The organism is Paucilactobacillus kaifaensis (genome assembly GCF_005405145.1).
GTDB lineage: Bacteria > Bacillota > Bacilli > Lactobacillales > Lactobacillaceae > Paucilactobacillus > Paucilactobacillus kaifaensis.
In genome coordinates this window covers 1-57671 of the sequence record NZ_BJDM01000004.1, presented here as the reverse complement: position 1 = coordinate 57671, position 57671 = coordinate 1, and the positions used below count along the sequence as shown (strand labels likewise).

Genomic DNA, 57671 nt, shown 5'->3' with positions numbered 1-57671 from the left:
TTGCATGTCGAATTTTTTATCATCTAACAAAACTTCTTCATCCATTCCCGACATGACAACGTGCTTTACAGGTAGATTCTGGTCAACCTCAGGGTCGGGAATATCAACTAAGTGATCTGGCAGTGAGGTGTCATCAGAAGCAAATTGATGAATGCGAAAATGAACAATCGGAGTTTCGTCGGAATACAAGATAACTTCATCACCAGGTTTGTAATCGGCAAAATCAACGATGACTTCATGGCGTTCTGCACAAGTAGTCATCAAGTGGGTGAATTTAACCGGTTCAGGTAAGATGCCATTGTCAGATGCAATTTGAGTGAACTCTAGGTTATCACTGAAGTGCAAGCGCCATTCACGACGATTGGACCCATCTAGAATCCTTAACCGTAATCGTTGGGTGGTAACATCAAAATACGGATTGATGGTTCCATTTATCATTGGCGTTGGGCCTTGAACACCATCGGGATCATAATCAGCACGATAGTCCCATTGATTATTATCATGAAATCGGCGATCTTGCAGGATTAACGGGATATCGTCAACCCCATAATTTCGTGGAAATGGTAGCTGTTCTTCAACATCGTCTTTAATAACAACAGCAGTTGCTAGGCCATGCCAGACTTGAGAAGCCGTTGATGGACACGGATGTGCATGTAACCAGCAGGTAGCCGCCGGTTGGTTAATTTTAAAGGAAACATCTCGACTGCTATCTGGATAAACAGGTGCATGACAACCGCCATCTTCAATTGGACCAGGAATATCTAATCCATGCCAATGAAAAGTGGTTAACTCAGGTAGCTTGTTTTCTAAATGGAGATGAATTGTTTTACCATTTTTAAAAATAATTGTTTGACCTAATAAACTGGCATTGTAGCCCCAGGTTTTAGTTTTAGCTCCTGGAAGTAATTGTGTTTCACCAGATTGTGCAGTGACAGTGTAGTACATGTCGGTTGCAGTTTCTTGATCTGGCTGTAATATACTAGGAATATTAAGTGGCATTGGCGGTGTTGTTGGTTCTTCTAAGGGAATGTAACCACCATCATGAGTATTAAATGCAGGTTCGTCGAAAAAATAATTGTTATAGACTTTTTCTGTCATACTAAAACCCTCCCAAATCCTTAATTACTATTAGCATACTATTTCTAATGAAGTAATTAAATACCTATTCCAATCTTATTCATTCGTTTTAAGTGACAGACTATGTTTAGGTCGGTACAATTGAGTTGTAATGAATATCACTGAAGGGAATGATCTGATTGGCAATAGAAATTAAACCACAACAATTTAACAAAATTTTGGTTGGTGTTGATGATGCAGCAGATGCGCGCGCTGCTTTTAGTTATGCAGTTGATAAAGCTAAGCGTGACGGATCGCAATTGGGCATCGTTTCGGTGCTGGAAACAGCCGATATTAATATCTATCAAGCTTTATCAAAGGATTTTATTCATGGCACTCGTGATCAATTGGAACGTCGGCTAGGAGAATATGTTCAGGCAGCAATTGATTATGGTGTTGCAAAAGATAAAATTACAGCAATTGTGGATGAAGGTCAAAAGCCAGCTGAACGAATTGTAAATCATGTGTTGCCTGAGTTTCATGCAGATCTGTTAGTGGTAGGGTCAATTGGTAAAGTTGATAGTAAAAAGCTTTTCGGATCTCAAGCTGCATACATGGCTAAAAATGCAGGAATCTCAGTTACTATCATTCGTAGTTAAATTGCTAAATGTGCATATAAAAAGAAGCTTAGATAGCTTCTTTTTATATGCACATTTAGTTTTTATCTGCGGGTGTATTAAATAATTCTTCATCAATGCCACGCTCAACTTCAGCTTGGATCGTGACGTGACCAATATTATACTTTTGATGTAACAAATTTTCTATTTCTAGATATATTGGTTCAACTTCACTTAATTTAATGTCATGCAAGTTTATGTGGGCAGAAAAAATAATTCGCTGTTCATCAATCATCCAGGCATGCACATGGTGTACTGAGACGACACCATCAATATTTAAAATATCATGTTTAATTGCAGGATAATCTAAATCTGGGGATGACTGCATCAGAATGCTAAGGGTTTTGTGAACAATGGGCCATGTCTTGACGCAAATATAAATTGCTACAACTACAGTAATTAATGGATCGATCCATGTAATTTTAGTTAACGTAATAACAATTCCACCAATAATCACACCGATTGAGGACAGTGCATCACTTAAGATATGAAGATAAGTAGCCTTAATATTGAGACTGCTATTGCTACCACGATGTAATAAGCCAGCGGAAACTAAGTTTGCCAGTAATCCTACGATAGCAACACTCAACATTATTGGACCATCAATTGGCTGTGGTTCATTGAAACGCTGAGCCGCCTCTATAATTAGGAAGACAGATATAATAATGAGAAATAATGCATTTAATAGAGCTGCTAGGATCTCGGCTCTACGGTAGCCAAACGTTCGTTTCGCATTTTCGGGTCGAGATCCGATTAATTGAGCACAAAAACCCAATAAAATTGAAAATGAGTCGCTTAAATTGTGGATTGCGTCTGATAGTAGTGCTAGACTGCCGGACAGGATGCCCCCGACAATTTCTACCACAGTAATCAAAATGTTTAGTAATGTGACTAAGAAAAAACGTCGACTATTAATTATTTGTGAATGCATATAAACACCTTACTTTTTTGTTGGAGAACGTAAATTTTTCCATCAATTATTTCGATTGTTCTAGCGATTTATTCAAACCTGATAAGTAAGGGTAGTTAGTCTTGACCCTGGTTACAATCATATAGTAATGCTAGGTCGGGTTCAACCTATCTAGATAAACAAAATAGTATTAGATGACAATGGACAATTTTAAGTAAAAACATTTTTACTGATTTCATCAATAACCGCTTATAATTACTATCTTTTTTAAAATCTATATGGTATACTCAGTTCTGTAGTTTAGGTAAGGTAATTTTGGTTCGATCGTTTCATTGTTTGGAATATCCCCATTTGCACCGGAACATGAATTACAAAAATATAGTACGTGCAAATTGCACAGGAGGATTTTCAACATGGAACAAGGTACAGTTAAATGGTTTAACGCAGACAAAGGTTTTGGTTTTATTACACGTGAAGATGGCAACGATGTATTCGTACATTTCTCAGCTATCCAAGGCGACGGCTTCAAGACTCTTGAAGAAGGCCAATCAGTTTCTTTCGACGTTGAAGAAAGCGACCGTGGACCACAAGCCGTTAACGTTAACAAGCAATAAAAAACTTAATTAACGAATAACGTTTAAGCCCTTAAAACTAGGTTACTAGTTTTAAGGGCTTTTTTTGTATTTTAAAAGAGGTTGCCTTATGATGCATTCATAGTGCATAATTAGGCAGATTTAGTATTTTAGGCTGAGGTGATTTTAATGGTGACAAGTTCCAAGGCACAGGTCAATGTGATCAATGCATGTTTGTTGGCTGGGCGAATTTTGATTGAGAATGGATCAGAAATGACCCGGGTGGTGGATACGATGCAGCGAATTGCACATAATGCAGGGGTGGATTCAGCCCAAATGTTTGTAACGGTCACCGGCATTGTTATTTCAATTGATGATACCCCGAACGGACAGGTTGCCAGCATTGAGCGACGGACTATTGATTTGGGGAAAGTTGCACGAGTCAATGAACTTTCGCGTGAATTTGCAGAACAAAAATTAACACTCGGTATGCTGATCCAGCGCCTGAAAAGAATTGACAATGATACACCGACGTTTTCTTTTTGGACTAGATTGATAGCGGCGGCGCTTTTAAGTGCCGTATTATTAATTGTTTTTACTGGTGAATATATTGATGCACCAGCAGGGTTTGTGATTGGTGGGTTAGGCTATTGTGTGTTTTACTTTTTCAATCGCCAATTTAAAGTTCAGTTTTTAAGTGAGTTTGTTGCTTCACTCGTGATTGGATTATTAGCAGTTATTGCAGTTAAATTAGGGCTAGGTCGCTACTTAGATAATATTATTATTGGCAGTGTGATGCCATTAGTTCCAGGTGTTCCAATCACGAATGCTGTCCGCGATTTAGTGGGTGGTAATTTAATTAGTGGGCCCGCTCGAGCTTTTGAAGCACTCTTGTCGTCCATCGCAATTGGAAGCGGTATTGTTTGTGTGCTGCATTTCTTATAGGAGGTAACGTTAATGGCAATGTTTTTGTTTGAATTAGTGATGGCATATGTGGCTACCATTTGTTTTGGCATTATTTTAAATATTCCTACGAAAGCCTTTAATGTTGCCGGCTTGATTGGTGCTTTTTCATGGGGCTTTTATTGGGTAATTTCACAACTAGGAGTCGGCATTGCATTTGGCAATCTAGCAGCCGCTTTTGTAATTAGTGTATTGAGTATGTATGCAGCGCAGTATAAAAAGATGCCTATGGTCATTTTTAATATTCCAAGTTTGGTGTCGTTTGTACCTGGGGGACAAGCGTATCAGATGATTCGTAATTTTGCAATTGGTCAGTCACAAACAGCTTGGAGTTTCTTTGTTCAAGTGGTTGTGATTGCAGGTTCGATTGCGATGGGATTCATTTTAGGCGAATTGTATCATCAAATTTGGCGCTATGGGTTAACAAAGATTGTTACACGGCATTAGATTAAGAAAGTTATTGCAGCAATTATTATAATCACTAACATATGGTATACTTTGACTGATAAATAATTTGGGGGAACTCATAATGTATATGGAACAAGATTCAAGTCGACTAAGACGCTTTTTAATTAGTGGCATCATTTTTTTATTAATTGCAGGAATGATCATGGCCAACTCAGTGGCATTTCAGTTGCTAGATTCAATGTTACAAGGCTTTTTCGCTACTGATTCGCAAACGGCTTTTAGAACTTTGATGATGACTGTTATCTCAGCACTCGGTAGCCCTAAAATGGCGATCGTATATGTGGTGATTATTGCTTTTCTATTGTGGGGATTCAAATACAAAATTCCGGCGATTTGGGCCATTGCCACTCTCGGTAGTGGTGACATCGTTGCCTTTTTGGTTAAAAACATTGTTAAACGAGCACGGCCGGCCCAACATCTGGCTGGCGACGATGGTTTCAGTTTCCCTAGTGGGCATGTGTTTGGAATGTTCATAATTGCTGCAATCATATTTTTAGTTGTATTACCGAATGTTAAAAGTAGTTTATGGCGGTTAATTTGCCAGATTCTATTGGTTATATTTTTAATTTTACTAGCAATTTCACGCGTTTATTTATTTGCGCATTATCCTAGTGATGTTATTGGTGCAATGTTATTGGCATATGCTTGGGTCCAAGTTGCTGAATGGCTGTACGTTTGGTTTACGCCAATTTTGAAACGGTGGAAGTTTGTCGCTAATTCTGAAATTTAGCAAAGTAGTTGGTGATTACGGCAAATTGTGATAGATTTTAGGTAGTAAAACGAGTAAATGATATTTCTCATGGAGGTGCGCGATGAAATTACAACGATCTAGTGAAAAAGTTTTTGCAGGTGTCTTGGGTGGATTTGCTGAGTATCTGGGCTGGGATAAAACCTTAGTTAGGGTTGGATATGCTGCTGTAACACTATTCACAGCATTTATCCCTGGTATATTGTTATATATCGTAGCTGCAGTTGTAATGCCTGATGGTGACAATTTATAAAAAAACAATCTAAATAAACACCCAACCATAATGTTAATATATGGTTGGGTGTTTATTTGGCTAAAATTACTATTCGGGTTTTACTGGATTCGCAGAAATATCTTGAAGCCATTCAATGGCAAGTTGGAACCAGTGGGCCACATGGGGCTGATTGGCGTCTTGTTTCCAGGCCGTGCGTTGATCTGCCAATGCAAGTCCGTGGGGGCCATGATGAAAAATATGGAGCTCTTGTGGAATTTGATGTTGTGCAAGTGCATTACAGTACGCCAGTGAATTTGCAACGGGAACCAGTGTATCATCATTTGTGACCCAGCAAAACGTAGGGGCATTAAGTTGATTAACATGTTTTTGAGCAGCGTATTTATCTGGTTCGAGAGTCCACTGTTCAAGATTAGTGTTTGCGGGCGGGAAACCTAAATTAAAATCAATAACCGGATATCCTAAAATAATGGCATTTGGTTTCAACAAATCAGCTTGCGCATGAACTGCGTTTACGAGCCAATCTGTGTGCCAATAGTCATTATATAGACTGACAATGTGGCCACCAACCGAAAAGCCCATCACATTTATACTTTCAGGCCTGATGTTCCAATCATTAGCATTGGCTCGAATTAATTTAATACTGAGGCCAAGCTCAATGATTGGAGCTGGTAATAGTGGCTTTTTTTCACCGGTAAAACTATAGCGCAGAACAAAGCATTGAAATCCTTGTGCAGCAAAGGCAAGTGCAATAGATTCAGCTTGTTGGGTTGGAATGTGCGTATATGAGCCACCAGGGACAAAAACCAGTGCTGGTAGAGCTGTTTGATTAGCATGTTCATCTGGGGCCTTCAAATAGCATGTAAGAGTTGCTTGTGTGTCATAGTTGCTAGTTGATAATGATTTTTGAATAATTTGCACGGTTGCACCTCACGAATTTAATATAGAGTATGGAGCTATTATAATGCAAAAAAAGTATAAAACGAACCGTTTGGATTTGTCACAACTGACAGATCAAGATTTACCTGAGTTAAATCAGCTACTAAACGATGATCAATTAATGCAAGCAAGTGGATTGCAGTTGCCTAATGATAAGGAGCAGCGGTTATTGGCTTTATCGCTATTAGTTGGAGATCAATTTATTTATTTAATTCGGTTAATTCAGACTAACGAATTGATTGGTGTGATTGGGTTTTATCAATGTTATCGACTAGATTTTTCAGTGTCAACTAAGTATCGCGAACTTGGTTATTTATTATCAAAAGATTATTGGAGTAATGGCTATATGCCTGAAGCTGGAAATAGGTTGATAAATGAAATTATTGATTCAACTAATTATGAGTATATTTGTGCAGGTGTAATGCCTGATAATTTACGATCTGCGCGGGTATTGATTAAATTGGGATTACAACAAACAATCCGCCCACTTGATCTAGCAGCAGAACAGTTTGAAGATGGAGAACTGTATTTTCAGTTACCTACTGAATAATGTAACCGTACATTCATTAATTAACGGTACCAATGAATGGCTAGCGTTGCTTTATTGATAGTTACAGCCAACTGAAATTTTTTTAATTTAATTCTCATATTACAATATAATATCGGATATTTACTATTGATTAATCGATTGATATGTTAAGATTAACGTATCAAATGATATTTGCGAGGTGACAAACATGCAATTGACAAAAGCAATGGAACAAGCAGCTTGCATTTTAACGTTATTAGCAACTCAAGAACACGATATTCCTCTGTCGTCTGAGTTAATTCATGAACGACTGGGTGGATCGCAAAGTTATCTACAAAAGATTATGCGTAAACTGGTTGTTGCTGATCTAATTAAGTCTGTAAGTGGCAACAATGGTGGATTTACTTTAGCGAAACCAGCGGCCAAAATTACTGTCTATTCCATTGTGGAAGCAGTGGAGGGCGAAGTTCATTCATATCCTAATTTTGGGTTTATTGATCGTGTCTTTTCCGAGGCACAACCATTTGCTAGCATTGCTTCAAAAACCGTCAATAATATTTTTGATAAGGCGGATCAAGCCTGGATTGACGTGTTAAAACAGCATAATTTATTAGAAATTTTACTTAACCTGTTACAAGTAACTAAAATTCCAATGCTTAACTGGAACGATAGTTTGATGGCACCTAAAAATTTTGTTTCACAAATTAGAGCTAATTTATCTGAGATCAGCTAACAATGTCCTTGTGGTTTTACAGCTGTGGTGTATAATGGTTTGCATATCGGAAGAAGAGGTTGCACGACTCATCAGTAATTACTGTTAGATGATTAAGCATCGTAGCAGTAATGAAAGGGTGGCGTGCCGAAATGGATAATTGCTTATTTCAATTATCTGTTGGGATCTGGTTGAATAAATCAGGAACTGTCGCAATTAAAATTGCGGGGCGCTGTCGACGATCTGACCAGATGAATGAGTGGGTCTTTTTGTTTAGTGTTCCTAAACAAAGGGGCCCTTTTAATTTTGGCATTTCTGACTCTTTGGAAGAAACAATTATGTGTTGCTTGGACAACACAAAGAGGAGAGATTGGAATGGAAGAACAAGGTACGACGAACGAAAATCGCCAAGTAAAGCGATCATTGAAGACGCGTCATTTATCAATGATTGCTTTAGGTGGCTCAATTGGAACGGGGTTATTTGTTGCTAGTGGTTCAGCAATTTCAACTGCCGGACCAGGGGGTGCACTGGTGGCTTATGTGGCCATTGGAATTATGGTGTATTTTTTGATGACCAGTTTGGGTGAAATGGCGACTTATATGCCATTAACTGGATCATTTGCTGCTTATTCGACTAAGTTTGTTGATCCAGCTTTAGGATTTGCAATGGGGTGGAATTACTGGTTTAACTGGGCAATTACAATTGCGGTTGATGTGACAACTGCTGGAATTGTTATGAATTTCTGGTTGCCGAATGTGCCCGGTTGGATTTTTAGTGCTGTAGCGATGATTTTAGTGTTTTCAATTAATGCATTATCGGTTAGCTCATTTGGTGAAGCTGAATACTGGATGGCGATTATCAAAGTGGTTACAGTAGTGATCTTCTTAGCAGTGGGAATATTGACCATTGTTGGAATTTTAGGCGGTTCTGCGATCGGATTTCATAATTTGACGACCAAGGCTGCACCATTTGTTGGTGGCATTCCGCCCATTTTAAGTGTTTTCGTTGTTGCAGGGTTCTCGTTTCAGGGGACTGAACTAATTGGAATTACAGCTGGTGAATCTGAAACACCAGAAAAGAGTATTCCTAAGGCGATCCACTCAACATTTTGGCGAATCTTATTATTTTATATTTTAGCTATTTTTGTAATTGCCTGTGTCTTGCCATATACCAGCAAGGATTTATTGGGATCATCCGCTAGCGACATTGCGATCAGTCCGTTTACATTGGTATTTCGCCGTGCTGGGTTAGCAGCTGCCGCTAGCGTGATGAACGCGGTTATTTTGACATCAGTCATCTCAGCTGCCAACTCAGGAATGTATGCTTCAACTAGAATGTTATATTCGCTTTCTCGTGAGGGGTATGCGCCTAAATTGTTTGGTTTGGTGAATATGCGGGGCATTCCGATGTATGCTTTAATCGGAACAACGATTGTGGGAGCATTTACCTTTTTGACTGGTATTTTCGGTCCTCAAATTTATCAGTTTTTGATTGCTGCCAGTGGATTGACTGGATTTATTGCTTGGTTGGGAATTGCAATTTCACATTATCGGTTTAGAAGAGCTTTTGTCAGACAGGGACACGCGGTTTCTGAGCTTAAGTACCATGCAGCATTGTTCCCGTTTGGACCAATTTTTGCACTAATTTTATGTATCGTTGTTATTGTGGGACAAGACTTGGGTGCTTTTGCCAAGATGGATTGGCAAGCAATTGGAATTACCTATATGAGTATTCCACTGTTTGTTGTTTTATACTTGTATTATAAGATTAGACACAAAACCCATATGATTCCACTGGATAAAGTTGATTTAACACCAAAAACCAAAGGTGAATCTTGGGAAAAATAAATAGTAATAGCTAGGTTCGAATTAATTTCGAACCTTTTTTGTTGCTAATTAAGGCTTTGACTTTACTCACATCAAATTGTAATCAAGAAGTAATTTTAGATTTTAAGTGAAGATGATACAATGAAATGCGTACTGAATATTGTCAGAAATTACTGGAGGAGAATTTTTATGATTGTTTTATCAGGAACCATTGGTGCAGGCAAAACTAGTTTAACTCAAATGTTGGCGGATCACCTTGGTAGCAAGCCTTTTTACGAGTCCGTCGATGACAATGAAATTTTGCCGTTATTTTACAAGGATCCTAAAAAATATGCTTTTCTACTCCAGATTTACTTTTTAAATAAACGTCTTGATGAAATTAAGAGTGCTTTTGCCAATGATACTGATGTGTTGGATCGATCAATTTTTGAAGATTCGCTATTGTTTCATTTAAATGCTGATTTAGGTCGTGCTACAGATACAGAAGTGACAATTTATGATTCTTTGTTAAATAATATGATGGAAGAATTGCCAGACGAGCCACACAAGAAGGCACCAGATCTATTGATTCATATTCAGGTGTCCTTTGAAACCATGCTCGAAAGAATTAAAAAACGCGGTCGTTCGTTTGAACAAATTGAAAATGATCCTAGTTTATTTGACTATTATAAGACGCTCAACGAACGTTATATTAGTTGGTTTGAAGCGTATGATCAAAGTCCTAAGATTTCAATTAATGGGGATGAATATAATTTTGTTGAGGATCCTAAAGCGGCTGATGAAGTGATGCGTATTGTAGATCATGAATTAATGGCTTTATCATTAAAGTAAATATCAAGACAGAGTAGGTTTAATCTTAAAAAAATAATATTGACTTTTAAAAACCGTGATGATAAAGTTAAATAGTTGTTTTACAGCGATTTAATTAGTACCACGACGGTTTTGGAGGATTAGCTCAGTTGGGAGAGCGTCTGCCTTACAAGCAGAGGGTCACAGGTTCGAGCCCTGTATCCTCCATTTCACTAATAAGTGAATAGATTTATTTTTAATTTGCGGATGTGGCGGAACTGGCAGACGCGCTAGATTTAGGTTCTAGTGTCTTATGACGTGGGGGTTCGAGTCCCTTCATCCGCATATTACGCCGACTTAGCTCAGTTGGCAGAGCATCTGTCTTGTAAACAGGGGGTCGAAGGTTCGAATCCTTTAGTCGGCATTAGCAAAGGCTAAGTATAATGTTAGAATTATTTTCTGACATTGTGCTTGGCTTTTTTTGTTGTAACTACAATCTGAATATCCTAGATAAAAAGTATTTATGCATTAAAAGCGCTAAAAATGTAATTCTAAGAATTATTATACATAAAAATTCATAAATTCGCTTGACTTTATTCAAGTATTCTTCTATGATTCTTTCAACACAAAAGAAATATTATACATTTTGCTAAATTTTATTTTGCTTGTATTTACTGATATTATGACGTCTGATTGAATGATCGAGATTTTATAATAGAATAAATATTCATAAATATAAAGTTTTCAGTGAAAAATATTGGAGGATGATTGTATGAAGAAGTGGATGAAGAAAAGTTGGTTGGTATCATTAGGATTGGTACTGGTTTTGTCAGTTGGTCTTGCGGGCTGTGGCAGTTCTAACTCTGATAACAGTGTTAAAAAAATCAAGGATAAGAAAACTCTAGTGGTTGGTACTAGTGCGGACTATGCACCGTTTGAATTTCCAATTGTCAAAAATGGCAAAAAACAGATTACTGGTTATGATATTTTGATTGCAAAACAGATTGCTGATGACATGGGAGTTAAGCTTAAAATTGAGAATACTGAGTTTTCGTCATTAATTTCTGATTTAAAAGGTGACAAAGTTGATTTGATTTTATCTGGAATGACGTCAACACCGGCACGAAAAAAACAAGTTACCTTTTCTAAGAGTTATTACACAGTGAATAATTATTTACTAGTTAAGAAAGCTGATGCAAATAAGTACAATACCGTTGCGGATACTAAGAATGCTCAAATTGGTGCCCAACAGGCATCAACCCAGGAACAAATTGCTAAGAAACAAACCAAAGGTAACGTTGTTACTGAAGGAATGGTAACGAGTCTTGTAACTGAATTACAACAAGGCAAGCTAGACGGGGTAGTTGTTGAAAGTGAAATTGCTGATAACTATTTGAAGACAAATCCAGATAAATATGTGAAAGCTAAGCTCAAGCTCAACACACCATCAACACAGAGTCATATTAATGTGGCTGGCCGTAAGAATGATAAAAAATTGATGAAGCAAGTTAATAAGACGGTTACTAAGTTACAAAAGAATGGCGATATGGATAAATTACTGCAAAAAGCTGAAAATATTCAAGCTAAGTATGGTACTGCTAAATAAAAGAGGTATTAAAATGTTTGATTTTCTAGGTAAATACTATCCGCTTTTTCTTGATGGAACAGCTTTAACGATTATTATTTCAATCATTGGAGTTGGGTTAGGGATCCTAGTGGGCTTGCTAATCGTATTGATGCGGTTGTCGCACTTAAAAGTATTACGTTGGATCGCACAGCTTTATATTGGAATTGTGCGAGGGACACCCTCGATGATTCAAGTTATGCTGATTTACTATACGTTATCTAAGGTTTTACCGATTCCACAAGTTCAGATGATGGGATCTGGGTTGGATCGAATTATTCCGGGGGCACTTGCTTTAGGAATTAATTCGGGTGCTTATACGGCCGAGATATTTCGATCGGGGATTATTTCAATATCAGCAGGTCAAAATGAGGCTGGACTTTCGCTTGGACTTAGCCGACAACAAACAATGTTTTCAATTGTGCTACCCCAAGCAGTGCGCAATATTTTACCAGCTTTGGGCAATGAGTTTATTACTCTTATTAAAGAATCTTCAGTTTTGTTTTATATCGGTGTCCAAGAAGTTACTGCTCAAGCGTTGGGAGTTGGAGGGACGCTGTACGACTTTGTACCACCGTTGTTAGTAGCTGGTGCAATCTATCTGGTATTAACACAAGTCTTATCGCAAATAATGCAACTGATGGAAAAACATATGAGTCGCAAATATGCACGATAATAGTTACTATTGAGAAACAACCTAAGAGCACTGACCAATTTTAAATTTTGGTCAGTGCCTTTTTTTATCAACGGTTTAAGGTAAAAGTGGTTTAATTTTTTTGTTGACAGTTACTTTGCAATACATTATCATTATTAGGTCGGATATGTTCCGGCAGAAGTTACCTGAATAGTAAAATGCGGAAGTAGTTCAGTGGTAGAACATCACCTTGCCATGGTGGGGGTCGCGGGTTCGAATCCCGTCTTCCGCTTTTTCTTTTGTTTATTTTGCACCCATAGCGCAACTGGATAGAGTGTCTGACTACGAATCAGAAGGTTGTAGGTTCGACTCCTACTGGGTGCATCATTCGGGAATTAGCTCAGCTTGGTAGAGCGCAGCGTTCGGGACGCTGAGGTCGCACGTTCGAATCGTGTATTCCCGATAAATAGTAATCATGAGCCGTCATTGAGGTTGAAAAACCGATATGACGACTTTTTATATTTTGGGGATTGTCATAAATACTAGTGACGAGTTAGAGCTAGACAGGTTTAATTAGGTAAGGTAAACTTCTAAGAAAGCAATGGAGGAATTGAAATGAGCAAATTAGATCGTAATCATGTTTATTCACAGCATGCAGATAAATTAACTTTGTTTTTATTTTATTTCACGAGTTTTCTAATTATTGTAGTTTTAGTTTTAGCAATTATTTTGCAGAACTGGTGGTGGCTTGTAGTAATTCCTCTAATCGTGATTTTTTGGGGCTTTTACAGTTTTATTCGACCAACCGTACCAGTCTATGATGTGACTGAACAAAAACTGCTGAGCGTGCGTAATAAAGAATGGTCTCAGTTTAAAAAAGAATGTCCCAACCAAGTTGCTAAAAAAGGAAAAACATAATTTAAATTATGTTTTTCAATTTGTGGACCCAAACACATTAGTGTAGAATGTGAATGCTTATATTGGGAGCTTAATTGGATTAAATGTTAGTTATTATTTCAATGGAGTAATTTATATTTTAGGAGTAATGGGTGCATGAAGGATCTAATATCAGATCGTAAATTAATGAATACAACCATGTGGATTTTATTAATTGGGGTAGCTTTTTTTGGCAATGTCCCAATTTTTGTGGTAATTTATCTGACTTTCGCTCTTTTTATGATTTTGCGGACGACCCAAAGTCAGTTTCCCAAAAAAACTAAGGTTACTATGATTGTGGCATACGTATTTTTGGCTGTGCTACAAGACGTTTTTGTAGCTAATGTAGTTGATGTTAGTCATATTAATATGGTTACTGGTTTTTTAAGCCGTGTATTTGCTTCAGCAATTATTTTGCTACCGCTTGCGGTTGAGCGTAGCGTGGTTGTTAACAAAAAAACAGATTTTTATCTACCTTCGATTAAAGAGGTTGCCACAATTAGTTTTGAACAATTGAATACTAATCGAGAGGCTATTACTCAGTCGCTACAGGGGATTGGTAAAATCAAACACACACTGTCTTCTGAAAACTTAAAGGAAACTTTTGAGGATTTACACCGGCATAGTTCAACTAGGTATATTAATAATGGATCGTTAACTAAGGATTATTTTGATTTGGCGCAGCAATCATTAACTGATCCGTATATTTATATTGTTATTTCCAACACAGGGAGTAGTGCCAGTGAAATTATTTCATTGTTTACACAAAAACAATATAACCATGCATCGTTAAGCTTTGATGAGGATTTAAAAACGATTATTAGTTACAATGGTGGTGAAAAAGTTTATCCACCAGGCTTAAATTCTGAAATGGTTGAGGCATTTCACAAAAAAGACGATGCGTCGGTGCTTGTGTATAAACTTCCTGCTACAAAAGAGCAAAAACAACTGATTCTTGATAAAGTGCAACAAATCAATGAAACTGGGAGCGCTTATAATTTGTTAGGGCTCGTGATGAAACACTCATATCGACCTAATATCATGTTTTGTTCCCAGTTTGTTTATAAGATGTTAAAACAAGCTAATCTGGAGTTCTTTGACAAACCAGCTGGAGACGTACGGCCGACAGATTTCATTGAACTTGATTATTATAAAAAACTGAAATTTTGCTATGAAATTAAATTTTAAAAAAAGCTATAACAGCGGTCAACGCTTTATAGCTTTTTGTTATTTCTTAGTTTTTAAATGAATGTACTGGTGCAGGGATACGCACACCACGAGCTATAAAGTCAGTTGGCTGACTTGGATTAACTTGCATAATAGGAGCATGGCCAAATAATCCACCAAAATTAATATCCTCCCCAACGGATTAGCCGGTTGCTGGAATGACCCGAATTGCAGTTGTTTTGTTATTGATCATACCGATAGCAGCTTCATCAGCTAATAGCCCGCTAATAGTGGCCGCAGTGGTATCACCAGGAACAGCCACCATATCTAAACCAACTGAGCAGACAGCAGTCATTGCTTCGAGTTTCTCTAAACTTAAATTACCTGCCTGGACCGCTTTAATCATCCCTTGGTCTTCAGATACTGGAATGAAGGCGCCTGACAAACCTCCAACGTGTTCACAGGCCATGATGCCACCTTTTTTAACCGCATCATTAAGTAAGGCAAGCGCAGCTGTTGTTCCAGGAGCACCAACGCTTTCTAATCCAATTTCTTCTAGTATCTCAGCAACCGAATCACCTGCTGCAGGAGTAGGTGCAAGGGATAGATCAACGATCCCAAAGGGAATATTTAGCCGCTTAGCGGCAATATTGCCAACGAATTGGCCGACTCGCGTAACTTTAAAAGCAGTCTTCTTGATAGTTTCAGAAACAATATCAAACGGTTGCCCTTTTACTTGTTCCAGAGCTCGTTTAACGACACCAGGGCCGCTAATTCCCATGTTGATGACGCAATCAGCCTCACCAATGCCATGAAAGGCACCAGCCATAAAAGGATTATCTTCAACGGCATTAGCAAAAATAACTAAATTCATACACTTTAGTGGGTCAATAGCAGCGATATCTTTAACGATTGTTCCCATTTGAGCGACTGCATTCATGTTGATACCTGCACGAGTAGATCCAATATTGACTGAACTACAAACTTTGTTCGTCTCACTAAGTGCCTCTGGGATCGAAGCAATTAACTTTCGATCGCCACTTTGATAACCTTTTTGGACTAAAGCAGAAAAGCCACCGATGATATCGATACCCAAATCGGTCGCTGCTTTATCGAGCACCTTGGCATATGCGACATAGTTATCAGTAGCCACAGCGGCTGCAATCATCGCGATCGGAGTTACGGAAATTCGTTTGTTGACAATTGGCACACCGTATTCCATCTGAATGTCTTCCGCTACTTTGACCAAGTCATGTGCCTTAGTGGTTATTTTTTGATAGATTCGCTGGCAAGCTTTTTCGACATTGCTGTCAATACAATCAAATAATGAAATTCCCATTGTAATTGTACGAATATCAAGATGTTCCTCATCAATCATTTGGAGTGTTTCTCGAATTTGTTTAGTTTCCATAACGGTTTCCTTTACAGTTTTTGAATGGCATCAAAGAGCTCTTGACGTTGAATTCGAATAGTAACGTCAATTTGAGTACCAAGTTTTGTTAATTCTTCTTGAATGGCTGAAAATGAGGTTGTTTGATCACTAATATCACCAACCAACATCATGGTAAAACTGCCTTGCATTAAAGTTTGTGACATATCAATAATATTAATGTTCAGGTGAGCTAATTTTTGGCTAACTGCGGCAACAATCCCAACCTTGTCATTGCCGATTACAGTGATAATTACTTTCATAATAGTATCTCCTTCAATTTATTATTATAAATCAATTAGAATGATGAGATTAGTGTACCTCATTAGAGCGAGTTATTGAATTTAAATTTAATAATCTTGATTATTTGAGACTTTATTTTAAAAAAATTTGGTTAATATTGGTCTTAAAACTGATTTTTTTATAGACTGATATACCTAATTTAAAGAATTATTGACACACGAAACTAGTTTTAATGGGTCACTAAATTCAATAAAGTCAAGAGTTGATTTTACTTTTTTACAAGCATAATGTGTTAAATGGTTTATGACATTAATTAATGTCATAAACTAATTAGAAGATTCTGGTTATCAAACGAGGAAAGAGGAGACGGGATGCTTAGTAATTTCTGGAGTCCGCGGGGACGCCGAATTGCCTATGTTATTTTGGCATGTTTAATACCCGCAGTTTTATTAATTGCAATTTTTAATTTTATTCAATATGAACAACAGGCAGCAACTAAAAATATTCCAGTTGCAGTAGTCAATAATGATCAATCGGCCGAAGACAACGGTCAGGTCATTAATATGGGACAACAGGTGGTCAACACATTAAAGAAAGATCACCAAGTTAAGTGGAAGTTTGTTAGCGCAAAAACAGCTCAAAAGCAATTAGCCAGTGGAGATGCATATCTAGAAATTGAATTGCCAAAGGATTTTTCTAAAAATGCAACCACTGTGTTGGCTAAGCACCCACAAGTAAGTTTAATCAAGTTACATGAATCAAAACGAAATAACTTTTTATCAACGATAGTGACTAATACTGTCGCACAAACAGTCCAAGCACAAGTTAAAACAAAGGTTCAAAAGGTTTATAGTGCAAGTCTGTTAAGTGGTCTGAAAAAGTTAGGCAATGGGACTAAACAGGCCGCTACAGGAACGACTCAATTAAATGACGGTATGGTCCAGCTAAAAGACGGTAACCAAGAAGTTGCTCGTAATTTGGATTTATTGGCTACTAAAATGGTCACTTTTTCGACGGGAGCCAAAACTTTGTCATCTGGTGTTAACACCTATACAGCGGGGGTAGACACACTTGCAGCCGCTAATAAGCAAATGTTAGCCGGGCTACAAGAACTACAAACCAAGGCAGAACCATTAGTAAGCGGCACTGCGCAATTGGCAACTGGATCGAACACACTGGCCTCTGGTGTCCAGCAATATACCGGTGGTGTGTCAACGATGAATTCAGCTAATAAAAAGGTGCTAGCTGGACTATCACAGTTAAACGGGCAGTCCAAAACATTGGGTACTGCAACGACACAGCTGACTGCTGGCTCAACAAGTCTGTTGAATGGTACGCAGACATTTAAGTCTCAATTTGATGATGGAATTAGCCAACTCCAAAATGGAATCGCAGGGAGCACTTTAATTAACACGAACGTTGCTGAAATGAAAACAGCCCGCCAAAAGTCGGATAATGTTCAGACGCAGATGGCTAGTCTACAGTCGGGGATGGATATGCTTAATCAAGTGTTGCCGATGCTAAACACATTGAGTGAATCAAAAACTAAAATTAATAGTTTACAAACTGAGCTAAATTTGATGGCTAAATTGGCGCCAACTACAGATAAGGTTAAGACTGATCAAGCAGACGCCAATAGTAAACAAAAAGCGCTATCCGATGCAATTAATGCATTGCCAGATAGCGACGCAAACAAAGCTAATCTACAGACCTTAGCACAACAAAGTACAACGGCAACCACTAAAATTGGTAGTGATGCTCAAAGTTCCGCAAATGCATTTAGTATTGTTAAAACACAATCTACTAGTGCGTTGAATGAATTTAGTACGGAACTAAATGCGGCATCATCACTTAATACTGCTGATGCAAGTAAGTTAATGAGCTCTATTCAACAATTAGAAACGGATGCAGCTGATTTATTCGATTATACGGATAACAATTTATTGTCAGACGAAAAAATTAATGAATTACAACACAGTACTGATTCAATTACGGCTGGGCTGCAACAATTACAACAAAAATCAGATGGTGGATTAGACAGCTTAGTTACTGGATCAACTCAGTTAGCAGCTGGTAACAAACAATTATCTGACAGTGCTCCCACTTTGATTAGTGCTATCGAACAATTATTTACTGGTGAACAGCAGGTAGTTACTGGTGGTAATCAGTTAGATGCCAATACAGCTAGTTTAGTCTCAGGTGCCCTAGCAGTGGCTAGTGGCAATACAACCTTAGCATCAGCTGCACCGGCGCTTGTTAGCGGTGTTGATCAGCTAGTTAATGGTGCTAGCCAGATCAACGATGGCAACAATAAATTAACTGCAGCTAGTGCGCAGCTAAATGATGGTACCAGTCAACTTGTTACTGGGGCGCAACAAGCACAATCAGGTGCTAGTCAGCTTGCTAGTGGTTCTAATCAAGTTCAAACGGGGTTAGAAACAGCTGCAGATGGTGTTGCTACCTTAAATGACAAGTTGAAAGATGGTGCTGATCAGATCGGTACCGTTAATGATGGTTCAGATAATATTAACCATATTGCTACTCCAATCAGTAATAAAGAAGTTGACAGTGATCAGGCAAGTTTAAAGAATGTTTTTGCACCATTAGTGTTAGCATTAGTACTATTTTTGGCGGCGGTAGTCACTCAATTAGGATTATTTATGCCGCATCGCAAATTGCACACATTAATGGAAGAACCGTTAGTCGCAATTGGACTGTCCGCACTAGCACAAGCTGTGATTGCTGATATAGTTGTTGCAATGCTAGGAATCACTGTTACTAACTGGTTTGGGTTAATGATCTTTACTATTATCGTTGCATTTATTTTTACAATGATTTGCATGATTTTATATCACATGTTTGGCCGGGTTGGTGTGCTGTTTGCTGTTTTGCTGGCCTTAGTTCAAGTAATTGTCACCGGACAAGTCTTTCCAAACGCAATGTTGTCAAGCTTCTATCAAGCGGCAGCAAACGTGTTACCAATGACGTATGCCATTCACGGATTTGAAACCTTAATTAATGGCGCTAGTTATAGTGTGTGGGGCGCAGCTGCTCTGTTAATTATTTTTACTGCCATGCTCGGTGGGATTGCTTATTTAATTGATATTTTAATTCAGCATCGAAATGTAACGGAGAGTGAAGACTAGGCTTTTTCTAATTTATTTTAAATAAATTAACTATTACTAGTAAGTCGGAAGTGTGTTTTCAACCACAGAAGTTTAGATGTAAAAAATAACTGTAACCTTCATAAAACGAAGGAAACAGTTATTTTTTATTGTTAGCTTACAATTTCTAATGGTGGTTGAAAACACTCTTTAATTTAAATTATTTGCAATTAATGCTAGACTTTGTATAATGTTAGTCAACATTAGTCAAAGAATGGGGAATCAGTGATGGAGGGTCAAAATATTTCAGATATCATTGAGCAATATCTCAAGAGTATTTTATCCGACTCTGAGCACGTTGAAATTAGGCGTTCAGAGATTGCCAATTTGTTTGATGTTGTCCCATCGCAAATTAATTATGTGATTAAAACTAGATTTACCATTCAAAATGGTTATTTGGTAGAAAGCAAACGTGGCGGTGGTGGTTACATCCGAATTGAACGGGTTAATTTACTAGATGATGTTGATGTGTTAAATACACTCATTTCGGTGATTGGTGATGAGATCAGTGAACGTGACGCCGTTTCGATTATTCAAACATTGTATGATGAAGATGTCGTTAGCCGACGCGAAGCCGATTTAATGGCTGTCATGGTCTCAAAGCAAACCTTAGCATTGACGGATCGACAGGTGGCTGATGTGTTAAGGGCACACGTATTAGTTTCATTACTGAACCGGCTGCGTTATGAGAGCTAGAAAGAGGGCATTGCGATGAATAACCTATTTACACCAAGTGCAAAAAATGTGTTGGTCTTAGCGCAAGAACAAGCTAAGTATTTCAAACACCAAGCAGTGGGAACTGAACATTTATTGTTAGCACTAAGCATTGAACAAAATGGCATCGCAAACAAGGTGCTGCAGCAATTCTCAGTTACTGAAGACGATATTAGAGAAGAAATTGAACGATTTACCGGCTACGGTACGCTTAGCAATGTGGATAAGGATACTTATTTACCATATTCACCAAAAGCAAAGGAAGTTTTGTCTGTTGCTGGGGATGAAGCAAAGCGTTTAGGGGCTGTTAAAATTGGGACAGAACATTTGTTATTAGCTTTATTGGCTGATGAGAGTATTTTATCTTCCCGAATTTTAATGAATTTGAATGTTGATTTAAATCAAACTCGTAAAATTATTTTGCGGCGTTTAGGTGTTACTGATACACCCAAAAGGCATCAGGCTAACCGTGCTAAAGCAGCGCAACAGCCAGAAGGCACACCAACGTTAGACTCACTGGCTCGTGACTTGACCCAAAGTGCTCGTGAAGATCAAATGGATCCTGTTGTTGGTCGCGAACAAGAAGTTCGTCGGGTGGTACAGATTTTAAGTCGCCGAACAAAAAATAATCCAGTTTTAATTGGTGAACCAGGTGTTGGTAAAACCGCTATCGCTGAGGGATTGGCACAAAGAATCGTTTCAGGTGCTGTTCCAGAAGATTTAGCTAGTAAACGTATTATGATGTTAGATATGGGTTCTTTGGTAGCTGGTACTAAATATCGTGGTGAGTTCGAAGATCGCTTAAAAAAAGTTATTGATGAAATTTATCATGATGGACATGTGATTTTATTTATTGACGAATTGCATACATTAATTGGTGCCGGTGGTGCCGAAGGGGCCATTGATGCATCCAATATTTTGAAACCTGCTTTGGCACGTGGTGAGCTGCAAACAATCGGTGCCACGACACTAGACGAATATCAAAAATATATTGAATCGGATGCTGCTTTAGAACGACGCTTCGCAACTGTTCAAGTAGATGAACCGACTGAAAATGAGTCGATCGCAATTTTGAAAGGCTTACGGAGTCGTTATGAAGAACATCATCATGCTGAAATTACCGATGAAGCAATTGAACAGGCAGTTAAATTATCTTCTCGGTATATTAGTGATCGTTTCTTGCCCGATAAGGCCATTGATTTGATGGATGAAGCTGGTGCAAAGGTTCGAATTGATGCGCAAGATAAACCATCTAAGCAGTCTAAACAGGCTGATAAATTAGTCGATTTGAGAGCCAAGAAAGAAGCTGCGATTGAGTCGCAAGATTTTGATTTGGCTGCTAAATTACGCCAACAAGAATTGAAGTTGAAGGCTAAGATTGAACAACAAACTAGTCAACCTGATGACCAACAACCGCACTATGATTTGCAAGTTACTGAAGAAGATGTCGCCCAAGTTGTTGCAGAATGGACAGGAATTCCTTTGACCCAGTTACAAAAGAGTGAAAGCGATCGACTGGTTAACTTGGAAAAAGTGCTCCATGAACGAGTAATTGGTCAATCAGAAGCTGTTTCGGCAGTTTCACGAGCTATTCGTCGCGCTCGAAGTGGTTTGAAAGATCCAAATCGCCCAATCGGTTCATTCATGTTCTTAGGACCAACAGGGGTTGGAAAAACTGAATTAGCTAAAGCGTTAGCCGAAGCAATGTTTGGTTCTGAAGACAATATGATTAGGGTTGACATGTCTGAATATATGGAAAAATACAGTACTAGTCGTTTGATTGGTGCTGCACCAGGGTATGTAGGCTATGATGAAGGTGGACAATTAACCGAAAAAGTTCGTCAACATCCTTACTCTGTTGTGCTATTGGATGAAGCTGAAAAGGCACATCCAGATGTGTTCAACCTGTTGCTTCAGGTTTTGGACGATGGCTATTTAACTGATGCTAAAGGTCGGCGCGTTGACTTTAGAAATACAATCTTAATTATGACTTCTAACCTGGGTGCAACAACTCTTCGTGATGAAAAAGAAGTTGGGTTTGGCGCTAAAGATGTCCAACAAGATTACAAGGCAATGTCTGCAGCTATTAGAGAACAGCTGAAGTTGCATTTCCGTCCTGAGTTCTTAAATCGAATCGACGAAACAGTGGTCTTCCACTCATTAACAAAGCCAGAGTTACATCAAATTGTTAAACTAATGGCTAAACAGGTTGTTAAGCGAGTAGCTGAACAAGCAATTAATGTTAAAATTACGAATGCAGCTATTGATGTAGTTGCTGAGGCAGGATTTGATCCAGAATATGGTGCTCGTCCAATTCGGCGTGCATTACAGACACAGATTGAGGATCGTCTTAGTGAAGCAATGTTAGCTGATGAAATTAAGATTGGTGATACTGTTACAATCGGTGCACGACAAGGTAAAATTAGAGTCAGTGTTGCTGATGATCAACAAAACTCACATTTAATTACAAATTAAGGAGTGTGTAAAAAGACGATTAGATTTCGAGCATTAACGTAACTTTAGTAATGATTCCTGATTTTGGGATCGTTACTAAAGTTGGGTTAAGCGCAGAGATCTGTCTTTTGAAGCACGTTCAAAAAAGGAGTGTGTAAAAAGACGATTAGATTTCGAGCATTAACGTAACTTTAGTAATGATTCCTGATTTTGGGATCGTTACTAAAGTTGGGTTAAGCGCAGAGATCTGTCTTTTGAAGCACGTTCAATCAAAAAACGAAGAGGTACGGAATGAAAATTCCATACCTCTTTTTGTTTGGTAAGCTTAATTAAACTTATGAAGGTAAAGTTAGTGAAACTTGTGTAATTATTTTCATTACAAAGTGAATTACTAATAAATTTTCTATTGAAAAATACTGATATAACAGGCTTTTAAAAGTTTTAGTTGTCAAAAATCATATTTCAGGTGATAATTGAACTTGCATTTAAGCGTTAGAAGAAAGAAAATAGATTCATGCTGATTATAACTAAGGGGTAGATAAAATGAAACGGGCTGAGCAATTGGAAAAAACAAGAACATCAATTTTAAATACGGCACGAAAACTTTTTTTGCAAACTGGCTATCAAGGAACCTCGACTCGAGATATTGCCAGCCAGATTGGAATTACACAACCAGCGTTGTATCATCACTTCAGTGATAAAGAAGTAATTTTTTTAGAAGTTATCTCGCAAGTTGGTAGTGAAGTTCGTAATGGAATTAATAAAGTGTTACGCAAAAGTGATTTAGATCCGATTGATCGATTAACCCAGATTACTCAAGTGCTAACCCATCTGCATCCTAATAGTATTTTTACACTCATTCACGGTAGTTTTAAAGAATTGACTCCTGGGAGTCAGCGTAAATTAGGCATGATTTTTAGAATGGACTATTTAGCACCAATTGCTGAGTATTTCAAATTACCTGAGGTTAAACTGCGGCCAGAAATTTTGCCTGATGAAGCGGCAGAATTCTTTATTTCAAGCTTGAGCCCTGTTTTTACTAGTTTTCATCGTATTGGTGGCGACTCACTTTCAGATGAGGAGCAAATTAAATTACTGTTGCGTTTAATTATGTTTGGGATCGCTAAAGAAGCATAGCTAAAACTAAATATCGTTGTGATCGTTGTGACTTGACTTATTACGCCAAAAAACATATACTACTCTTCGTATGTAACTGTGTGTTTATTTGAATCGGATGATCTATTGTCCATGCGGTTCTTCATAGAAACCAAAGACAGCAAGTGCTGTTTTTGGATTTTTTTTGCTCAAAAGTAGGTAAAAAAGCAATTTGTAACCAAATTGTAATATTGCTTTTGGGATAAATGCACTGAATAAATTTGAGAGGTGAACAGCTTGGCCGGACATTTAGTAAAATACGGTAAACACCGTACCCGTCGTAGTTACTCACGAATCAAGGAAGTTCTTGATTTGCCAAACTTGATCGAAATCCAAAGCGATTCTTACCAATGGTTCTTGGATGAAGGTCTCCGGGAAATGTTTGATGATATTATGCCGATTGATGATTTCCAAGGTAATTTGTCCTTAGAATTTGTTGATTATCAATTATTAGAACCGAAGTATACAGTGGATGAGGCTCGCGAACACGATGCCAATTATTCTGCTCCTTTGCATGTTACTCTTCGTTTAACAAACCATGAAACTGGTGAAATTAAGTCGCAAGATGTATTCTTTGGTGATTTTCCATTAATGACCGATCAAGGTACATTTATTATTAATGGTGCAGAACGGGTAATCGTTTCACAATTGGTTCGCTCGCCAGGAATTTACTTTAATGAAGAACTAGATAAAAATGGTCGTCCTAGTTTTGGGGCTACTTTCATTCCTAACCGTGGTGCTTGGCTTGAATATGAGACTGATGCCAAGGATATTTCGTATGTTCGAATTGACCGAACCCGTAAAGTTCCGTTGACTGAATTAGTGCGTGCACTAGGTTTTGGTTCTGATGATGAAATTATTGATATGTTTGGTAACAATGAATCATTGTCACTGACGTTAGATAAAGACATCCATAAGAATAATGAGGATTCACGTGTTGAAGAGTCGTTGAAGGATATTTACGAACGACTTCGCCCAGGTGAACCTAAGACTGCTGATTCGTCTCGTAGTTTGTTAACAGCTCGTTTCTTTGATCCAAAGCGCTATGACATGGCTCCGGTTGGTCGTTACAAGACAAACAAGAAGCTTAATTTGAAGACCCGTTTGTTGAATCAAACACTTGCTGAAACATTGGCTGATCCAGAGACTGGTGAAGTAATTGCTCAAAAAGGTGACATTGTCACTAAAGAAGTAATGCATGATCTGGCACCATACTTAGATCGAGCTGACTTCAAGACAATCACATATAATCCTTCTGAAGAGGCTGTTGTGACTGAACCAGTTGAATTACAAAAGATCATGGTTTATTCAAAGGTTGATCCAGAACGTGAAGTGCCAATGATTGGTAATGGTCACATTGATTTGAAACTCAAGCATATTCAACCTGCTGATATCTTGGCTTCGATGAGTTATTTCTTTAACTTACAAGAAGGTATTGGTAACACGGATGATATTGATCACTTGGGTAACCGTCGTATCCGCTCTGTTGGTGAATTACTCCAAAATCAATTTAGAATTGGTTTATCACGAATGGAACGTGTGGTTCGTGAACGGATGTCAATTCAAGATAGTGCAACTGTGACACCACAACAATTGATTAATATTCGACCAGTTGTCGCATCAATCAAGGAATTCTTTGGTTCATCACAACTATCACAATTCATGGATCAAACAAACCCATTAGGTGAATTAACACATAAGCGCCGTCTATCTGCGCTTGGACCTGGTGGGTTAACTCGTGATCGTGCCGGATATGAAGTTCGAGATGTGCACTATACTCATTATGGTCGTATGTGCCCAATTGAAACGCCTGAAGGCCCTAACATTGGTTTGATTAACAGTTTGTCAAGCTACGCGCGAGTTAACAAGTATGGTTTCATTGAAACACCATATCGTCGTGTTTCATGGGAGACACATAAAGTTACTGATAAGATTGATTATTTGACTGCTGACGAAGAAGATAACTATGTTATTGCACAAGCTAACTCACCACTAGAAGATGATGGTTCGTTTGTCGATGATGTTGTTATGGCTCGTTCACAATCAGACAACATTGAAACAAGCATTGAAAACATTGATTACATGGATGTTTCTCCTAAACAAGTAGTCTCTGTTGCTACTGCATGTATTCCTTTCTTGGAAAACGATGATTCTAACCGTGCCTTGATGGGTGCTAACATGCAACGGCAAGCTGTTCCATTACTTGATCCTCATTCACCACTAGTTGGTACTGGGATCGAATATAAAGCAGCCCATGATTCAGGAGTTGCTTTGATTGCTAAGTATGATGGAACTGTTGAATATGTGGATGCACGTGAAATTCGTGTTCGTCGCGAAGATGGTGCCTTAGATACTTACAAACTAATGAAGTTCCGTCGTTCAAATGGTGGTAAAAACTATAACCAACGCCCAATTGTTGCTTTAGGTGACAAAGTTGATGCTAATGAAATTTTGGCTGATGGTCCATCAATGGAAAATGGGGAATTGGCTTTAGGTCAAAACCCATTAGTTGCTTTCATGACATGGCAAGGTTATAACTTTGAAGATGCGATTGCGATTAATGAACGGTTGGTTCGCGATGATGTCTATACTTCTATTCATATTGAATCATATGAATCAGAAGCTCGTGATACAAAACTGGGACCAGAAGAAATGACCCGTGAAATTCCTAATGTTGGTGAAGATGCATTAAAAGATCTTGATGACGATGGAATTGTTCGTGTTGGTGCTGAAGTTCAAGATGGGGACATTTTGGTCGGTAAGGTTACTCCTAAGGGTGTAACGGAATTATCAGCTGAAGAACGTTTGCTACATGCTATCTTTGGTGAAAAGTCACGTGAAGTTCGTGATACTTCATTACGAGTACCTCATGGTGGTGGCGGAATTATTCAAGACGTTAAAGTCTTTACTCGTGAAAACGGGGATGAATTGTCACCTGGTGTTAACATGATGGTTCGAGTATATATTGCACAAAAACGTAAGCTTCAAGTTGGTGACAAGATGGCCGGGCGTCATGGTAATAAAGGTACTGTTTCTGTGGTAATTCCACAAGAAGATATGCCATACATGCCAGATGGAACACCAATTGATATTATGCTTAGTCCCATGGGCGTGCCTTCACGTATGAACATCGGACAAGTTATCGAATTGCATTTAGGAATGGCTGCTAAAAAGCTCGGTATTCATGTTGCAACCCCTGTTTTTGACGGGGCAACTGATGATGATGTTTGGGACGCAGTTAAGGAAGCTGGGCTTCCTTCTGACGGAAAGACTGTTTTATATGATGGTCGGACTGGTGATGCGTTTGACAATCGAATTGCTGTTGGTGTGATGCACTATATGAAACTCGCCCACATGGTTGATGACAAGATCCATGCGCGTTCAATTGGACCTTACTCATTAGTTACACAACAACCACTTGGTGGAAAAGCACAATTTGGTGGCCAACGGTTTGGTGAAATGGAAGTTTGGGCACTGGAAGCTTATGGTGCTGCATATACACTACAAGAAATCTTGACTTACAAGTCGGATGATGTGGTTGGCCGTGTGAAAACATATGAAGCAATCGTGAAGGGTGAACCAATTCCTAAGCCTGGTGTACCTGAATCATTCCGCGTGCTGGTAAAAGAATTACAAGCATTAGGGTTGGATATGAAAGTGCTTGATGGCAAACAACAAGAAATTGAACTCCGTGATATGGATGATGATGGTGATGATGTTGTCAACGTTGATGCTTTAAGTAAATATGCACAACAACAAGCAGAACAAAACCAAGCTCAAGATGCTCCAGCTAAAGAGCAAGCACCTCAAGAAGAAACAAAACAAGATTAATTCGCTAAATTGCAGTTATTAAGTTAAGGAGGATCATCCTTTGATTGATGTCAATAATTTTGAAAGCATGCAAATCGGTCTGGCATCACCAGATAAGATTCGTAGCTGGTCATACGGGGAAGTAAAAAAGCCCGAAACGATTAACTATCGAACTTTGAAGCCAGAACGTGATGGCCTGTTTGATGAACGGATTTTCGGTCCCACTAAGGACTGGGAATGTGCTTGTGGTAAGTACAAGCGGATTCGTTATAAAGGTGTTGTTTGCGATCGTTGTGGGGTTGAAGTTACTCGTTCGAAAGTACGTCGCGAACGAATGGGACACATCGAATTAGCTGCACCAGTTACACATATTTGGTACTTTAAGGGTATCCCAAGTCGAATGGGCTTAGTATTAGACATGAGTCCTCGTGCGTTGGAAGAAGTAATTTATTTTGCTTCTTATGTTGTCTTAGATGGTGGCGATACACCACTTGAAAAGAAACAACTGTTATCCGAGCGTGATTATCGTGATAAGAAGTTAGAATATGGCAATAAGTTCAGTGCTGAAATGGGTGCTGAAGCAATTAAAAAGCTCCTTGAAGAAGTTGATCTTGAAAAAGAAGCAGCCGAATTGAAGGAACAATTGAAAGAAGCTTCTGGACAAAAACGGACCCGTGCGGTTCGTCGTTTGGATATTTTGGAAGCCTTCATCAAATCCGGTAATAATCCTGACTGGATGGTTATGGACGTTGTTCCAGTTATGCCACCAGACTTACGACCAATGGTTCAACTTGAAGGTGGACGGTTTGCGACTTCTGATTTGAACGATTTATATCGTCGAGTTATTAACCGTAATAATCGTCTTAAGCGTCTTTTGGACCTTAATGCACCTGGAATCATTGTTCAAAACGAAAAGCGGATGTTGCAGGAAGCTGTTGACGCTTTGATCGACAATGGTCGTCGTGGCCGTCCAGTTGCTGGTCCTGGTAACCGTCCTTTGAAGTCACTTTCTCATTTATTAAAGGGTAAGCAAGGACGGTTCCGTCAAAACTTGCTCGGTAAGCGAGTAGACTACTCTGGCCGTTCAGTTATTGATGTTGGTCCTTCGTTACGAATGAACCAAATGGGTCTACCAGTACCAATGGCAATGGAATTATTCAAACCATTTATCATGAAAGAATTGGTTAAGCGGGAATTAGCTTCTAACATTAAGAATGCTAAGCGTAAGATCGATCGTAAAGATGATGATGTTTATGATGTTTTGGAAGATGTAATTAAGGAACATCCAGTGTTACTTAATCGAGCACCTACGTTGCATCGTTTGGGAATTCAAGCTTTTGAACCAGTGTTGGTATCAGGAAAAGCAATGCGCGTTCACCCACTTGTGTGTGAAGCCTACAATGCCGATTTTGATGGTGACCAAATGGCGATTCACGTGCCTTTATCCGATGAAGCACAAGCAGAAGCACGTCTGTTAATGCTTGCCGCCGGTCATATTTTAGCTCCTCGTGATGGTAAACCAGTGGTTACACCTTCACAAGATATGGTTATCGGTAACTATTACCTAACTACTGAAGAAGCTGGCCGTGAAGGCGAAGGAATGATTTTTAAAGACATTGATGAAGCTAGAACAGCTTATCAAAATGGCTATGTGCACTTACATTCACGTGTTGGGGTTCTAGCCGCATCAATGACTGAAAAACCATTTTCAGCTGATCAAAAAGACAAAGTATTGATGACCACTGTTGGTAAGTTGATCTTTAATGACATTTTGCCAACTGATTTTCCATACTTAAATGAACCAACTAATGAAAACTTAACTGATAGTATTAATGATAAGTATTTCTTGGCTGCTGGTGAAGATTTGAAGGATCATCTAGCTGATGCTCCATTGATTCCACCATTTAAGAAGGGATTCTTGTCAGATATTATTGCCGAGGTTTATAAGAAGTATAAAGTTACGGCTACTTCATTACTATTGGACCGAATGAAAGATTTAGGCTACTACGAATCAACTATTTCTGGGTTAACGGTGGGTATTTCTGATATTACTGATTTGAAAGAAAAACCAGAAATCATTGCAAATGCTCATAAAGAAGTCGCAACGGTTTCAAAGCAGTTCCGTCGTGGACTAATCACTGATGATGAGCGATATGAGCGTGTTATTGGTATTTGGAATGACGCTAAAGATGAAGTTCAACAGAAACTAATTGATAGCATGGATTTGCATAACCCAATCAACATGATGAGTGATTCTGGTGCCCGTGGTAACATTTCTAACTTTACTCAATTAGCTGGTATGCGTGGTTTGATGGCCGCTCCTAATGGTAAAATCATGGAATTACCAATCATTTCAAACTTCCGTGAGGGACTAACTGTGTTGGAAATGTTTATTTCTACTCATGGTGCTCGTAAAGGAATGACTGATACGGCCTTGAAGACTGCTAACTCGGGTTACTTGACTCGTCGACTAGTTGATGTTGCTCAAGATGTAATTGTTCGTGAACGTGATTGTGGTACTGATCGCGGTTTGAAGATTACAGCAATTACTGAAGGTAACGAAATGATTGAACCATTGTATGATCGAATTTTAGGTCGTTATACAATGAAGTCAGTTATGGATCCACAGACTGGCGATAAGATCGTTGGCAAGAACGTGATGATTGATGAAGATGCTGCTCAAGCAATTATTGATGCTGGGGTCACTGAAGTCACAATTCGTTCAGCATTCACATGTAACACTAAGCATGGTGTTTGTGAACATTGTTACGGTCGTAACGCTGCCACTGGTGACAAGGTTGAAGCCGGTGAAGCTGTCGGAACTGTTGCTGCTCAATCAATTGGTGAACCAGGTACACAACTAACAATGCGTAACTTCCATACCGGTGGTGTGGCTGGTAACGAAGATATTACTCAAGGTCTTCCACGTATTCAAGAAATTGTTGAATCTCGGAACCCTAAAGGTAAAGCTGAAATTACTGAAGTTACTGGTAGTGTTGAATCGATTGAAGAAAACCCAGCTGAACGTACAAAGGAAGTTACTATTAAGGGTGAAACCGATACTAGAACTTATACTTTACCAATTACAGCGCGGATGAAAGTTGCTGAAGGTGACTTTATCCATCGTGGAACTTCATTAAATGAAGGTTCAATTGATCCTAAGGAACTATTACAGGTTCGTGATGTTCTATCTACGGAAACTTATCTGTTAGCAGAAGTTCAAAAGGTTTATCGTATGCAAGGGGTAGAAATTCTAGATAAACATATTGAAATTATGATTCGTCAAATGTTACGTAAGGTTCGTGTCATGGATCCTGGTGATACTGATGTTCTTCCTGGTGCTTTGATGGATATTGATGAATTCCGTGATGATAATTACAAGACATTAGTTGCAGGTGGTATTCCAGCAACTGGTCGTCCGGTAATCTTAGGAATCACTAAGGCTGCACTTGAAACAAATAGTTTCTTGTCAGCTGCATCATTCCAAGAAACAACTCGTGTGTTAACTGATGCCGCAATTCGGGGCAAAAATGATCCATTAGTTGGTTTGAAGGAAAATGTTATTATCGGTAAGATTATTCCTGCCGGTACAGGAATGTCTGAATATCGTGGAATTAAGCCTAAAGAAGTTGGTGTAGCATCAACTGAAGGAGTTTACTCCATTAGCGATATTGAAAAACAGATGAAGGAAAAAGAATAGAGTGCAAACAGCCACGTTTAGATGTCGTGGTGTAACACAAAAAAACTGCGATGATTCGAATTATGAATCATCGCAGTTTTTTTGTGTTACACAATAGACATCTGTGGCTGTTTGCACGTTTTCACAATTAAAATAGAAAGATTCGATGATTCGAATTGTGAATCTTCGCAGGTTTTTTTATGTTACACAATAGACGTCTGTGGTTGTTTGCACGTTTTTGTTAAAGTTTAAATAATTTAATCTAACCCAAACATAATTAACTCAGGAAAACTAACAATAAATAGAAAAGCAAATGATAGAAAGGGAACAAAGGCCAATTGACCTTTATGTTTTGAAATCAAGAAGTAAATAATTGCGGTTAAAGAACTAATTGCGATCACCAAGAGTACTCCGCTAAAACCAATTAATAACTGAAATAAGATGATTAGTTCTACATCACCAATACCAAGGCTGTGTGAAATTAAGGCAAAAAAACTTAAAAATAATAAGGTGGCCAGTAACAATAACCATTGTTGTAATGAAAAATCGTACCAGTTAACCAAAATAAATAGACTTGGTACAAAACCAACTAAACTTGCAGTGTAGATATAGTGATAAAATACATCAGTAGTTGTACAAAAAATTAAAGTGGTGCTGATACAAATCAAAGCAAGACTTGGCAATGCAAAGTATCGCGGTAAGGTAGAAAAAAACAGTCCAAGTGCGAGTTCATTAATTGTCGATAAAGCCGAAATATGACTATGACAAAAATGGCAACGTCCTCGCTGAAGTAAATATCCTAAAATAGGAATTAGTTGCCAAGCTTGCAATTGATGCTTACAACTATCACAGTGTGACCTTGGCGTGATAATGGATTGACGATTAGCTAGTCGGACAGCACATAATGTCAAAAATGACGCTAGACAACTCCCATAAACAAAGTACAAAAAAACAATCATAAATATCCCTCCTAATAAGATACTTACGCAAAAACCTAAGAATTGTGTTTATTGATTGTAAAAGGACGTTGACACTCAATATTGAGCGTGCTATTCTAATAAAGGTGCTTTTTTAGCAACGCAGTTACTCTGTCGCTCGGCAGGTTTGTGCTGTCGTCGGTGAGTAGCACAATTTAACACGATCTTTGTGTGTTTTTTTTATAAGATAAAAAGAACCACCTGGATGTGTGGACTTAAAGTAAGCTTGAGAATAAGAAAGGGGAACTAATTTCATGCCAACAATTAACCAATTGGTACGTAAAGGACGTAAGTCACATAGTTCAAAGTCGAAATCACCAGCTTTGAATTTTGGTTACAACAGCTATAAGAAGGCTTCAGTTGTTAACCCATCACCACAAAAAAGAGGAGTTGCTACTCGTGTCGGCACTATGACACCAAAGAAGCCTAACTCTGCTCTTCGTAAGTATGCGCGTGTGCGTCTATCTAACTTGATCGAAGTTACAGCTTATATTCCAGGAATTGGTCACAACCTACAAGAACATAGTGTTGTTTTGATCCGTGGAGGCCGTGTTAAGGATTTACCTGGGGTTCGTTACCATGTTATCCGTGGAACTCTAGATACTGCCGGTGTTGAAGACCGTCGTCAAGGTCGTTCAAAATACGGTACAAAGAAGCCAAAGGAATAAGGAGGGGTTATTTAAATGCCACGTAAAGGACACGTACAACAACGGGAAATTTTACCCGATCCAATGTACAATTCAAAATTAGTAACTAGTTTAATTAACCATTTGATGATTGATGGTAAAAGAGGAACATCTTCAAAGATCATCTACGGTGCCTTTGATTTAATTAAGACAGAAACTGGTAACGATCCAGTTGAAGTTTTCCAACAAGCAATGGAAAATGTTATGCCAGTCTTGGAAGTTAAAGCTCGCCGTGTTGGTGGTTCTAACTATCAAGTACCAATCGAAGTTCGTCCAGATCGTCGAACAACACTTGGTCTTCGTTGGATCACTCAATTCTCACGTTCACGTGGGGAACACACGATGACAGAACGCTTAGCTCGTGAAATTATGGATGCTGCCAATAATACTGGTGCATCTGTTAAAAAGCGTGAAGATACACACCGTATGGCTGATGCCAACCGTGCGTTTGCACACTATCGTTGGTAGACAGAGTTCTAACCAATCTATGTGGAAGCCTAATTCGTTAGGGTGGCTGTTATATGAATTCATATAGGAGCCACTTTTTCCGAACTAGGGGATGAATTAATTTGATTAATATTTGGAAGGAGAAACACTTTTAAGATGGCTAATAAACGAGAATATCCACTTGAAAAAACTCGTAATATCGGAATCATGGCCCATATTGATGCCGGTAAGACCACGACAACAGAACGTATCTTGTACTATACTGGTAAAATTCACAAAATTGGTGAAACACATGATGGTGCTTCACAAATGGACTGGATGGAACAAGAACAAGAACGTGGAATCACAATCACTTCTGCTGCAACTACAGCTGCTTGGAAGGATCACCGAATCAATATCATTGATACCCCAGGACACGTTGACTTCACTGTTGAAGTTGAACGTTCACTTCGAGTGTTAGATGGTGCCGTTGCTGTGTTGGATGCTCAAGCGGGTGTTGAACCACAAACAGAAACTGTTTGGCGTCAAGCTTCTGATTATAGTGTTCCACGAATTGTGTTTGCTAACAAAATGGATAAGCTAGGGGCTGATTTTGATTATTCAGTTTCTACCATTAAAGATCGTTTGCAAGCAAATGCTTTACCAATTCAAATGCCAATTGGTGCTGAAGACAACTTTGAAGGAGTTATTGACCTTGTTGAAATGAAGGCTGATATCTATGACGAAGACGAACTTGGCTCAAAGTGGGATACTGTTGATGTTCCTGATGATTACAAAGAAGAAGCCAACAAGCGTCGTGATGCAATGATCGAACAGCTTGCTGATATCGATGATGGCATTATGGAAAAATACCTTGGTGGTGAAGAGATTTCTGAAGCAGAAATCAAAGCTGCAATTCGTCGTGGAACTTTGAATTTGGAATTGTTCCCAGTTCTTGCTGGTTCAGCTTTCAAAAACAAAGGTGTTCAAATGATGTTAGATGCAGTTATTGATTACTTACCATCACCAGTTGATGTTAAGCCTTATAACGCAACTGACCCAGATTCAGGTGATCAAGTTGAATTGGTTGCCGGAGATGACAAGCCATTCGCTGCTTTAGCATTTAAGATTGCAACGGATCCATTCGTTGGTCGTTTGACATTTATCCGTGTTTATACTGGAACACTGGAATCAGGTTCATATGTATTAAATACTACTAAAGATAAACGTGAACGTGTTGGTCGTTTGCTTCAAATGCATTCTAATCACCGTCAGGAAATTCCTGAAGTATTCTCTGGCGATATTGCTGCTGCGATTGGTTTGAAGAACACTACAACCGGTGATTCATTGACTGATCCAGCGCATCCATTACAACTAGAATCAATGGAATTCCCAGATCCAGTTATTCAGGTTGCTGTTGAGCCAAAATCAAAAGCTGATCAAGATAAGATGGATATTGCGTTACAAAAACTAGCCGAAGAAGATCCTACATTTAAGGCTGAAACTAATCCTGAAACTGGTGAAACTTTAATTGCCGGAATGGGTGAGTTACATTTGGATATCATCATTGATCGAATGAGACGTGAATTTAACGTTGAAGCAACTGTTGGTAATCCTCAAGTTTCTTATCGTGAAGCATTTACTAAGAGCACTAAAGCTCAAGGTAAATTCGTTCGTCAATCTGGTGGTAAAGGTCAATACGGTGATGTCTGGATTGAATTTTCACCAAATGAAGAAGGAAAAGGCTTCGAATTTGAAGATGCTATTGTTGGTGGTGTTGTTCCTCGTGAATATATTCCATCAGTTGAACAAGGTTTGAAGGAATCATTAGCCAATGGTGTGCTTGCTGGTTATCCATTAGTTGATTTAAAAGCCAAGTTATATGATGGTAGTTATCATGAAGTCGATTCTAGTGAAGCTGCCTTCAAAGTTGCTGCATCATTAGCATTAAGAAATGCTGCTAAGACTGCTGGCCCAGTTATCTTAGAGCCAATCATGAAAGTTGATATTGTAATCCCAGAAGAATACATGGGTGATATCATGGGACAAGTTACGGCTCGTCGTGGTCGGATTGAAGGAATGGAAGAGCGTGGTAACGCGCAACAAGTTCACTCATTCGTTCCACTTTCTGAAATGTTTGGTTATGCAACAACACTTCGTTCAGCATCACAAGGTCGTGGTACATTTACAATGACCTTTGATCATTACGAACAAGTACCAAAATCAATTCAAGAAGAGATCATCAAGAAAAATGGTGGTTCAAACATCAAAGAATAATTGATGTAAAAGCATTCCGGTTCGGAATGCTTTTTTTTGTGCTCTAGCTAAGGAGAATTTTTAGCTTAAAAGTATGTAAAATATTTTTAATAAGCTGGCAAAAATTAAATCAGCGTAATATTTTTTTGTATAAATGTAGTCGAAAAGAAAGTTTGGCAAATTTAACTTTTAGTCCAACCAAAAAAATACAAATAAATATCAGAAAACACTTGAATTTAAAGCATTTCTCTAGTATCATAGAAAAGTGCTTGAGCTTTAAACAGGGAGAAGTATGCCCTGAGTGTAGTTTAAGTTGAACAGCGTTGATGTGAAAGGTTGCGACACACCCGGCCGCTTTGCCACAGGATGTGGCGGTAATTTTCACGGAGCTAGTCAAAATTTAAAATATTGACGAAGGAGGGAACAAAATGGCAAAACAAAAGATTCGTATTCGATTGAAGGCTTATGAGCACCGAACATTAGATCAGTCTGCTGACAAGATCGTCGAGACTGCGAAGAGAACAGGTGCTACTATCTCGGGTCCAATTCCGCTACCAACGGAACGAACACTTTATACAGTGATTCGAGCAACTCATAAGTTTAAAGATTCGCGTGAGCAATTCGAAATGCGAACTCACAAACGTTTGATCGATATCATTGATCCAACACCTAAGACAGTTGATTCATTAATGAAACTTGACTTGCCTAGTGGTGTCGACATTGAAATTAAGCTCTAAGAAAAAATAATTACAGGATATAGGAGGTGTACTCATGACCAAAGGAATCTTAGGAAAAAAAGTCGGGATGACGCAGGTATTTACCGAATCAGGTGAATTAGTTCCTGTTACTGTTGTTGATGTTACTCCCAACGTTGTTTTGCAAGTTAAGACACTTGAAAATGACGGTTACGATGCTGTTCAATTAGGCTTCGATGACAAACGTGAAGTTCTCAGCAACAAGCCCGAACAAGGTCATGTAGCAAAAGCAAGTGCTACTCCTAAGCGCTTCATCAGTGAAATTCGAGATGCGCAATTAGGAGAAGATACAAAAGTCGGTGACGAAGTTAAAGCAGATCTATTTGAAGCTGGTGAAGCTGTCGACGTCACAGGTACAACTAAAGGACACGGTTATCAAGGTAACATCCATAAGGATGGCCAACGTCGCGGTCCTATGTCACATGGTTCTCGTTATCACCGTCGCCCAGGTTCACTTGGTGCAATTATTAACCGAGTGTTCAAGGGTAAGCCATTACCAGGTCGTATGGGTGGCAACACGGTAACTATGCAAAACTTAAAGATCGTCCGTGTTGATACAGAAAACAATGTTTTGTTGATTAAAGGAAATGTTCCTGGCGCCAACAAGTCATATGTGACTGTTCAAAACTCAGTTAAAGCAAATACTAAGAAAAATCTTAGCAAGCAAAAAAATAAAGCTTAAGAAGGGAGGAACTAGGTAATGACAACAAGCGTTGCATTATATAAACAAGATGGAAGTCAAAACGGCTCAGTTGAGCTGAACGCCGATGTATTTGGTATTGAACCCAATGAAAATGTCGTTTTTGATGCAGTTTTGCGTCAGCGTGCTTCACTTCGCCAAGGAACACATGCGGTTAAAAATCGTAGTGCTGTTCGTGGTGGTGGAAAGAAGCCATGGCGTCAAAAAGGAACAGGTCGTGCTCGTCAAGGATCAATCCGTTCACCACAATGGCGTGGCGGTGGAGTTGTCTTCGGACCAACACCTCGTTCATACAGTTTCAAATTACCACGTAAGGTTCGTCAATTAGCAATTAAGTCAGCACTATCGCAAAAGGTATTGGATGACAATTTAGTTGTAGTTGATACATTATCTTTTGACCAACCAAAAACAAAAGAATTTTCTGCTGTTTTGAGCAACTTGAAAGTGACAGAAAAAACTTTATTAGTACTTGATAAAGATAGCCAAAATGCTGCATTATCTGCACGCAACTTACCAAATGTTACGGTAGTTGATGCAAATGGTGTTAACACTTTGGATGTAGTTAATAACAATAAGTTAGTAATTACCCAATCAGCTCTTTCTCAGGTAGAGGAGGTGCTCGCATAATGGAAGCACGAGATATTATTCTACGTCCAGTTGTTACAGAAGCAACTATGGCAACAATGGATGACAAGCGCTACACATTTGATGTTGATGTACGAGCTACCAAGACTCAAGTAAAAAAAGCAATCGAAGAAATTTTCGATGTTAAGGTAGTTAAAGTAAATATTATGAATGTTCGCGGTAAGTTGAAGCGACAAGGTCGTTACGTCGGTTATACAAAAAAGCGTCGTAAAGCAATTGTTTCTTTATCTGCCGATTCTAATGAAATTAAGTTATTCAACGAAGAATAATTAAATCTGGAATAGGAGGAAAATAAAGTGGGAATTCGGAAATATAAACCAACCACTAACGGCCGCCGTAACATGACTGGCTCAGATTTTGAAGAGATTACTAAAACTACTCCTGAAAAATCATTGCTAGCTCCAAAGAACCGTACTGCTGGTCGTAACAGTTATGGACATATTACTGTTCGTCACCGTGGTGGTGGTACTAAGCGTCAATATCGAATCATTGATTTCAAGCGAATCAAAGATGATGTGACTGCTACAGTTAAGGCAATTGAATATGATCCAAATCGAACAGCAAATATTGCTTTGTTAGTATACGCTGACGGAATTAAGTCATATATCATTGCTCCTAAGGGATTGACAGTTGGAATGCAGGTTCAATCAGGACCAGAAGCTGATATTAAAGTCGGTAATGCATTACCACTAGCAAACATTCCTGTTGGTACTATTATTCACAACATTGAACTAAAGCCTGGTAAGGGTGGTCAGATTGCACGTTCTGCTGGTGCATCCGCTCAATTACTTGGTAAAGAAGGTAAGTATGTTTTGGTTCGTTTGGCTTCTGGTGAAGTTCGAATGATCTTAGCTACTAACCGTGCCACAATTGGTGCTGTTGGAAATGAACAACACGAGTTGATCAACATTGGTAAAGCTGGTCGTAAGCGTTACATGGGACAACGTCCACATGTTCGTGGATCAGTTATGAACCCTAACGATCACCCTCATGGTGGTGGTGAAGGTAAAGCACCAGTTGGTCTTCCATCACCTCTTTCTCCATGGGGTAAAAAGACTGTTGGTAAGAAGACACGTTCACACAAGGCTCGTTCAAACAAATTAATTGTGCGTGGTCGTAAACGTGGTCCACATACTCGTTAATAAATATTGCAACGTAAAGTCCGAGAGGAGGTAACAAAATGGGTCGTAGTTTGAAAAAAGGACCTTTTGCCGATGCTCACCTATTAAAAAAGGTTGAAGCACAAGCAGATCAAGAAAAGAAAACGGTCATTAAGACATGGTCACGTCGTTCGACAATTTTCCCAAGTTTCATTGGTTACACATTTGCTGTCTATGATGGACGCAAACACGTACCAGTTTATGTTCAAGACGATATGGTCGGACATAAGCTTGGCGAATTTGTTCCTACACGGACATTCCACGGTCACTCTGGTGCCGATAAAACAACTGGAACTAAATAAAGGAGGGTGAATTATGGCAGAACAAATCACATCAGCTAAAGCAACTGCTACAACCGTACGAGTTTCATCTCGTAAAGTACGTTTGGTATTAGATACTATTCGTGGTAAGAACGTTGCTGAAGCCTTTGCAATTCTGAAGTTCACTCCTCGTGGTGCATCTTCAGATGTTGAAAAAGTTTTAAAATCTGCTGTTGCAAACGCTGAAAATAACTTTGATTTGGATCGTGAATCATTGGTTGTTAGCGAAACTTTTGCAAATGAAGGACCAACGCTTAAACGTTTCCGTCCTCGTGCCAAAGGGTCAGCTTCACCAATTAACAAACGAACAAGTCACATTACAGTGGTTGTATCAGAAAAATAGGAGGAATAACAAGTGGGTCAAAAGATTAATCCAACTGGATTCCGTGTTGGCGTCATTCGTGATTGGCAAGCAAAATGGTATGCAGAAAAAGATTTTGCTACTTTCCTAAATGAAGATTTACGGATCCGCAAATATATCACAAAACGACTTGCTGATGCCTCTGTTTCAACCGTTGAAATTGAACGTGCTGCTAATCGTGTTAACGTTTCAATTCATACAGCCAAACCAGGAATGGTTATTGGTAAGGGTGGTTCAGAAGTAGAAGCACTTCGTAAAGAACTAAACAAACTTACAGGCAAACGTGTTCACATCAATATTGTGGAAATTAAAAAGCCTGATTTAGATGCTCATTTAGTTGGTGAAAGTATTGCTCGTCAACTTGAAGGTCGTGTTGCTTTCCGTCGCGCAATGCGTGGTGCAATGCAACGGACAATGCGTTCAGGTGCTAAGGGTATTAAGACGCAAGTCGCAGGTCGTTTGAATGGGGCCGACATGTCACGTGTTGAGTCATATTCTGATGGAACAGTTCCACTGCATACTTTACGTGCTGATATCGATTATTCATGGGACGAAGCACATACAACATATGGTCAATTAGGTGTTAAAACCTGGATCTATCGGGGAGAAATTCTTCCAGATAAGAAAGGCGTTCAAACAAACGCTAAAGAGCAAGGAGGGAAATAAACATGCTAATACCAAAGCGAGTAAAGTTTCGTCGTGAGCACCGTGGTCACATGCGTGGCGAGGCAAAAGGTGGCAAGACTGTCACTTTTGGTGAGTACGGAATCCAATCATTAGATTCACATTGGATTTCTAACCGTCAAATTGAAGCAGCCCGTGTTGCGATGAACCGTTATATGAAACGTGGTGGGAAAGTTTGGATTAAGATTTTCCCTCACAAATCTTACACTGCAAAAGGTGTAGGTGTTCGAATGGGTAATGGTAAAGGTGCACCTGAAGGCTGGGTTGCTCCTGTAAAACGTGGCAAGATAATGTTTGAAGTAGGTGGCGTTTCTGAAGAAGTTGCCCGCGAAGCATTACGTTTAGCAAGTCACAAATTACCAGTTCGAACTAAGATTGTAAAACGTGAGGAAGTAGGTGGCGAATCAAATGAAAACTAAAGATTTCGTACAAGAATTAAATGGATTAACCACTGCTGAAATGCTTGATAGAGAAAAGAATTTGAAGGATCAATTGTTTAACCTACGTTTTCAATTGGCTACTGGTCAGTTGGAGAACACTGCAAGTCTAAAGCAAGTTCGTAAAGACATTGCACGAGTTAAAACAGTTCTTCGTCAACAAGAATCAAATAACTAGAATACGAAAAAGGAGGATTAACGTATGGCTGAAGAACGTAATGCCCGTAAGGTATACCAAGGGCGCGTCGTTTCTGATAAAATGGATAAAACCATTACTGTTAAGATCGAAACATACAAGAACGCTCCGATTTACGGCAAGCGAGTTAAATATTCAAAGAAATTCTATGCACATGATGAGAATAACGAAGCTAAAACTGGCGATATTGTTCGGATTATGGAAACTCGACCACTTTCTGCTAAGAAGCGCTTTCGTCTTGTTTCGATTGTTGAAAAAACAGTTAATATCTAAATCGTCACTTAAATTCGTATTCTGATTTGAAGATGGAAGGAGGACATAGCCGTGATTCAACAAGAAAGTCGGTTGAAAGTTGCTGATAATTCTGGTGCCCGTGAAATCCTAGTAATTAAAATTTTAGGTGGTTCACGAGTTAAAACAGGAAATATTGGTGATATTATTGTTGCTACTGTAAAACAAGCAACACCAGGTGGCGTTGTCAAAAAAGGTGACGTTGTCAAAGCAGTCGTTGTTCGGACAAAATCAGGTCTTCATCGTACTGATGGTTCGTATATCAAATTTGATGAAAATGCAGCTGTACTTATTAAGGATGATAAGAGCCCACAAGGTACACGTATCTTTGGACCTATCGCTCGTGAACTACGTGATAATGACTTCATGCGAATCGTATCATTAGCTCCGGAAGTACTGTAAATTCATCTTAAAAATAAGGAGGTGCGCAATCAACATGTTTGTAAAAACTGGTGACAAAGTTCGAGTAATCAGCGGAAAAGACAAGGGCAAAGAAGGAACAATTAAGAAAACTTTGGCTAAGGATAACCGTGTGATTGTCGAAGGCGTCAATATGGTGAAAAAACACCAAAAACCTAGTAATGAATATCCACAAGGCGGCGTAATTGATAAAGAAGCGCCAATTCAAGTTTCAAATGTCATGCTTGTTGACCCTTCAAATAACGAACCAACTCGTATTGGTTTTAAAGTTGTTGATGGCAAAAAAGTACGCGTGGCAAAGAAATCAGGACAAACTCTTGATTAATTTTTAAGGAAGGAGGAACAAAACTTCATGGTGAACCGTTTGAAGGAAAAGTATGTTAATGAAGTAACACCTTCATTAGTTGAAAAGTTTAACTACACTTCTGTTATGCAGACACCTAAAATTGACAAAATTGTCTTGAATATGGGTGTTGGTGATGCAACGACAAATGCTAAAAATCTTGATGAGGCTGTTGAAGAATTATCATTGATTTCTGGCCAAAAACCTTTAGTTACAAAGGCTAAAAAGTCAATCGCCGGCTTCCGTCTTCGTGAGGGAATGTCAATTGGTGCTAAAGTTACATTGCGTGGCGAACGCATGTATGATTTCTTGGATAAATTGGTTAATGTTTCGCTCCCCCGGGTTCGTGATTTTCATGGTGTTAGCAACAAAGCATTTGATGGTCGCGGTAACTACACTTTAGGGGTTAGAGAACAATTAATCTTCCCAGAAATTAATTATGATAATGTTAATCGGGTTCGCGGATTGGATATTGTAATTGTTACAACTGCCCAATCTGATGAGGAATCACGAGAATTGTTGGCACAGTTAGGTATGCCATTTGCTAAGTAAATAAGGAGGTTCCACAAATTGGCAAAAAAATCACAAATTGCTAAAAACAAGCGTCCAGCTAAGTTTTCAACACAGGCGTACACACGCTGTGAACGTTGTGGACGTCCACACTCTGTTTATCAAAAATTCCATTTATGCCGTATTTGCTTACGGGATCTTGCCCACAAGGGTCAAATTCCTGGTATGAAAAAGGCTAGCTGGTAAACAATTTAAACCAACAAAAAGGAGGATAAACATCGATGTCTATGACTGATCCGATTGCAGATTTCTTGACTCGCATCCGTAATGCGAACATGGTTCGTCATGAATCATTAGAAGTTCCTGCATCAAAAATTAAGCATGACATTGCCGAAATCTTGAAAAATGAAGGTTTTGTTCGCGATGTCGAGTATGTGGATGATGATAAGCAAGGTATCATCCGTGTATTCTTAAAGTATGGCAAAGACAACGAACGCGTTATCTCAGGTTTGAAACGTATTTCAAAACCAGGGTTACGTTCATATGTTAAGGCTGACGCTGTTCCTAAGGTTTTAAACGGCTTAGGAATTGCTATTATTTCTACTTCACAAGGTGTTGTAACTGATAAAGAAGCCCGTGCTAAAAAAGTCGGTGGCGAAGTTCTCGCCTACGTTTGGTAATACAATAAATATAGTAAGGAGGTGCACATAATGAGTCGTATTGGATATAAAGTAATTGAATTGCCAGCCGGTGTTGAAGTTAAACGTGATGGTGATGAAGTGACGGTTAAAGGACCTAAAGGTTCATTGACACGAACAGTTTCTCCAATCATCACAATGAATGTTGATGGTAACGAAGTTAAGTTTGAACGTCCTGATGACAACAATAAGACGCGTGCTATTCATGGAACAACTCGTGCCAACGTAAACAACATGGTTGAAGGTGTTGTGAATGGTTTTTCAAAAACACTGAAACTTGTTGGTGTTGGATATCGTGCACAATTAAAGGGTAAAAAATTAACTTTGGCTGTTGGATATTCACATCCTGTTGAATTCGATACTCCAGAAGGACTAACACTTGAAGTGCCTGATAACACTACAATTAAGATTAGTGGAATTGGTAAACAAGCGGTTGGTGACTTTGCTGCGGAAGTTCGTTCAGTTCGTTCACCTGAACCTTACAAAGGTAAAGGTATTCGTTATGAAGATGAATTTGTTCGTCGTAAGGAAGGTAAGACTGGTAAATAGTCTTAAACATTAATAAATAAAATAAAGAGGTGACTGTTGTGATTACAAAACCAGATAAGAACAAAACCCGCCAACGTCGTCATGCACGCGTTCGTGGTAAGATCTCTGGTACTGCGGAGCGCCCACGCTTAAATGTTTTTCGTTCAAACAAAAACATCTACGCTCAATTAATTGATGATGTAGAGGGTGTGACGCTCGCAAGTGCCTCCACAATAGACAGTGAAGTAAGTGGCAAAACTAAGACAGAACAAGCAACTGAGGTTGGTACATTAATTGCCAAGCGCGGTGCAGCTAAGAATATTGCTGACGTTGTTTTTGATCGTGGTGGCTACTTATATCACGGACGTGTTCAAGCTTTAGCTGAAGCAGCACGTGAAAATGGATTGAAGTTCTAAGAAAAGGAGGAATAACCCGTAATGGCATTTATTGACCCATCAAAATTAGATCTTGAAGATAATGTTGTTTCTATCAACCGGATCACTAAAGTTGTTAAAGGTGGACGTCGTCTTCGCTTTGCCGCATTAGTAATTGTCGGCGATAAGAAGGGCCACGTTGGCTTTGGTACTGGTAAAGCGCAAGAAGTTCCCGAAGCAATTCGGAAAGCTGTTGAAGCTGCCAAGAAAAACTTGATTAAGGTTCCAATCGTTGGAACAACTTTGCCACACCAAGTGCTTGGTGTTTATGGTGGTGGCCGAATCTTGTTGAAGCCAGCTGTTGAAGGTTCTGGAGTTGCTGCTGGTGGCGCTGTTCGTTCCGTCATGGAATTGGCCGGTGTTGCTGATGTAACTTCAAAACGATTAGGTTCTAATACTCCTGTTAACGTTGTTCGCGCAACATTTGAAGGATTAAAAGAACTTAGAAATGCAGAAGAAGTTTCAGCTTTGCGTGGCGTTTCACTCGAACACTTAGCACAATAGTAGGAGGACAATTATGGCTCAAGTAAAAATTACTTTAATTCGTAGCGTGGCCCACCGTCTTCCAGCTCAACGTGCAATTGTTAAATCGTTAGGGTTAGGACGCGTGAATAGTTCGGTTATCAAACCTGATAATGCAGCAACTCGCGGCGCTATTTTTAAAATTGCTCACTTAGTTTCGATTGAAGAAGTTAAGTAGTTTACTAAAATATACAAGGAGGTGCCTACCAAATGAAGTTGCATGAATTACAACCTGCCGAGGGTGCCCGTGGAACACGAGTTCGTCGTGGTCGAGGGACGTCAGCCGGTAATGGTAAAACATCTGGCCGTGGTCAAAAGGGTCAAAAGGCTCGTAGCAAAACACGTGTTGGATTTGAAGGGGGCCAAATGCCTCTCTATCGTCGAATTCCAAAGCGTGGATTTACAAATATCAATCACAAAGAATTTGCTATTGTAAATCTTTCAGCATTAAACCAGTTTGATGATGGTAGCGAAATTACACCAGCATTATTGGTTGAAAATGGAATTGTCAAAAACGAAAAGAATGGCGTTAAAATTCTGGGCAACGGTGAGTTGTCAAAGAAGTTGACTGTCAAAGCAAGCAAGTTTTCTGCTTCTGCTGTTTCAGCAATTGAAGCTGCAGGTGGTAAAACTGAGGTGATTTAATGTTCACAACTATGAAAAATGCATTCAAAGTCAAAGATATTCGTAAGAAGATCATGTTTACTTTGTTTGTTTTAGTTGTATATCGACTAGGTGCGTATATTACCGTTCCAGGAATCAATGCGGCTGCACTTCAGGAAGTTGCGTCCACTGGACTAGCATCTATCTTGAACACATTTAGTGGTGGTGGGTTGGAAAACTATTCATTGTTCGCGATGGGAGTTTCACCTTACATTACAGCGCAAATTGTGGTTCAACTGTTACAAATGGACATTGTGCCTAAGTTTGTTGAGTGGAGTAAACAAGGTGAGGTTGGCCGTAGAAAGCTGAACCAAGCGACACGGTGGTTAACAATTGTACTTGGATTTATCCAATCGATTGGAATCACTGCTGGGTTTAATGCATTGAGCACACTGAAGCTAGTTAATAATCCTGGTCTAAAAACCTATTTAATGATTGGGTTGATTTTGACGGCTGGAACAATGTTAGCTACTTGGATGGGTGACATGATTACCGAGCGCGGTTTGGGTAATGGTGTTTCCATGCTGATTTTTGCCGGAATTATTGCTCAGATGCCAACTGGAATCAAGCAGTTATGGGACGATCAAATTGTTGGTGCTTCTGGAAGTGAACTATGGATGGGAATTGGTTTTGTTGCGTTAGTTGTTGTTGCCTTGTTGATCATTGTTACTTTCGTTACTTGGGTTCAACAAGCTGAGCGAAGATTACCAATGCAGTATACTCGTCGAACAACGGCAGCTCCCGAAAGTAGTTATTTACCTTTAAAGATTAACGTTGCTGGTGTTATTCCAGTTATCTTTGCAGGTTCTTTCGTTTCGACACCACAAACAATTTTGATGGCATTCCAGCAAAATCATAGTGGTGATCGATGGTATCAAATTATGACTAATATCTTTAATATGCAGACAACCAGTGGAACAACACTTTATATTGTATTAATTGTCCTGTTTACGTTTTTCTATGCTTTTGTTCAGGTTAATCCCGAAAAATTAGCTGAAAATTTACAAAAACAGGGTAGTTATATACCTGGCGTTTGGCCAGGTAAAGCGACACAAAGCTTTGTTTCATCGCTCTTGATGCGTTTAAGCACGGTTGGAGCGTTGTTCTTAGGTGTTATCTCATTAATTCCATTGTTAGCTAGCAACATTTGGAACCTAAGTCAATCGATTGGATTAGGCGGAACTAGTTTGTTAATTATTGTCCAGATTGCTTTGGACGTGATTCGTCAGCTGAATGGTTTAATGATGAAACGGGAGTATATTGGTTTTATTAGAGAATAGTTCAGATAATGGGAGGCAAAATCTAGTGAGTACAATGAATCTAATCTTGATGGGGTTACCGGGTGCTGGTAAAGGCACACAAGCTCAGAAGATTGTTGAAGAGTTTCAAATTCCGCATATTTCGACTGGCGATATCTTTCGGGACGCAATGAAAAATGAAACTCCAATGGGACTACAAGCCAAAGCCTTTATTGATAAAGGTGAATTGGTTCCCGATGAAGTAACAAATGGAATTGTCCAAGAAAGATTAGCTCAAGCTGATACAGATGATGGCTTTATGTTGGATGGTTATCCACGTAATTTAGTTCAAGCTAAGGCTTTGGATCAGATGCTTAGCGAGTCAAATCGTCATGTGGATGCAGTTTTGAATATCGACGTTGATCCTGCTGTTTTAACACAACGATTAACGGGGAGATTCATTTGTCGAAATTGTGGTGCAACTTATCATCGACTTTATAATCCACCTAAGGTTGAAGGAACTTGTGATGTTTGCGGACATCATGACTTCTACCAACGGGAAGATGACAAGCCAGAAACAGTAAAGAATCGGTTGGATGTAAACATTAAAATGAATACACCACTGGTTGATTACTATACTAAGGCTGGTGTTTTGCACACAGTTGATGGTGAACAAGAAATCGGTCAGGTTTATCAAGCTGTACAAAAAATCTTGACGAATTTATAGGAGGCCGGTGGCCATTCTTGCTTTGATTAGTAACCTGTGGTAAACTACTTTAGGTTTAGCTAGAAAAATGCAAGGTGGAACAGTGTTTCCACCATTTTTACGTCAATTTTTGAAAAGTTTCAGCAAGGAGGAACCTGTTAGTGGCAAAAGACGACGTTATCGAAATTGAAGGTAAAGTAACAGAAACTTTACCAAATGCAATGTTTAAAGTTGAATTGGAAAATGGTCATGAAATCTTGGCTCATGTTTCCGGTAAAATTAGAATGCACTATATTAAAATTTTACCTGGAGATCGTGTTCAAGTTGAAATGTCACCATATGATTTATCTAAGGGACGAATCACATTTCGCTTTAAATAAAATAATCAAGTATTGGACTTTTAACTTTCTAGGAGGTTATTCAGATGAAAGTAAGACCATCAGTAAAGCCAATGTGCGAACACTGTAAAGTGATCAAACGTAATGGCCGTGTTATGGTGATTTGCTCTGCAAATCCTAAGCACAAACAGCGTCAAGGTAAGTAATTTTATTAATGAAATGGAGGTGCAGTAATTAATGGCTCGTATTGCAGGTGTCGATTTACCTCGCGACAAGCGAATCGTAATCGGATTAACTTATATTTTCGGAATTGGCGATACAACTGCTCAAGAAATTCTAACTAATGCTGGGGTTTCTGAGGATGTTCGTGTACGTGATTTAACTCCAGATCAGGAAGATAAGATCCGGACAGAAGTTGACCAATTAAAGGTTGAAGGTGATCTTCGTCGTGAAGTATCATTGAATATCAAGCGACTTCAAGAAATTGGTTCATATCGTGGCATGCGTCATCGTCGTGGTTTACCAGTTCGTGGACAACACACAAAAAACAACGCTCGTACTCGTAAGGGTAAGACTGTTTCAGTTGCTGGCCGCAAAAAATAATTAGTAGAAAAGGAGGTTTAACATTTCTATGGCTACAAGAAAAGGTACGCGTAAGCGTCGAGTAAAAAAGAATATTGAATCCGGTGTGGCTCACATCCATTCAACTTTTAATAATACATTAGTTATGATTACGGATATGCAAGGAAACGCCGTTGCCTGGTCTTCAGCTGGATCTCTAGGATTCAAGGGGAGCCGTAAGTCAACACCGTTCGCTGCCCAAATGGCTGCAGAAGCTGCTGCTAAAGCATCAATGGAACACGGCATGAAGACTGTCGAAGTTGCTGTCAAGGGACCAGGTTCTGGTCGTGAAGCTGCTATTCGTGCACTTCAAACAACTGGACTTGAGGTTAGCGCAATTCGTGATGTGACACCAGTGCCACATAATGGTTCTCGTCCTCCAAAGCGTCGTCGTGTTTAATTCAATGCATTTCCGTGGAGAAGTTCTTCATACCAATGTAATTTCGTATTAATAACGAACCACGTTTTGAAAGGGGTAAAAGATAAGAATGATCGAATTTGAGAAACCAAACATTCACAAAGTTGATGAAAGTAATAACTATGGCAAGTTTGTCGTAGAACCACTCGAGCGCGGTTATGGTACAACTCTTGGGAATTCACTGCGTCGGATTTTACTTGCGTCACTTCCTGGGGCTGCGATTACTAGCATTCAAATTGATGGTGTGTTACATGAGTTCTCGACTGTTGAGGGCGTTACGGAGGATGTAACTCAAGTTATTTTGAACATGAAAAAGGTATCTTTGAAGATTGATACTGAAGAAGATAAAACATTGGAAATTGATGTTAAAGGACCTGCTGAAGTTACTGCCGGTGATATTCAAACTGATGGTGACGTAACAGTATTGAATCCAGATCTTCATCTTGCTACTGTCGCTGATGGAGCTGAGTTGCATATTCAAATGACTGCTGATAAGGGTCGTGGATATGTTTCAGCTGATGATAACAAAGCTCGCATGGATGATCTTCCAATCGGTGTTTTGCCAATTGATTCCATCTATACCCCAATCGAACGCGTAAACTACACAGTTGAAAATGCTCGTGTCGGCCAACGTAACGATTATGATAAATTAACACTTGATGTTTGGACAGATGGTTCTATTACGCCAAGTGAATCAGTTAGTTTAGCTGCTAAAATTTTAACAGAGCATTTATCTATGTTTGTTGATCTAACAGATACTGCCAAAAATGCTGAAATTATGGTCGAAAAAGAAGAGACTCATAAGGAAAAAATGTTAGAAATGACAATTGAAGAACTAGATTTATCTGTTCGTTCATATAATTGTCTTAAGCGTGCCGGAATTAATTCTGTGCAAGAATTAACTGATCGTTCAGAAGCTGATATGATGAAGGTTCGTAATTTAGGACGTAAGTCACTGGAAGAAGTTAAGGCTAAATTATCTGATTTAGGATTATCACTTCGCCAAGAAGATTAATTATTCACAAAAGGAGGAAGCCAGTTCATGAGTTACCGTAAACTAGGTCGTACAAGTTCACAACGGAAAGCTTTATTACGTGATTTAACTACTGATTTAATCGTCAATGGTCGGATCGAAACTACCGAAGCCCGTGCTAAGGAAGTTCGTCGTTCCGCTGAAAAAATGATCACGCTAGGTAAGCGTGGCGATTTGCATGCTCGTCGTCAGGCCGCTTCTTTCATCCGTAACGTTGTTGCAGATGTTAAAGAAGACGGTGATGATGTTCGTGTACAGTCTGCTCTTCAAAACCTATTTGAAGAATTAGCACCTAAATATGCTGATCGTAATGGTGGATACACACGAACTTACAAGACCATGCCACGTCGTGGAGACGCAGCACCAATGGTTATTTTGGAATTCGTTGATTAATTTCTAAAATTAATTGAATACGTAATAAAGAATCACTATGATTGATGGTATAGAGCGTTATGATGGTGGAAAGTAATTTCCTAGTCTAGCTTGAATGCGAAACTTGTTTCGTGCGCCGCAATTGTAAGTGATTTTTTTATTTAAATTTTTTTAGTTTTATTTTGATGGTTAGTCGGATATGGTATTATTGAGCTATCGGTGAACACAGGAGCGAAGAATAAGATGACAGCAATAATTCGTGCTACAAATATTTCTTATCACTATCCAGACGAAACTAATGATGTAATCCATAACCTGTCTTTTGAGATAAAGCGAGGTGATTGGGTTGCAATCGTTGGGCATAATGGGAGTGGTAAAAGTACCTTGGCTCGAGCAATCGATGGCCTTTTAGAATTAGATCAAGGTGAGATTTTTGTTAACGATCAACTAGTAGCACAAGAAAATATTTGGGAGATTAGAAAACAGATTGGCTTTGTTTTTCAAAATCCTGATAACCAATTTGTTGGTGCAACGGTTGCAGACGACGTCGCTTTTGGGCTAGAAAATCGTCATATGCCCCGCAATGAAATGATAGAAAAAGTTAATGAAGCACTTGAAATGGTTGAAATGAGTCAGTTTGCTGAGCGTGAACCGGCTGCGTTGTCAGGTGGACAAAAGCAGCGAGTGGCGTTAGCAGGAGTTGTTGCTATGCGACCAGATATTTTAATTCTGGATGAGGCTACTAGTATGCTGGATCCTGAGGGACGAGAAAGTATTTTAAAGTTGTTACAGCAATTACGGCAGCGGTATCACCTGACTGTGATTTCAATTACACATGATATTGATGAAGCGGCAATGGCAGATGAAATTTTGCTAATTGATGATGGTCGATTGGTTGCAAAGGGTGTTCCAAATGAGATTTTGATGCAGGGTGACCGTTTGATTGAACTAGGGTTGGATGTTCCTTACGGTGAAAAAATCAAGCGAGCGTTGGTAAAAGAAGATTTACAAACTCCGACTGAATATATGGATAGCAACAGGATGGTGGATTGGTTGTGGCAGAAATTGAATTTAACGAAGTAGGGTTTGTTTATCAACCAGGTACTCCGTTTGAAGTTAGCGCACTGCGCAACATTAACTTAACAATTGAATCAAACTCGTACACGGCTATTGTTGGTCATACTGGGAGTGGAAAGTCGACGTTGATTCAACTACTTGATGGTTTATTAAAACCCACAAGTGGTCGACTTTTGATTGGCCAGAGTCAAATCGATGCTAATAGTACCAATCGACAGCTAGCACAACTACACCAGCATATTGGTATTGTCTTTCAGTTTCCTGAAAACCAGCTGTTTGAAGAAACTGTCATTAAAGATATCGCATTTGGGCCAAAAAATTTTGGCAAAAGTGAGTCACAAGCGCGTGAATTGGCATTAGAAGCGATGGAACTAGTTGGTTTGAATGCTGACTTAAGCGAACGATCACCATTTGAATTGTCAGGTGGTCAAATGCGGCGTGTGGCAATTGCTGGGGTTTTAGCAATGCAGCCACACACTCTCATTTTAGACGAACCAACGGCGGGGTTAGATCCACGTGGTCAACGAGAAATCATGGAACTATTTGCAAGTTTACAACAGCAACAACATTTAACGGTCATTTTGGTAACCCATCAAATGGAAGATGCGGCACAGTACGCTGATAAAATAGTAGTAATGAATCATGGCGAGGTTGTTAAAGTTGGGACACCAAGAGATATATTTGTTGATCCAATTTGGTTGAAAAATAATCATTTGATGGTTCCTAAAACAACTGCGTTTGCCCAGCGGTTGCAGCAACGCGGTTTTTCTTTTGATCCGTTTCCGCTAACCGTAGCTGAACTAGCGCAACAAATTAAACAACAGTTAGAAAGTGGGTCGTAAGCATGTTTTCAAAGGTCCTATTTGGACGCTATGTCCCAACAAATTCTAGAATTCACCAGCTTGATCCACGGGCTAAATTGGCACTTAGCTTTTATTTTATTATTATTATTTTTTTCGCCAATAATTGGATTTCTTATGCCTTTTTAGCAGTCTTCACTCTGGCAGTTATTTTGGGGACTCGGGTTAAATTGAGTTTCTTTTGGGACGGGATTAAGCCGCTAATTTGGATTATTTTATTTACTGTCGTGCTACAGATGCTGTTTAGTAGTGGGGGGCATACATATTGGCATTGGGGTATTTTTACAGTTACTCAGTTTGGCTTAATTAATGGTGGCTATATTTTTTGCCGGTTTTTACTGATTATTTGTATGTCGACTGTTTTAACGCTCACAACGCCACCATTGTTAATTGCTGATGCAGTCGAATCATTAATGAAACCACTGGTTAAAATTAAGGTTCCCGTTTATGAAATAGCCTTAATGTTGTCAATTGCACTTCGGTTTGTCCCGACCTTACTTGATGAAACTCAAAAGATTATGAATGCACAGCGAGCTAGAGGAGTAGATTTTGGTTCGGGCAGTATTTGGAAGCGAATCAAGTCGGTGGTCCCCATCTTAATTCCATTATTTATCAGCGCATTTAATCGTGCTGATGAATTGGCTACTGCAATGGAAGCTAGAGGATATCGCGGTGGTGAAGGAAGAACTAAATATAGGATGCTTAAATGGCATCGTCAAGATACATTAGCATGTATATTAATGCTAGTAGTAACAATAATTTTAGCGGGAGTTAGACACTATTAATGAACGAAAAGAAAACGCGGTATAAAATCACATTTGCCTACGATGGTTCTAACTTTGCTGGTATGCAGGTGCAGCCACATCAACGTACTGTCGAGCTGGTATTGACCAACGCGGTTAATAAAATCGCAAAAAAGCCCCAACCACCGATTGCAATTATTGCGTCAGGAAGAACAGACGCTAAAGTTCATGCACTTGGCCAAGTGGCGCATTTTGATTTACCATTTACAATTAAACCAACAGCATTATTGAAAGCACTCAATAGCTCATTACCACTTGATGTGTTAGTTAAAAAGGTAGAAGTTGTTACAGATGAATTTCATGCGCGGTATAGTGCTCACCATAAGCGTTATCGTTATCGCGTGTCGCAGGGTGAGTTTGTAGATCCATTTAAGCGTAATTATACTGGCCATTTTAAATATCCCTTAGACATTACTAAAATGCAGGTAGCAGTGAAGGACTTAATTGGTGAACATGATTTTACTAGTTTTGTTGCTTCCGGTAGCCACGTTAAAAGTAATGTGCGCACAATTTACGATGCAACTGTGGTGCGTGATGAAGCCAATAATGAAATTGTGTTGGAATTTGCTGGCAATGGTTTTTTGTATAATCAAGTTCGAATCATGGTCGCCGTCTTATTGGAAATTGGTACTGGTCAACGGCCGGCTAATGATATTCCAAGGGTGCTTGCTGGCAAAGATCGCCAGCTAGCTCGGTGGACAGCACCAGCTAATGGTTTATATTTAGTCAACGTAGGTTATGACATTCCTCAAAATTAATCCCAAGATTATATCGAAAAGCATTGACGGAACGGCAAATTTAAAGTAAACTAGTCGTTGGTATTCTTTGTCCACCTAATGGGCCCGGTACGCTTATACGTTGACGAAGATAACAGAAAATGGAGGATTCAACATTGAGAACGACTTACTTAGCAAATCCAAATGAAATTGACCGTAAATGGTATATTGTTGATGCTACAGACGTACCTATGGGACGTTTATCAACAGTAGTTGCATCAATTTTACGCGGCAAAAACAAACCTACTTTCACCCCTAATGTGGATACGGGTGACAATGTGATTGTTATTAATGCATCTCAAATTAAATTAACTGGACACAAAGCGACTGACAAGATGTATTATCGTCACTCAGATTATCCTGGCGGTTTAAAGCAACGTTCAGCTGGTGATTTGAGAGCAAAGAACCCAGAAAAATTGATTGAAATGTCAGTTAAGGGAATGTTACCTCACAATACGCTTGGTCGTAAAATGGGGATGAAGCTCCATGTGTACGCTGATGCAAATCACAAGCATGAAGCTCAAAAGCCTGAAGTATTAGACATTACAAACTTAATCTAAGGAGGAAATGGAATTGGCTCAAGTACAATATAGCGGCACAGGCCGTCGTAAGAATTCAACTGCACGTGTTCGATTAGTACCCGGTTCAGGTAAAATCACAATGAACGGGAAAGATATCGTAGATTACATTCCATTTGCTAACTTACGAGAAGTAGTTTTGCAACCATTCACAGCAACAGAAACAACTGGTACCTATGATGTTTTAGTTAACGTTAGAGGTGGTGGTTTCTCTGGACAAGCTGGTGCAACTCGTCACGGTATCGCCCGTGCCTTGTTGGGTGTTGACCCAGATTTCCGTGGACCTTTGAAGCGCGCTGGTTTATTAACCCGTGATGCTCGTATGAAGGAACGTAAGAAACCAGGCTTGAAGAAAGCTCGTAAGGCTAGTCAGTTCTCAAAGCGTTAATCCGGCACGTTATAACAAGCCTGATTACGGTTTTAACTTTTACCCCAATTGGCAAAATTCGCTCAGAAAATTTAACTTTGGGGTAAGGTTTGGGGTAAATATTATCTCAATGAGAATGTTGAACGTCAGATTAGATAATCTGGCGTTTTTTTGTACTTTCTTTTTTTAATCGATTTACGAACATTTCGTGCACCTTAGTGGAAATGACATCCGGCGTATTGACGTAAATTTTTGTCGTTGCTACGTCGGAATGAGTGAGTGCTTCGGAGATATCTTCGAGGGAAGCACCACCTTCACGGGCAAGTGTACCAAAAGTGTGACGCAACTTGTGTGGGTGTAATTTAGCCAATTCTGGATGACGATGATGGATCGACTTGATTCGATAATTCAAATAGTCGGAATGTAAGGGAACATTCATGTGACCACGAAAATCGGTATACGTGAATACAAATTGGTCAGGTGTTTGCTCAATTCCAATTTGCGCTAACTCTTCGGCTTGCTGTGCCTTCCATTCTGCAATCTCACTAACTAGTTCTTCTGGAATAGTTAGCTGAGTGAACTTATGGCCCTTAGTGTCTTTGAGCTTCTTAGATTTAGAAAGACTTTGAATGATGAACAGGGAATTAGTTTTCAAGTCAATATGACGCCACTGTAAGCCATAGGTTTCACTCTTACGGTCACCAACGTGTAAAGTTAGCAAGAAGAGTAAATGCTGCATCAACGTGATTTTACCGGCTTGATAGTCTTCCTCTAGCGCTTCGAGCCAGTCGAGCAACTTTTGCGCCGTGAGTGCTTCTCCTTTCGCTTGACGCTGCTTTTTTAATTGGTCATGGTAAGGAGATGCAACCATGTTTAGAACCTTACCAACGCGATTATATTCGATATAATCCATTGCTTCGGCGAGATCAAACACTTGGCGTGTGTAACTCTTGATATTGCGAATATTGCTAAAAGTGGCAGATTTCATCGTCAATTCATTGATGACAATTTCCTTATGATTGTTCAGATAATTCAATGAGTAATTACCAAACATCGGTAGAATATGAAGTCTAAAAATTGATTTTTGATAATCGATTGTCTCAGTTGTAGGGACAACGCGTGTCCGTCCAGTCGCACCCTTAACATAAATATCCATGAAGACGTTGTGGTAAAAATCGCTAAATAACATTTCTCCTTTAGTTTCCAATGAACGCGGGCTATCATCCTTTCGTACCTGTTCAATTTGCATCAACACATTAGCTTCTTGAATCTTAGCTGTCTTGAGACTTGGCAGTGTTTTCTTGTAGCGGCGTTTGTTGTCGAAAAATGGTCTAAGCTTTTTCGGGTATTGCACTTCTACAAGATAACTTCCAGATTTTGTTTTACTAATAGTCATAACTACATTCCTCCAAAAAAATTAATTGAAATTTTTCAGAGCGAACGTAAGGCTTCAAAGTTATTTTAACTCATATGCTTCATTTCGTCAGCTCTAGTTATTAACCAATCATCAACAGATGAGCGATCAAAGCGAATGCAACCACCAATTGTGATCGATGGTAGGCCCTGAGCAATCCAGCTATCTAAAGTATTGTTGGCAATTTGCAAGTAATTAAAAAGATCCTTTTTCTTAAGATAGCGGGTACCAATGGCGGCATCAGTCCTTACTCGCTTGACTTCACCCATGATCATTTGATAGATTTCGGCACGTAGTTTATCTTGTTGTTGATCACTGATTGTGATCGTGAATTCTGAAGTAGCGATAGTGTATCATCTCCAATCAGGTATGAATGACTAATGGGGGAGAATTAAAAAAGTCGGGTGTTGATTTCACTTCCTTTCAAAAAATAGTGCAACAGTTTAATGGTGCTGTCAGACCTTGCTACCCAGTTCCGTCACTAACGGACATAGGAATTGCACCTCTCCTGCTTACGTGGGAGCCTCGCGGAAGTATCATTATCTACTTAATTTGTACGATTGTTAGTTAAAAATCGTAGTTGAAGTGTGGGTGGCGCTCGCAGTTCTGGTCATGGCGTCCACAGATCAACAGTTCAAGTAAAGTAAGAAAGTTAGGGTAGCAATATTCAGTTGTCAAAGGGCTCACAGGTAATATTTCCTGTTCACTATATACATACAAATAAAGGATGAGAAATGAAACCAAAAAAGCAAATTAATCAAAAAAGATTAATCTGCTTCTCGTCTAACTACAAATAACGTTCCAAATTAAACTTGTAGGTTGTTCGAATAAATTGTTCAGTTAATATCTGATAACGATCCTCATCAAAAACTGAATGCCCCCGACAAGTGATGCTAATAATTAATGGCTGAAATTCTTTTATCAGCTGAGCCATAGCAAGTGGGTCGCCATGCTGGGCTGCGTAAATCGTTTCGGTATAATTCATTGCAATTCGCTCTCCTAGAGTTAGATTTGGGTCGTCTAATTCTTAGAAGTGTTGGGGGAGACCGAATTTTTATGGTTAAACTAGTCGAAGAATGTTGAGCCGATTTTGCTCAACACCTTGCGATGCTGTTTGGAAATCGCTTGACTGCTGACATGAAGAATCTGACCAATTGCCTTATCTGAAAGTTGTTCAACGTATTTGTAATAAAGTAATTTCTTTTGAGCATCGGTTAATCTGGCTATTGCAATGATCAACCGTTCGTTAATGAGGTATTCCTCAAGGTGAATAGCTTGTTCCGCTGTTATTAATTTAATAGTTGGTGGGCCTTCATTGATCGGGTACTCCACTGTTTCCTCGTTTAATGGTACTTTAGGAACCTGATGTTGTTCCTGAGTGTAGATTGAGCGAGTTTTGTTCACGAGTGACAGCTTGGCATAATGTGAAAATGCTTGTTTGACATCTTGATCAGACATAACAAATCCTCCTTTTACCAAACAAATACATATAATTTTTTCAAAGTGAAACCGATTTAAAGAATATTGCATTAAATTTTGATTTTTTTAGAGAGAGTGTCAAATTTTATGTGTAAATAGAAAAGCCTCTCGTCCTTTTTTTAAAACATAGATTCTAATGTGTCTTCAA

Annotated in this window: 67 protein-coding genes, 6 tRNA genes, 1 pseudogene and 1 riboswitch (1 of these 75 running past the window's edge); of the genes and pseudogenes, 64 read left to right on the top strand and 10 right to left on the bottom strand. The window is 39.1% G+C overall.

The features are described 5' to 3' along the window. Positions 1-1098 carry the 5' portion of a multicopper oxidase family protein gene (locus FFM51_RS03505; RefSeq protein ID WP_137597253.1) on the bottom strand. It extends 441 nt beyond the left edge of the window, so 1098 of the gene's 1539 nt are visible here — the first part of the coding sequence; its start codon is at positions 1096-1098; its stop codon lies beyond the left edge, outside the window. A 158-nt stretch (positions 1099-1256) separates the two neighbouring features. Between FFM51_RS03505 and FFM51_RS03500 the strand changes: the two genes are divergently transcribed. Then, positions 1257-1715, top strand: coding sequence for a universal stress protein (locus tag FFM51_RS03500; protein WP_137597252.1), 459 nt, complete (start codon positions 1257-1259; stop codon positions 1713-1715). 55 nt (positions 1716-1770) lie between these two features. On the opposite strand, the gene FFM51_RS03495 is transcribed toward FFM51_RS03500, so the two are convergent. Continuing rightward, on the bottom strand, positions 1771-2664 hold the full coding sequence (locus tag FFM51_RS03495; protein WP_137597251.1) for a cation diffusion facilitator family transporter: 894 nt from the start codon (positions 2662-2664) through the stop codon (positions 1771-1773). A gap of 392 nt (positions 2665-3056) precedes the next feature. Here FFM51_RS03495 and FFM51_RS03490 point away from each other — a divergent pair, with 392 nt between their 5' ends. The 5 genes from FFM51_RS03490 to FFM51_RS03470 all read left to right on the top strand — a co-directional run bounded on the left by FFM51_RS03490 (position 3057) and on the right by FFM51_RS03470 (position 5647). Beyond that, positions 3057-3257, top strand: a complete 201-nt coding sequence (locus FFM51_RS03490; RefSeq protein ID WP_044011329.1) for a cold-shock protein — start codon at positions 3057-3059, stop codon at positions 3255-3257. Positions 3258-3404: 147 nt separating this feature from the next. Next, positions 3405-4160, top strand: a complete 756-nt coding sequence (locus FFM51_RS03485; protein WP_137597250.1) for a threonine/serine exporter family protein — start codon at positions 3405-3407, stop codon at positions 4158-4160. Between the two features lie 12 nt (positions 4161-4172). Then, positions 4173-4625, top strand: coding sequence for a threonine/serine exporter family protein (locus tag FFM51_RS03480; RefSeq protein WP_137597249.1), 453 nt, complete (start codon positions 4173-4175; stop codon positions 4623-4625). Between the two features lie 82 nt (positions 4626-4707). Continuing rightward, entirely contained in the window at positions 4708-5376 is a 669-nt protein-coding gene (locus FFM51_RS03475) for a phosphatase PAP2 family protein (protein WP_137597248.1), read from the top strand. Between the two features lie 82 nt (positions 5377-5458). Beyond that, positions 5459-5647 (top strand): PspC domain-containing protein, encoded by a 189-nt coding sequence (locus FFM51_RS03470; RefSeq protein ID WP_137597247.1) that lies wholly within the window; start codon positions 5459-5461, stop codon positions 5645-5647. Positions 5648-5716: 69 nt separating this feature from the next. Here the strand turns inward: FFM51_RS03470 and FFM51_RS03465 are convergent, their stop codons facing one another. After that, positions 5717-6547 (bottom strand): lp_1002 family arylesterase, encoded by an 831-nt coding sequence (locus tag FFM51_RS03465; RefSeq protein WP_137597246.1) that lies wholly within the window; start codon positions 6545-6547, stop codon positions 5717-5719. Positions 6548-6590: 43 nt separating this feature from the next. Here FFM51_RS03465 and FFM51_RS03460 point away from each other — a divergent pair, with 43 nt between their 5' ends. The 14 genes from FFM51_RS03460 to FFM51_RS03395 all read left to right on the top strand — a co-directional run bounded on the left by FFM51_RS03460 (position 6591) and on the right by FFM51_RS03395 (position 14804). Then, entirely contained in the window at positions 6591-7115 is a 525-nt protein-coding gene (locus FFM51_RS03460; RefSeq protein WP_137597245.1) for a GNAT family N-acetyltransferase, read from the top strand. 187 nt (positions 7116-7302) lie between these two features. Beyond that, positions 7303-7827 carry an Rrf2 family transcriptional regulator gene (locus FFM51_RS03455; RefSeq protein ID WP_137597244.1) on the top strand — a complete coding sequence of 175 codons (525 nt, stop codon included), beginning with the start codon at positions 7303-7305 and terminating at the stop codon, positions 7825-7827. A 45-nt stretch (positions 7828-7872) separates the two neighbouring features. Beyond that, positions 7873-8049, top strand: a riboswitch (Lysine riboswitch). A 132-nt stretch (positions 8050-8181) separates the two neighbouring features. Then, positions 8182-9654 (top strand): amino acid permease, encoded by a 1473-nt coding sequence (locus FFM51_RS03450; RefSeq protein ID WP_137597243.1) that lies wholly within the window; start codon positions 8182-8184, stop codon positions 9652-9654. Positions 9655-9822: 168 nt separating this feature from the next. Then, entirely contained in the window at positions 9823-10464 is a 642-nt protein-coding gene (locus FFM51_RS03445) for a deoxynucleoside kinase (RefSeq protein ID WP_137597242.1), read from the top strand. 113 nt (positions 10465-10577) lie between these two features. After that, positions 10578-10650: transfer RNA gene (locus tag FFM51_RS03440), tRNA-Val, on the top strand. Positions 10651-10685: 35 nt separating this feature from the next. Beyond that, positions 10686-10767: transfer RNA gene (locus tag FFM51_RS03435), tRNA-Leu, on the top strand. 6 nt (positions 10768-10773) lie between these two features. Next, positions 10774-10846, top strand: a tRNA-Thr gene (locus FFM51_RS03430). Between the two features lie 348 nt (positions 10847-11194). After that, positions 11195-12028 (top strand): transporter substrate-binding domain-containing protein, encoded by an 834-nt coding sequence (locus FFM51_RS03425; protein ID WP_137597241.1) that lies wholly within the window; start codon positions 11195-11197, stop codon positions 12026-12028. 13 nt (positions 12029-12041) lie between these two features. Further along, complete coding sequence (locus tag FFM51_RS03420) at positions 12042-12722, top strand: amino acid ABC transporter permease (RefSeq protein WP_137597240.1); 681 nt, start codon at positions 12042-12044, stop codon at positions 12720-12722. Positions 12723-12900: 178 nt separating this feature from the next. Beyond that, positions 12901-12972: transfer RNA gene (locus FFM51_RS03415), tRNA-Gly, on the top strand. Between the two features lie 18 nt (positions 12973-12990). Beyond that, a tRNA-Arg gene (locus FFM51_RS03410) sits at positions 12991-13064 on the top strand. Between the two features lie 5 nt (positions 13065-13069). Further along, positions 13070-13143: transfer RNA gene (locus FFM51_RS03405), tRNA-Pro, on the top strand. A gap of 152 nt (positions 13144-13295) precedes the next feature. Next, a complete protein-coding gene (locus FFM51_RS03400) occupies positions 13296-13598 on the top strand; it encodes a DUF962 domain-containing protein (protein WP_137597239.1) in 303 nt (100 codons plus the stop codon). 135 nt (positions 13599-13733) lie between these two features. After that, entirely contained in the window at positions 13734-14804 is a 1071-nt protein-coding gene (locus FFM51_RS03395; RefSeq protein WP_137597238.1) for a hypothetical protein, read from the top strand. A gap of 46 nt (positions 14805-14850) precedes the next feature. Here the strand turns inward: FFM51_RS03395 and FFM51_RS03390 are convergent. Together FFM51_RS03390 and FFM51_RS03385 are read right to left on the bottom strand one after the other, a co-directional pair. Further along, positions 14851-16194 (bottom strand): annotated as a pseudogene (locus tag FFM51_RS03390) (DUF711 family protein). 11 nt (positions 16195-16205) lie between these two features. Then, complete coding sequence (locus tag FFM51_RS03385; protein ID WP_137597237.1) at positions 16206-16475, bottom strand: ACT domain-containing protein; 270 nt, start codon at positions 16473-16475, stop codon at positions 16206-16208. A 351-nt stretch (positions 16476-16826) separates the two neighbouring features. Between FFM51_RS03385 and FFM51_RS03380 the strand changes: the two genes are divergently transcribed. From FFM51_RS03380 to rpoC, 6 genes are all read left to right on the top strand, one after another. Next, complete coding sequence (locus tag FFM51_RS03380; RefSeq protein WP_137597236.1) at positions 16827-19601, top strand: YhgE/Pip domain-containing protein; 2775 nt, start codon at positions 16827-16829, stop codon at positions 19599-19601. 246 nt (positions 19602-19847) lie between these two features. Next, positions 19848-20315, top strand: coding sequence for a CtsR family transcriptional regulator (locus FFM51_RS03375; RefSeq protein WP_137597235.1), 468 nt, complete (start codon positions 19848-19850; stop codon positions 20313-20315). A gap of 15 nt (positions 20316-20330) precedes the next feature. Further along, entirely contained in the window at positions 20331-22808 is a 2478-nt protein-coding gene (locus tag FFM51_RS03370; protein WP_137597234.1) for an ATP-dependent Clp protease ATP-binding subunit, read from the top strand. Positions 22809-23330: 522 nt separating this feature from the next. Then, positions 23331-23924, top strand: a complete 594-nt coding sequence (locus FFM51_RS03365) for a TetR/AcrR family transcriptional regulator (RefSeq protein WP_137597233.1) — start codon at positions 23331-23333, stop codon at positions 23922-23924. Between the two features lie 246 nt (positions 23925-24170). Next, entirely contained in the window at positions 24171-27773 is a 3603-nt protein-coding gene (gene rpoB / locus FFM51_RS03360) for a DNA-directed RNA polymerase subunit beta (RefSeq protein WP_137597232.1), read from the top strand. Positions 27774-27813: 40 nt separating this feature from the next. Beyond that, positions 27814-31452, top strand: a complete 3639-nt coding sequence (gene rpoC / locus FFM51_RS03355; RefSeq protein ID WP_137597231.1) for a DNA-directed RNA polymerase subunit beta' — start codon at positions 27814-27816, stop codon at positions 31450-31452. Between the two features lie 236 nt (positions 31453-31688). On the opposite strand, the gene FFM51_RS03350 is transcribed toward rpoC, so the two are convergent. After that, positions 31689-32390, bottom strand: coding sequence for a prepilin peptidase (locus FFM51_RS03350; protein WP_137597230.1), 702 nt, complete (start codon positions 32388-32390; stop codon positions 31689-31691). Positions 32391-32662: 272 nt separating this feature from the next. On the opposite strand from FFM51_RS03350, the gene rpsL reads away from it, so the two are divergent. The 38 genes from rpsL to rpsI all read left to right on the top strand — a co-directional run bounded on the left by rpsL (position 32663) and on the right by rpsI (position 54651). Continuing rightward, complete coding sequence (gene rpsL / locus FFM51_RS03345) at positions 32663-33076, top strand: 30S ribosomal protein S12 (protein WP_137597229.1); 414 nt, start codon at positions 32663-32665, stop codon at positions 33074-33076. 15 nt (positions 33077-33091) lie between these two features. Continuing rightward, positions 33092-33562, top strand: coding sequence for a 30S ribosomal protein S7 (gene rpsG / locus FFM51_RS03340; protein ID WP_137597228.1), 471 nt, complete (start codon positions 33092-33094; stop codon positions 33560-33562). Between the two features lie 135 nt (positions 33563-33697). After that, on the top strand, positions 33698-35797 hold the full coding sequence (gene fusA, locus FFM51_RS03335) for an elongation factor G (protein ID WP_137597227.1): 2100 nt from the start codon (positions 33698-33700) through the stop codon (positions 35795-35797). A 407-nt stretch (positions 35798-36204) separates the two neighbouring features. After that, positions 36205-36513 (top strand): 30S ribosomal protein S10, encoded by a 309-nt coding sequence (gene rpsJ / locus FFM51_RS03330; protein ID WP_041092780.1) that lies wholly within the window; start codon positions 36205-36207, stop codon positions 36511-36513. A 34-nt stretch (positions 36514-36547) separates the two neighbouring features. Further along, the gene (rplC, locus tag FFM51_RS03325; protein WP_137597226.1) at positions 36548-37213 is read left to right on the top strand and encodes a 50S ribosomal protein L3; all 666 of its coding nucleotides are present in this window, start codon (positions 36548-36550) and stop codon (positions 37211-37213) included. An 18-nt stretch (positions 37214-37231) separates the two neighbouring features. Next, positions 37232-37858: a 50S ribosomal protein L4 gene (gene rplD, locus FFM51_RS03320; protein ID WP_137597225.1), complete on the top strand. Its 627-nt coding sequence runs from the start codon at positions 37232-37234 to the stop codon at positions 37856-37858. Beyond that, a complete protein-coding gene (rplW, locus tag FFM51_RS03315) occupies positions 37858-38145 on the top strand; it encodes a 50S ribosomal protein L23 (RefSeq protein WP_041092787.1) in 288 nt (95 codons plus the stop codon). The genes rplD and rplW overlap by 1 nt, the downstream gene beginning before the upstream one ends. Positions 38146-38172: 27 nt before the next feature. Beyond that, a complete protein-coding gene (gene rplB / locus FFM51_RS03310; RefSeq protein ID WP_137597224.1) occupies positions 38173-39018 on the top strand; it encodes a 50S ribosomal protein L2 in 846 nt (281 codons plus the stop codon). 38 nt (positions 39019-39056) lie between these two features. Next, positions 39057-39338 (top strand): 30S ribosomal protein S19, encoded by a 282-nt coding sequence (gene rpsS / locus FFM51_RS03305; protein ID WP_137597223.1) that lies wholly within the window; start codon positions 39057-39059, stop codon positions 39336-39338. 13 nt (positions 39339-39351) lie between these two features. Next, positions 39352-39699, top strand: coding sequence for a 50S ribosomal protein L22 (gene rplV, locus FFM51_RS03300; RefSeq protein WP_041092793.1), 348 nt, complete (start codon positions 39352-39354; stop codon positions 39697-39699). A 12-nt stretch (positions 39700-39711) separates the two neighbouring features. Next, a complete protein-coding gene (gene rpsC, locus FFM51_RS03295; RefSeq protein ID WP_137597222.1) occupies positions 39712-40383 on the top strand; it encodes a 30S ribosomal protein S3 in 672 nt (223 codons plus the stop codon). 2 nt (positions 40384-40385) lie between these two features. Continuing rightward, on the top strand, positions 40386-40820 hold the full coding sequence (gene rplP, locus FFM51_RS03290; protein WP_137597221.1) for a 50S ribosomal protein L16: 435 nt from the start codon (positions 40386-40388) through the stop codon (positions 40818-40820). Next, positions 40810-41016 (top strand): 50S ribosomal protein L29, encoded by a 207-nt coding sequence (gene rpmC, locus FFM51_RS03285; RefSeq protein ID WP_137597220.1) that lies wholly within the window; start codon positions 40810-40812, stop codon positions 41014-41016. Before rplP ends, rpmC begins: the two co-directional genes overlap by 11 nt. Positions 41017-41040: 24 nt before the next feature. Further along, the gene (rpsQ, locus tag FFM51_RS03280) at positions 41041-41307 is read left to right on the top strand and encodes a 30S ribosomal protein S17 (protein ID WP_137597219.1); all 267 of its coding nucleotides are present in this window, start codon (positions 41041-41043) and stop codon (positions 41305-41307) included. A 51-nt stretch (positions 41308-41358) separates the two neighbouring features. Beyond that, on the top strand, positions 41359-41727 hold the full coding sequence (gene rplN, locus FFM51_RS03275; protein ID WP_137597218.1) for a 50S ribosomal protein L14: 369 nt from the start codon (positions 41359-41361) through the stop codon (positions 41725-41727). Between the two features lie 34 nt (positions 41728-41761). Next, positions 41762-42070, top strand: coding sequence for a 50S ribosomal protein L24 (gene rplX, locus FFM51_RS03270; protein ID WP_137597217.1), 309 nt, complete (start codon positions 41762-41764; stop codon positions 42068-42070). Between the two features lie 27 nt (positions 42071-42097). Further along, entirely contained in the window at positions 42098-42640 is a 543-nt protein-coding gene (gene rplE, locus FFM51_RS03265; RefSeq protein ID WP_137597216.1) for a 50S ribosomal protein L5, read from the top strand. Between the two features lie 18 nt (positions 42641-42658). Then, positions 42659-42844, top strand: coding sequence for a type Z 30S ribosomal protein S14 (locus tag FFM51_RS03260; RefSeq protein WP_137597215.1), 186 nt, complete (start codon positions 42659-42661; stop codon positions 42842-42844). A 35-nt stretch (positions 42845-42879) separates the two neighbouring features. Further along, positions 42880-43278, top strand: coding sequence for a 30S ribosomal protein S8 (gene rpsH, locus FFM51_RS03255; protein ID WP_137597214.1), 399 nt, complete (start codon positions 42880-42882; stop codon positions 43276-43278). A gap of 30 nt (positions 43279-43308) precedes the next feature. Further along, positions 43309-43845, top strand: a complete 537-nt coding sequence (rplF, locus tag FFM51_RS03250) for a 50S ribosomal protein L6 (RefSeq protein WP_137597213.1) — start codon at positions 43309-43311, stop codon at positions 43843-43845. 29 nt (positions 43846-43874) lie between these two features. Then, on the top strand, positions 43875-44240 hold the full coding sequence (gene rplR / locus FFM51_RS03245; RefSeq protein WP_307722376.1) for a 50S ribosomal protein L18: 366 nt from the start codon (positions 43875-43877) through the stop codon (positions 44238-44240). Positions 44241-44261: 21 nt separating this feature from the next. Next, positions 44262-44762, top strand: coding sequence for a 30S ribosomal protein S5 (rpsE, locus tag FFM51_RS03240; RefSeq protein WP_137597211.1), 501 nt, complete (start codon positions 44262-44264; stop codon positions 44760-44762). Positions 44763-44775: 13 nt separating this feature from the next. After that, positions 44776-44958, top strand: a complete 183-nt coding sequence (rpmD, locus tag FFM51_RS03235) for a 50S ribosomal protein L30 (protein ID WP_137597210.1) — start codon at positions 44776-44778, stop codon at positions 44956-44958. 32 nt (positions 44959-44990) lie between these two features. Continuing rightward, entirely contained in the window at positions 44991-45425 is a 435-nt protein-coding gene (gene rplO, locus FFM51_RS03230; RefSeq protein WP_137597209.1) for a 50S ribosomal protein L15, read from the top strand. Beyond that, positions 45425-46723: a preprotein translocase subunit SecY gene (secY, locus tag FFM51_RS03225; RefSeq protein ID WP_137597208.1), complete on the top strand. Its 1299-nt coding sequence runs from the start codon at positions 45425-45427 to the stop codon at positions 46721-46723. Before rplO ends, secY begins: the two co-directional genes overlap by 1 nt. A 34-nt stretch (positions 46724-46757) precedes the next feature. Then, positions 46758-47408 (top strand): adenylate kinase, encoded by a 651-nt coding sequence (locus tag FFM51_RS03220; RefSeq protein ID WP_137597275.1) that lies wholly within the window; start codon positions 46758-46760, stop codon positions 47406-47408. A 140-nt stretch (positions 47409-47548) separates the two neighbouring features. Next, positions 47549-47767 (top strand): translation initiation factor IF-1, encoded by a 219-nt coding sequence (infA, locus tag FFM51_RS03215; RefSeq protein ID WP_041092824.1) that lies wholly within the window; start codon positions 47549-47551, stop codon positions 47765-47767. A 44-nt stretch (positions 47768-47811) separates the two neighbouring features. Further along, positions 47812-47931 carry a 50S ribosomal protein L36 gene (rpmJ, locus tag FFM51_RS03210; protein ID WP_010621648.1) on the top strand — a complete coding sequence of 40 codons (120 nt, stop codon included), beginning with the start codon at positions 47812-47814 and terminating at the stop codon, positions 47929-47931. A gap of 31 nt (positions 47932-47962) precedes the next feature. Further along, positions 47963-48328, top strand: a complete 366-nt coding sequence (rpsM, locus tag FFM51_RS03205; protein ID WP_137597207.1) for a 30S ribosomal protein S13 — start codon at positions 47963-47965, stop codon at positions 48326-48328. Between the two features lie 28 nt (positions 48329-48356). Next, positions 48357-48746, top strand: a complete 390-nt coding sequence (rpsK, locus tag FFM51_RS03200; RefSeq protein ID WP_137597206.1) for a 30S ribosomal protein S11 — start codon at positions 48357-48359, stop codon at positions 48744-48746. An 88-nt stretch (positions 48747-48834) separates the two neighbouring features. After that, complete coding sequence (locus tag FFM51_RS03195; protein ID WP_137597205.1) at positions 48835-49779, top strand: DNA-directed RNA polymerase subunit alpha; 945 nt, start codon at positions 48835-48837, stop codon at positions 49777-49779. Positions 49780-49806: 27 nt separating this feature from the next. Beyond that, entirely contained in the window at positions 49807-50190 is a 384-nt protein-coding gene (rplQ, locus tag FFM51_RS03190; protein WP_137597204.1) for a 50S ribosomal protein L17, read from the top strand. A 222-nt stretch (positions 50191-50412) separates the two neighbouring features. After that, on the top strand, positions 50413-51252 hold the full coding sequence (locus FFM51_RS03185; protein WP_137597203.1) for an energy-coupling factor ABC transporter ATP-binding protein: 840 nt from the start codon (positions 50413-50415) through the stop codon (positions 51250-51252). Continuing rightward, the gene (locus FFM51_RS03180) at positions 51225-52088 is read left to right on the top strand and encodes an energy-coupling factor ABC transporter ATP-binding protein (protein WP_137597202.1); all 864 of its coding nucleotides are present in this window, start codon (positions 51225-51227) and stop codon (positions 52086-52088) included. The genes FFM51_RS03185 and FFM51_RS03180 overlap by 28 nt, the downstream gene beginning before the upstream one ends. Positions 52089-52090: 2 nt before the next feature. Next, positions 52091-52891: an energy-coupling factor transporter transmembrane component T family protein gene (locus tag FFM51_RS03175; RefSeq protein WP_137597201.1), complete on the top strand. Its 801-nt coding sequence runs from the start codon at positions 52091-52093 to the stop codon at positions 52889-52891. Continuing rightward, positions 52891-53667, top strand: a complete 777-nt coding sequence (truA, locus tag FFM51_RS03170) for a tRNA pseudouridine(38-40) synthase TruA (protein WP_137597200.1) — start codon at positions 52891-52893, stop codon at positions 53665-53667. The genes FFM51_RS03175 and truA overlap by 1 nt, the downstream gene beginning before the upstream one ends. A gap of 134 nt (positions 53668-53801) precedes the next feature. After that, a complete protein-coding gene (gene rplM, locus FFM51_RS03165; RefSeq protein WP_137597199.1) occupies positions 53802-54245 on the top strand; it encodes a 50S ribosomal protein L13 in 444 nt (147 codons plus the stop codon). Between the two features lie 13 nt (positions 54246-54258). Then, positions 54259-54651 (top strand): 30S ribosomal protein S9, encoded by a 393-nt coding sequence (rpsI, locus tag FFM51_RS03160; protein WP_137597198.1) that lies wholly within the window; start codon positions 54259-54261, stop codon positions 54649-54651. Between the two features lie 130 nt (positions 54652-54781). Here rpsI and FFM51_RS03155 read toward each other — a convergent pair whose 3' ends face one another. The 4 genes from FFM51_RS03155 to FFM51_RS03140 form a co-directional block, all read right to left on the bottom strand. After that, positions 54782-56026, bottom strand: coding sequence for a site-specific integrase (locus FFM51_RS03155; RefSeq protein WP_100070898.1), 1245 nt, complete (start codon positions 56024-56026; stop codon positions 54782-54784). A gap of 65 nt (positions 56027-56091) precedes the next feature. Beyond that, positions 56092-56319: a helix-turn-helix domain-containing protein gene (locus FFM51_RS03150; protein ID WP_137597197.1), complete on the bottom strand. Its 228-nt coding sequence runs from the start codon at positions 56317-56319 to the stop codon at positions 56092-56094. 512 nt (positions 56320-56831) lie between these two features. Then, positions 56832-57029, bottom strand: a complete 198-nt coding sequence (locus tag FFM51_RS03145) for a helix-turn-helix domain-containing protein (protein ID WP_100070900.1) — start codon at positions 57027-57029, stop codon at positions 56832-56834. Positions 57030-57109: 80 nt separating this feature from the next. Next, complete coding sequence (locus FFM51_RS03140) at positions 57110-57502, bottom strand: sigma factor-like helix-turn-helix DNA-binding protein (protein WP_100070901.1); 393 nt, start codon at positions 57500-57502, stop codon at positions 57110-57112. Positions 57503-57671 lie beyond the last annotated feature (169 nt).

Coding starts and splice junctions, on each gene's coding strand:
- FFM51_RS03495 (WP_137597251.1), bottom strand. CDS start 2,664: ATGCATTCACAAATAATTAATAGTCGACGTTTTTTCTTAGTCACATTA.
- FFM51_RS03490 (WP_044011329.1), top strand. CDS start 3,057: ATGGAACAAGGTACAGTTAAATGGTTTAACGCAGACAAAGGTTTTGGT.
- FFM51_RS03485 (WP_137597250.1), top strand. CDS start 3,405: ATGGTGACAAGTTCCAAGGCACAGGTCAATGTGATCAATGCATGTTTG.
- FFM51_RS03480 (WP_137597249.1), top strand. CDS start 4,173: ATGGCAATGTTTTTGTTTGAATTAGTGATGGCATATGTGGCTACCATT.
- FFM51_RS03475 (WP_137597248.1), top strand. CDS start 4,708: ATGTATATGGAACAAGATTCAAGTCGACTAAGACGCTTTTTAATTAGT.
- FFM51_RS03470 (WP_137597247.1), top strand. CDS start 5,459: ATGAAATTACAACGATCTAGTGAAAAAGTTTTTGCAGGTGTCTTGGGT.
- FFM51_RS03460 (WP_137597245.1), top strand. CDS start 6,591: ATGCAAAAAAAGTATAAAACGAACCGTTTGGATTTGTCACAACTGACA.
- FFM51_RS03455 (WP_137597244.1), top strand. CDS start 7,303: ATGCAATTGACAAAAGCAATGGAACAAGCAGCTTGCATTTTAACGTTA.
- FFM51_RS03450 (WP_137597243.1), top strand. CDS start 8,182: ATGGAAGAACAAGGTACGACGAACGAAAATCGCCAAGTAAAGCGATCA.
- FFM51_RS03445 (WP_137597242.1), top strand. CDS start 9,823: ATGATTGTTTTATCAGGAACCATTGGTGCAGGCAAAACTAGTTTAACT.
- FFM51_RS03425 (WP_137597241.1), top strand. CDS start 11,195: ATGAAGAAGTGGATGAAGAAAAGTTGGTTGGTATCATTAGGATTGGTA.
- FFM51_RS03420 (WP_137597240.1), top strand. CDS start 12,042: ATGTTTGATTTTCTAGGTAAATACTATCCGCTTTTTCTTGATGGAACA.
- FFM51_RS03400 (WP_137597239.1), top strand. CDS start 13,296: ATGAGCAAATTAGATCGTAATCATGTTTATTCACAGCATGCAGATAAA.
- FFM51_RS03395 (WP_137597238.1), top strand. CDS start 13,734: ATGAAGGATCTAATATCAGATCGTAAATTAATGAATACAACCATGTGG.
- FFM51_RS03385 (WP_137597237.1), bottom strand. CDS start 16,475: ATGAAAGTAATTATCACTGTAATCGGCAATGACAAGGTTGGGATTGTT.
- FFM51_RS03380 (WP_137597236.1), top strand. CDS start 16,827: ATGCTTAGTAATTTCTGGAGTCCGCGGGGACGCCGAATTGCCTATGTT.
- FFM51_RS03375 (WP_137597235.1), top strand. CDS start 19,848: ATGGAGGGTCAAAATATTTCAGATATCATTGAGCAATATCTCAAGAGT.
- FFM51_RS03370 (WP_137597234.1), top strand. CDS start 20,331: ATGAATAACCTATTTACACCAAGTGCAAAAAATGTGTTGGTCTTAGCG.
- FFM51_RS03365 (WP_137597233.1), top strand. CDS start 23,331: ATGAAACGGGCTGAGCAATTGGAAAAAACAAGAACATCAATTTTAAAT.
- FFM51_RS03350 (WP_137597230.1), bottom strand. CDS start 32,390: ATGATTGTTTTTTTGTACTTTGTTTATGGGAGTTGTCTAGCGTCATTT.
- rpsL (WP_137597229.1), top strand. CDS start 32,663: ATGCCAACAATTAACCAATTGGTACGTAAAGGACGTAAGTCACATAGT.
- rpsG (WP_137597228.1), top strand. CDS start 33,092: ATGCCACGTAAAGGACACGTACAACAACGGGAAATTTTACCCGATCCA.
- fusA (WP_137597227.1), top strand. CDS start 33,698: ATGGCTAATAAACGAGAATATCCACTTGAAAAAACTCGTAATATCGGA.
- rpsJ (WP_041092780.1), top strand. CDS start 36,205: ATGGCAAAACAAAAGATTCGTATTCGATTGAAGGCTTATGAGCACCGA.
- rplC (WP_137597226.1), top strand. CDS start 36,548: ATGACCAAAGGAATCTTAGGAAAAAAAGTCGGGATGACGCAGGTATTT.
- rplD (WP_137597225.1), top strand. CDS start 37,232: ATGACAACAAGCGTTGCATTATATAAACAAGATGGAAGTCAAAACGGC.
- rplW (WP_041092787.1), top strand. CDS start 37,858: ATGGAAGCACGAGATATTATTCTACGTCCAGTTGTTACAGAAGCAACT.
- rpsS (WP_137597223.1), top strand. CDS start 39,057: ATGGGTCGTAGTTTGAAAAAAGGACCTTTTGCCGATGCTCACCTATTA.
- rplV (WP_041092793.1), top strand. CDS start 39,352: ATGGCAGAACAAATCACATCAGCTAAAGCAACTGCTACAACCGTACGA.
- rplP (WP_137597221.1), top strand. CDS start 40,386: ATGCTAATACCAAAGCGAGTAAAGTTTCGTCGTGAGCACCGTGGTCAC.
- rpmC (WP_137597220.1), top strand. CDS start 40,810: ATGAAAACTAAAGATTTCGTACAAGAATTAAATGGATTAACCACTGCT.
- rpsQ (WP_137597219.1), top strand. CDS start 41,041: ATGGCTGAAGAACGTAATGCCCGTAAGGTATACCAAGGGCGCGTCGTT.
- rplX (WP_137597217.1), top strand. CDS start 41,762: ATGTTTGTAAAAACTGGTGACAAAGTTCGAGTAATCAGCGGAAAAGAC.
- rplE (WP_137597216.1), top strand. CDS start 42,098: ATGGTGAACCGTTTGAAGGAAAAGTATGTTAATGAAGTAACACCTTCA.
- rpsH (WP_137597214.1), top strand. CDS start 42,880: ATGTCTATGACTGATCCGATTGCAGATTTCTTGACTCGCATCCGTAAT.
- rplF (WP_137597213.1), top strand. CDS start 43,309: ATGAGTCGTATTGGATATAAAGTAATTGAATTGCCAGCCGGTGTTGAA.
- rpsE (WP_137597211.1), top strand. CDS start 44,262: ATGGCATTTATTGACCCATCAAAATTAGATCTTGAAGATAATGTTGTT.
- rpmD (WP_137597210.1), top strand. CDS start 44,776: ATGGCTCAAGTAAAAATTACTTTAATTCGTAGCGTGGCCCACCGTCTT.
- rplO (WP_137597209.1), top strand. CDS start 44,991: ATGAAGTTGCATGAATTACAACCTGCCGAGGGTGCCCGTGGAACACGA.
- secY (WP_137597208.1), top strand. CDS start 45,425: ATGTTCACAACTATGAAAAATGCATTCAAAGTCAAAGATATTCGTAAG.
- FFM51_RS03220 (WP_137597275.1), top strand. CDS start 46,758: ATGAATCTAATCTTGATGGGGTTACCGGGTGCTGGTAAAGGCACACAA.
- rpmJ (WP_010621648.1), top strand. CDS start 47,812: ATGAAAGTAAGACCATCAGTAAAGCCAATGTGCGAACACTGTAAAGTG.
- rpsM (WP_137597207.1), top strand. CDS start 47,963: ATGGCTCGTATTGCAGGTGTCGATTTACCTCGCGACAAGCGAATCGTA.
- rpsK (WP_137597206.1), top strand. CDS start 48,357: ATGGCTACAAGAAAAGGTACGCGTAAGCGTCGAGTAAAAAAGAATATT.
- FFM51_RS03195 (WP_137597205.1), top strand. CDS start 48,835: ATGATCGAATTTGAGAAACCAAACATTCACAAAGTTGATGAAAGTAAT.
- rplQ (WP_137597204.1), top strand. CDS start 49,807: ATGAGTTACCGTAAACTAGGTCGTACAAGTTCACAACGGAAAGCTTTA.
- FFM51_RS03185 (WP_137597203.1), top strand. CDS start 50,413: ATGACAGCAATAATTCGTGCTACAAATATTTCTTATCACTATCCAGAC.
- FFM51_RS03175 (WP_137597201.1), top strand. CDS start 52,091: ATGTTTTCAAAGGTCCTATTTGGACGCTATGTCCCAACAAATTCTAGA.
- truA (WP_137597200.1), top strand. CDS start 52,891: ATGAACGAAAAGAAAACGCGGTATAAAATCACATTTGCCTACGATGGT.
- FFM51_RS03155 (WP_100070898.1), bottom strand. CDS start 56,026: ATGACTATTAGTAAAACAAAATCTGGAAGTTATCTTGTAGAAGTGCAA.
- FFM51_RS03150 (WP_137597197.1), bottom strand. CDS start 56,319: ATGATCATGGGTGAAGTCAAGCGAGTAAGGACTGATGCCGCCATTGGT.
- FFM51_RS03145 (WP_100070900.1), bottom strand. CDS start 57,029: ATGAATTATACCGAAACGATTTACGCAGCCCAGCATGGCGACCCACTT.
- FFM51_RS03140 (WP_100070901.1), bottom strand. CDS start 57,502: ATGTCTGATCAAGATGTCAAACAAGCATTTTCACATTATGCCAAGCTG.